General features: G+C 42.5%; 50 protein-coding genes, 1 tRNA gene and 1 other RNA gene (2 of these 52 cut by a window edge). 28 read left to right on the forward strand and 24 right to left on the reverse strand.

Going from position 1 to position 57671, the window contains the following annotated elements:
• From EPX21_RS14005 to EPX21_RS14020, 4 genes are all read left to right on the forward strand, one after another.
• Positions 1 to 193, forward strand: partial view of an RNA methyltransferase gene (locus tag EPX21_RS14005; protein WP_134090311.1) — the 3' portion only. It extends 551 nt beyond the left edge of the window; the window shows 193 of its 744 coding nt (coding positions 552-744); its start codon lies off the left edge, out of view; the stop codon is at positions 191 to 193.
• Positions 194 to 262: 69 nt separating this feature from the next.
• Positions 263 to 333, forward strand: a tRNA-Cys gene (locus tag EPX21_RS14010).
• A 28-nt stretch (positions 334 to 361) separates the two neighbouring features.
• On the forward strand, positions 362 to 541 hold the full coding sequence (locus EPX21_RS14015; protein WP_134090312.1) for a spore protein: 180 nt from the start codon (positions 362 to 364) through the stop codon (positions 539 to 541).
• A gap of 71 nt (positions 542 to 612) precedes the next feature.
• Complete coding sequence (locus EPX21_RS14020) at positions 613 to 1161, forward strand: RNA methyltransferase (protein WP_134090313.1); 549 nt, start codon at positions 613 to 615, stop codon at positions 1159 to 1161.
• Between the two features lie 34 nt (positions 1162 to 1195).
• Here the strand turns inward: EPX21_RS14020 and EPX21_RS14025 are convergent, their stop codons facing one another.
• Positions 1196 to 2665: a glutamate synthase subunit beta gene (locus EPX21_RS14025; RefSeq protein ID WP_134090314.1), complete on the reverse strand. Its 1470-nt coding sequence runs from the start codon at positions 2663 to 2665 to the stop codon at positions 1196 to 1198.
• Between the two features lie 18 nt (positions 2666 to 2683).
• A complete protein-coding gene (gltB, locus tag EPX21_RS14030) occupies positions 2684 to 7198 on the reverse strand; it encodes a glutamate synthase large subunit (RefSeq protein ID WP_134090315.1) in 4515 nt (1504 codons plus the stop codon).
• Between the two features lie 257 nt (positions 7199 to 7455).
• Between gltB and ffs the strand changes: the two genes are divergently transcribed.
• The 11 genes from ffs to EPX21_RS14085 all read left to right on the forward strand — a co-directional run bounded on the left by ffs (position 7456) and on the right by EPX21_RS14085 (position 17308).
• An RNA gene (gene ffs / locus EPX21_RS14035) (signal recognition particle sRNA small type) lies at positions 7456 to 7553 on the forward strand.
• A gap of 92 nt (positions 7554 to 7645) precedes the next feature.
• On the forward strand, positions 7646 to 8305 hold the full coding sequence (fsa, locus tag EPX21_RS14040; protein WP_134090316.1) for a fructose-6-phosphate aldolase: 660 nt from the start codon (positions 7646 to 7648) through the stop codon (positions 8303 to 8305).
• A gap of 133 nt (positions 8306 to 8438) precedes the next feature.
• Positions 8439 to 9413: a YpdA family putative bacillithiol disulfide reductase gene (locus EPX21_RS14045; RefSeq protein WP_134090317.1), complete on the forward strand. Its 975-nt coding sequence runs from the start codon at positions 8439 to 8441 to the stop codon at positions 9411 to 9413.
• 52 nt (positions 9414 to 9465) lie between these two features.
• The gene (locus EPX21_RS14050; protein ID WP_134090318.1) at positions 9466 to 10053 is read left to right on the forward strand and encodes an NADH-quinone oxidoreductase subunit A; all 588 of its coding nucleotides are present in this window, start codon (positions 9466 to 9468) and stop codon (positions 10051 to 10053) included.
• A complete protein-coding gene (locus EPX21_RS14055; RefSeq protein WP_134090319.1) occupies positions 10053 to 10544 on the forward strand; it encodes an NADH-quinone oxidoreductase subunit B in 492 nt (163 codons plus the stop codon). Before EPX21_RS14050 ends, EPX21_RS14055 begins: the two co-directional genes overlap by 1 nt.
• A 45-nt stretch (positions 10545 to 10589) precedes the next feature.
• Positions 10590 to 11732, forward strand: coding sequence for a 5-(carboxyamino)imidazole ribonucleotide synthase (locus EPX21_RS14060; RefSeq protein WP_134090320.1), 1143 nt, complete (start codon positions 10590 to 10592; stop codon positions 11730 to 11732).
• Between the two features lie 17 nt (positions 11733 to 11749).
• A complete protein-coding gene (gene purE, locus EPX21_RS14065) occupies positions 11750 to 12259 on the forward strand; it encodes a 5-(carboxyamino)imidazole ribonucleotide mutase (protein ID WP_134090321.1) in 510 nt (169 codons plus the stop codon).
• A gap of 66 nt (positions 12260 to 12325) precedes the next feature.
• Positions 12326 to 13102: an SDR family NAD(P)-dependent oxidoreductase gene (locus EPX21_RS14070; protein WP_134090322.1), complete on the forward strand. Its 777-nt coding sequence runs from the start codon at positions 12326 to 12328 to the stop codon at positions 13100 to 13102.
• A gap of 83 nt (positions 13103 to 13185) precedes the next feature.
• On the forward strand, positions 13186 to 14274 hold the full coding sequence (gene mnmA / locus EPX21_RS14075) for a tRNA 2-thiouridine(34) synthase MnmA (RefSeq protein WP_134090323.1): 1089 nt from the start codon (positions 13186 to 13188) through the stop codon (positions 14272 to 14274).
• A 258-nt stretch (positions 14275 to 14532) separates the two neighbouring features.
• Positions 14533 to 16896, forward strand: a complete 2364-nt coding sequence (gene topA, locus EPX21_RS14080) for a type I DNA topoisomerase (RefSeq protein WP_134090324.1) — start codon at positions 14533 to 14535, stop codon at positions 16894 to 16896.
• Between the two features lie 4 nt (positions 16897 to 16900).
• Complete coding sequence (locus EPX21_RS14085) at positions 16901 to 17308, forward strand: hypothetical protein (RefSeq protein ID WP_134090325.1); 408 nt, start codon at positions 16901 to 16903, stop codon at positions 17306 to 17308.
• Between the two features lie 61 nt (positions 17309 to 17369).
• On the opposite strand, the gene lysA is transcribed toward EPX21_RS14085, so the two are convergent.
• The 8 genes from lysA to EPX21_RS14125 all read right to left on the reverse strand — a co-directional run bounded on the left by lysA (position 17370) and on the right by EPX21_RS14125 (position 28767).
• Positions 17370 to 18548, reverse strand: coding sequence for a diaminopimelate decarboxylase (gene lysA / locus EPX21_RS14090; protein WP_134090326.1), 1179 nt, complete (start codon positions 18546 to 18548; stop codon positions 17370 to 17372).
• A 30-nt stretch (positions 18549 to 18578) separates the two neighbouring features.
• Positions 18579 to 19895 carry an aspartate kinase gene (locus tag EPX21_RS14095; protein ID WP_134090327.1) on the reverse strand — a complete coding sequence of 439 codons (1317 nt, stop codon included), beginning with the start codon at positions 19893 to 19895 and terminating at the stop codon, positions 18579 to 18581.
• A gap of 381 nt (positions 19896 to 20276) precedes the next feature.
• Complete coding sequence (locus EPX21_RS14100) at positions 20277 to 21173, reverse strand: ethanolamine ammonia-lyase reactivating factor EutA (protein ID WP_134090328.1); 897 nt, start codon at positions 21171 to 21173, stop codon at positions 20277 to 20279.
• A gap of 4 nt (positions 21174 to 21177) precedes the next feature.
• Positions 21178 to 23247 (reverse strand): polyphosphate kinase 1, encoded by a 2070-nt coding sequence (gene ppk1 / locus EPX21_RS14105; RefSeq protein ID WP_134090329.1) that lies wholly within the window; start codon positions 23245 to 23247, stop codon positions 21178 to 21180.
• Positions 23248 to 23337: 90 nt separating this feature from the next.
• Positions 23338 to 24153, reverse strand: a complete 816-nt coding sequence (locus tag EPX21_RS14110; RefSeq protein ID WP_134090330.1) for a hypothetical protein — start codon at positions 24151 to 24153, stop codon at positions 23338 to 23340.
• A gap of 55 nt (positions 24154 to 24208) precedes the next feature.
• Positions 24209 to 25240 carry a Gfo/Idh/MocA family oxidoreductase gene (locus EPX21_RS14115; RefSeq protein ID WP_134090331.1) on the reverse strand — a complete coding sequence of 344 codons (1032 nt, stop codon included), beginning with the start codon at positions 25238 to 25240 and terminating at the stop codon, positions 24209 to 24211.
• A gap of 302 nt (positions 25241 to 25542) precedes the next feature.
• Positions 25543 to 26082, reverse strand: coding sequence for a DUF4142 domain-containing protein (locus EPX21_RS14120; RefSeq protein ID WP_134090332.1), 540 nt, complete (start codon positions 26080 to 26082; stop codon positions 25543 to 25545).
• A 102-nt stretch (positions 26083 to 26184) separates the two neighbouring features.
• Positions 26185 to 28767, reverse strand: a complete 2583-nt coding sequence (locus EPX21_RS14125) for a phosphoenolpyruvate carboxylase (RefSeq protein WP_134090333.1) — start codon at positions 28765 to 28767, stop codon at positions 26185 to 26187.
• Positions 28768 to 29174: 407 nt separating this feature from the next.
• On the opposite strand from EPX21_RS14125, the gene EPX21_RS14130 reads away from it, so the two are divergent.
• Positions 29175 to 31340, forward strand: a complete 2166-nt coding sequence (locus tag EPX21_RS14130; RefSeq protein WP_134090334.1) for an FUSC family membrane protein — start codon at positions 29175 to 29177, stop codon at positions 31338 to 31340.
• A gap of 1 nt (position 31341) precedes the next feature.
• Here EPX21_RS14130 and EPX21_RS14135 read toward each other — a convergent pair whose 3' ends face one another.
• Both EPX21_RS14135 and EPX21_RS14140 read right to left on the reverse strand, forming a co-directional pair.
• Positions 31342 to 32070: a hypothetical protein gene (locus tag EPX21_RS14135; RefSeq protein WP_134090335.1), complete on the reverse strand. Its 729-nt coding sequence runs from the start codon at positions 32068 to 32070 to the stop codon at positions 31342 to 31344.
• Between the two features lie 139 nt (positions 32071 to 32209).
• Positions 32210 to 32827 carry a WbqC family protein gene (locus EPX21_RS14140; RefSeq protein ID WP_134090336.1) on the reverse strand — a complete coding sequence of 206 codons (618 nt, stop codon included), beginning with the start codon at positions 32825 to 32827 and terminating at the stop codon, positions 32210 to 32212.
• Positions 32828 to 33050: 223 nt separating this feature from the next.
• Between EPX21_RS14140 and EPX21_RS14145 the strand changes: the two genes are divergently transcribed.
• The 3 genes from EPX21_RS14145 to EPX21_RS22930 are packed head-to-tail and all read left to right on the forward strand — an operon-like array spanning position 33051 to position 35708.
• On the forward strand, positions 33051 to 33920 hold the full coding sequence (locus EPX21_RS14145) for a lysophospholipid acyltransferase family protein (RefSeq protein ID WP_134090337.1): 870 nt from the start codon (positions 33051 to 33053) through the stop codon (positions 33918 to 33920).
• The gene (locus EPX21_RS14150) at positions 33917 to 34975 is read left to right on the forward strand and encodes a glycosyltransferase family 2 protein (protein ID WP_134090338.1); all 1059 of its coding nucleotides are present in this window, start codon (positions 33917 to 33919) and stop codon (positions 34973 to 34975) included. Before EPX21_RS14145 ends, EPX21_RS14150 begins: the two co-directional genes overlap by 4 nt.
• Positions 34976 to 34997: 22 nt before the next feature.
• The gene (locus tag EPX21_RS22930) at positions 34998 to 35708 is read left to right on the forward strand and encodes a hypothetical protein (protein WP_206106077.1); all 711 of its coding nucleotides are present in this window, start codon (positions 34998 to 35000) and stop codon (positions 35706 to 35708) included.
• Between the two features lie 18 nt (positions 35709 to 35726).
• On the opposite strand, the gene aroQ is transcribed toward EPX21_RS22930, so the two are convergent.
• The gene (gene aroQ / locus EPX21_RS14160; protein ID WP_134090339.1) at positions 35727 to 36140 is read right to left on the reverse strand and encodes a type II 3-dehydroquinate dehydratase; all 414 of its coding nucleotides are present in this window, start codon (positions 36138 to 36140) and stop codon (positions 35727 to 35729) included.
• A 207-nt stretch (positions 36141 to 36347) separates the two neighbouring features.
• On the opposite strand from aroQ, the gene murI reads away from it, so the two are divergent.
• Positions 36348 to 37193, forward strand: coding sequence for a glutamate racemase (gene murI, locus EPX21_RS14165; RefSeq protein WP_134090340.1), 846 nt, complete (start codon positions 36348 to 36350; stop codon positions 37191 to 37193).
• Between the two features lie 29 nt (positions 37194 to 37222).
• Here the strand turns inward: murI and EPX21_RS14170 are convergent, their stop codons facing one another.
• Complete coding sequence (locus tag EPX21_RS14170; RefSeq protein ID WP_134090341.1) at positions 37223 to 38659, reverse strand: ATP-dependent RecD-like DNA helicase; 1437 nt, start codon at positions 38657 to 38659, stop codon at positions 37223 to 37225.
• A 49-nt stretch (positions 38660 to 38708) separates the two neighbouring features.
• Here EPX21_RS14170 and EPX21_RS14175 point away from each other — a divergent pair, with 49 nt between their 5' ends.
• From EPX21_RS14175 to coaD, 3 genes are read left to right on the forward strand one after another with little or no spacing between them, the layout of a single operon-like run.
• The gene (locus EPX21_RS14175) at positions 38709 to 39524 is read left to right on the forward strand and encodes a DUF3822 family protein (protein ID WP_134090342.1); all 816 of its coding nucleotides are present in this window, start codon (positions 38709 to 38711) and stop codon (positions 39522 to 39524) included.
• Positions 39515 to 40051, forward strand: a complete 537-nt coding sequence (locus tag EPX21_RS14180; RefSeq protein WP_134090343.1) for an RsmD family RNA methyltransferase — start codon at positions 39515 to 39517, stop codon at positions 40049 to 40051. Before EPX21_RS14175 ends, EPX21_RS14180 begins: the two co-directional genes overlap by 10 nt.
• Positions 40052 to 40073: 22 nt before the next feature.
• Positions 40074 to 40571: a pantetheine-phosphate adenylyltransferase gene (gene coaD, locus EPX21_RS14185; RefSeq protein ID WP_240768693.1), complete on the forward strand. Its 498-nt coding sequence runs from the start codon at positions 40074 to 40076 to the stop codon at positions 40569 to 40571.
• Here the strand turns inward: coaD and EPX21_RS14190 are convergent.
• Positions 40562 to 41152 (reverse strand): NUDIX hydrolase, encoded by a 591-nt coding sequence (locus EPX21_RS14190; protein ID WP_206106078.1) that lies wholly within the window; start codon positions 41150 to 41152, stop codon positions 40562 to 40564. The two genes, coaD and EPX21_RS14190, sit on opposite strands and share 10 nt — an antisense overlap.
• Before the next feature lie 22 nt (positions 41153 to 41174).
• Here EPX21_RS14190 and pyrE point away from each other — a divergent pair, with 22 nt between their 5' ends.
• The 4 genes from pyrE (at position 41175) to EPX21_RS14210 (ending at position 47796) form a co-directional block, all read left to right on the forward strand.
• Complete coding sequence (pyrE, locus tag EPX21_RS14195; protein WP_134090345.1) at positions 41175 to 41825, forward strand: orotate phosphoribosyltransferase; 651 nt, start codon at positions 41175 to 41177, stop codon at positions 41823 to 41825.
• Positions 41826 to 41848: 23 nt separating this feature from the next.
• On the forward strand, positions 41849 to 42250 hold the full coding sequence (locus EPX21_RS14200; RefSeq protein ID WP_134090346.1) for an SRPBCC family protein: 402 nt from the start codon (positions 41849 to 41851) through the stop codon (positions 42248 to 42250).
• A 285-nt stretch (positions 42251 to 42535) separates the two neighbouring features.
• Entirely contained in the window at positions 42536 to 45139 is a 2604-nt protein-coding gene (gene clpB / locus EPX21_RS14205; RefSeq protein WP_134090347.1) for an ATP-dependent chaperone ClpB, read from the forward strand.
• A 104-nt stretch (positions 45140 to 45243) separates the two neighbouring features.
• Positions 45244 to 47796 carry an ATP-binding protein gene (locus tag EPX21_RS14210; RefSeq protein ID WP_134090348.1) on the forward strand — a complete coding sequence of 851 codons (2553 nt, stop codon included), beginning with the start codon at positions 45244 to 45246 and terminating at the stop codon, positions 47794 to 47796.
• An 11-nt stretch (positions 47797 to 47807) separates the two neighbouring features.
• Here the strand turns inward: EPX21_RS14210 and EPX21_RS14215 are convergent, their stop codons facing one another.
• From EPX21_RS14215 to EPX21_RS14225, 3 genes are all read right to left on the reverse strand, one after another.
• Complete coding sequence (locus EPX21_RS14215) at positions 47808 to 49178, reverse strand: sigma-54 dependent transcriptional regulator (protein WP_134090349.1); 1371 nt, start codon at positions 49176 to 49178, stop codon at positions 47808 to 47810.
• Positions 49179 to 49287: 109 nt separating this feature from the next.
• On the reverse strand, positions 49288 to 50556 hold the full coding sequence (icd, locus tag EPX21_RS14220) for an NADP-dependent isocitrate dehydrogenase (protein WP_134090350.1): 1269 nt from the start codon (positions 50554 to 50556) through the stop codon (positions 49288 to 49290).
• Between the two features lie 6 nt (positions 50557 to 50562).
• Complete coding sequence (locus EPX21_RS14225; protein ID WP_134090351.1) at positions 50563 to 52734, reverse strand: cation:proton antiporter; 2172 nt, start codon at positions 52732 to 52734, stop codon at positions 50563 to 50565.
• Between the two features lie 239 nt (positions 52735 to 52973).
• Here EPX21_RS14225 and EPX21_RS14230 point away from each other — a divergent pair, with 239 nt between their 5' ends.
• On the forward strand, positions 52974 to 53309 hold the full coding sequence (locus EPX21_RS14230; RefSeq protein WP_134090352.1) for a MerR family transcriptional regulator: 336 nt from the start codon (positions 52974 to 52976) through the stop codon (positions 53307 to 53309).
• Here EPX21_RS14230 and fbp read toward each other — a convergent pair.
• The 6 genes from fbp to EPX21_RS14260 all read right to left on the reverse strand — a co-directional run.
• Entirely contained in the window at positions 53293 to 54336 is a 1044-nt protein-coding gene (gene fbp / locus EPX21_RS14235) for a class 1 fructose-bisphosphatase (protein ID WP_134090353.1), read from the reverse strand. The genes EPX21_RS14230 and fbp overlap by 17 nt on opposite strands.
• Before the next feature lie 202 nt (positions 54337 to 54538).
• A complete protein-coding gene (locus EPX21_RS14240) occupies positions 54539 to 55033 on the reverse strand; it encodes a metallophosphoesterase (protein WP_134090354.1) in 495 nt (164 codons plus the stop codon).
• Between the two features lie 14 nt (positions 55034 to 55047).
• Entirely contained in the window at positions 55048 to 55620 is a 573-nt protein-coding gene (locus tag EPX21_RS14245) for a Maf family nucleotide pyrophosphatase (protein WP_134090355.1), read from the reverse strand.
• A gap of 35 nt (positions 55621 to 55655) precedes the next feature.
• The gene (locus EPX21_RS14250) at positions 55656 to 56174 is read right to left on the reverse strand and encodes an HAD family hydrolase (protein ID WP_134090356.1); all 519 of its coding nucleotides are present in this window, start codon (positions 56172 to 56174) and stop codon (positions 55656 to 55658) included.
• A gap of 9 nt (positions 56175 to 56183) precedes the next feature.
• Positions 56184 to 56975 (reverse strand): Rossmann-like and DUF2520 domain-containing protein, encoded by a 792-nt coding sequence (locus EPX21_RS14255; RefSeq protein WP_134090357.1) that lies wholly within the window; start codon positions 56973 to 56975, stop codon positions 56184 to 56186.
• 81 nt (positions 56976 to 57056) lie between these two features.
• Positions 57057 to 57671 carry the final stretch of a heme lyase CcmF/NrfE family subunit gene (locus EPX21_RS14260; protein WP_134090358.1) on the reverse strand. The gene runs 1836 nt beyond the window's last position, so 615 of the gene's 2451 nt are visible here — the last part of the coding sequence; the start codon falls outside the window, past its right edge — the gene reads right to left on this strand; the stop codon is at positions 57057 to 57059.

Genomic DNA, 57671 nt, shown 5'->3' on the forward strand with positions numbered 1-57671 from the left:
GGAATCTATATATAAAACCGATTTTGGGACAGAGGGTTTAATCGTTTTAGGCAACGAAGGTAACGGCATTTCTGCCGATTTGACCGGCAAAGAAACAAAGCCGGTAACCATACCAAGCTTTGGAAACGCCGAATCATTGAACGTAGCGGTATCAGCGGCTATTTTTTGTTCCGAAATATCCAGAAAAAGATAATGCGATAAAAATTCAAAAAAATTAGTAAAGAAAGATAATTTTACTATTTTTGCAAGCCTAAACGGAAAGGGTCGGATGGCCGAGTGGCTAGGCTGAGCTCTGCAAAAGCTCCTACAGCGGTTCGAATCCGCTTCCGACCTCACTAAAGATTTATTAAAGATAAAAGCCATGGGAGTTACACGCTTAAAAAGAAAAGATAGAAGAAATAAAACAGTATCGCGCTTGGAGGTTCAATTTTTGAAACTTGGACGCAATATTGAAATTGGAAGCAAATCTAAAGAGCCAAAGAAAAGCCAAGTTGCCAAAAACAATGCTGTTTTAGATAAACTTACTGCGGAAAGTAAATAAGAATCCAATAAGACGTAAGAAAAGACCTGGATAACCTTCAGGTCTTTTTTCGTTTATAGAAAATTTAAAAGATGCGTAAATTATCAATGGACGAACTGGGGCGTCCCAGTATAGAAGAATTCAAACAATTGGACAAGCTGCCGGTAACGGTTGTACTGGACAGTGTGCGGAGCCTCCATAATGTAGGATCTATCTTCAGAACCTGCGACGGCTTTTCTGTGGAGCGGATTTTGCTTTGCGGCATCACCGGCACGCCACCTCATAGGGATATTGAAAAGACCGCATTGGGCGCCACGCAATCGGTCGCATGGCAGTACGCAAAAGACATTCGGGAGGCCATAGGGCTTCTAAAGCAAGAAGGCAAAAAAATAATCACGATTGAACAGGCTGAGGGCAGCACCATGCTTCACCGGTTTAAGCCGGAAGAGCAGGCAAGTTATGCCTTGATCTTCGGTAATGAGGTGAACGGTGTTTCAGATGAGGCGATGGATTTAGCCGATCAATGTATTGAAATTCCTCAATTCGGAACCAAACATTCCTTTAACATTGTAATCTCGGCGGGAATTGTTTTATGGGATTTTTATTATAAGCTGAAATTAAAAAGCGACGACCTCTTTTAGAAGTCGTCGCGACAAATTTTATAGGACGCTCATATTAGAAGGCATAATCTGCTATGGTGTCTTTACTTTCCAGCACAGACCGGCCCATCAAGAACTCATCCACCTTTCTGGCGCATTCCCGGCCTTCTGAAATTGCCCATACCACCAATGATTGCCCTCTGCGCATATCTCCCGCTACGAAGACCTTATCTACTGAGGTTTGATAGCTTCCCTCCGCTGCGCTTACATTGCCTCTAGCGTCTAAAGAAACACCTAACTGCTTTAACAGGCCCTCGTGTTGCGGATGCAAGAAACCCATTGCCAACAGCGCAAGTTCACAAGGTATTTCGCGTTCAGATCCGGGCACTTCCGTAAACTTAACCGGTCTGCCAGACGCGTCTGTTTCCCATTCTAAGTCGACAACCAAAGCACCTTTTAAGCGACCGTTCTCGTCACCCAAAAAAGCTTTTGTATTGATACTCCAGAAACGCTCACAGCCTTCCTCATGGGATGTCGTATTTTTGAGTACCATGGGGTACGTGGGCCACGGCATGGAAGGCGTACGCTGTGCAGGAGGCTTCGGCATCAGTTCAAACTGAGTTACCGTCTTGGCACCATGCCGGTTAGAGGTACCTACGCAATCAGAACCGGTATCCCCCCCTCCTATCACCAACACATTTTTATCCGTTGCTAAAATTTCTTCCTCCTGGTAGGCAGATTCTCCGACCCGTTTATTTTGCTGCTTTAAAAATTCCATTGCAAAATGAACGCCCTTTAACTCTCTACCAGGGATATTCAAATTTCTAGGGATTGTAGAACCACCGGCCAACACAATGGCATCAAAAGCTTTTAACTCATCGGCCGGTACATTTACACCTACCTCGGCATTGCATCGGAAAACAACACCTTCCTGCTTCAAAAGTTCCAGGCGCCTGTCGATCACCCATTTGTCCAACTTAAAATCAGGTATACCATACCGCAACAATCCGCCAGGTTTATCGTCTCGCTCAAACACGGTTACTTCATGGCCTGCCTTGATCAATTGCGCCGCCGCAGCCAGGCCGGCAGGGCCGGAACCAACCACCGCAACACTTTTGCCCGATTTGACTGTCGCCGGCTTTGCTTTGGCGAAGCCCTTTTGATAAGCGATTTCGGCGATGTGTTTTTCAATCTCTTCAATAGTCACCGGCGACCGGTTGATACCCAATACGCAGGCCGACTCGCAAGGGGCAGGACAGATACGTCCGGTAAATTCCGGAAAGTTGTTTGTAGACGATAATATTTCAAAGGCCTCTTCCCATTTGCCATCGTACACGGCATCGTTAAACTCGGGAATAACGTTTCCCAGCGGGCATCCCGAATGACAGAACGGAATACCGCAATTCATGCAACGAGCAGCCTGCGTATTTAATTCTTCTTCACTAAAGGCGTGAACAAATTCTTTATAGCTTTTAAGTCGCTCTTTAGGAGCTTCTTTTGCGGGGAGCTGTCTTTCAAACTCTTTAAACCCTGTAATTTTTCCCATTTCTCTTACCTAATAATGTTATGCCTCAACCAATTTTGCCTGTAAAACCCGTTTGTATTCTTTCGGGAATACTTTCACAAATAGCTTACGCTCATTTTTCCAGTTGCTTAGCATACTCGTTGCAAGCTTACTGTTGGTCAAATTGACATGCCTCTTTAACAAACTAATAATCTGTGTTTCGTCCTCTTCGTCCAACGGATCCAGATCCACCATCTCCAGGTTACAGCGATCTTTAAAGGTACCGTTGATGTCGTACACCCAGGCGATACCGCCGCTCATACCCGCTGCGAAATTACGACCGGTTTCACCCAATATTAGGGCCCGCCCGCCGGTCATGTATTCACAGCCGTGATCACCGACGCCTTCGACAACTGTTGTGGCGCCTGAATTCCGTACCGCAAAACGTTCTCCCGCCTGTCCACATACAAACAGATGTCCGGACGTCGCACCATAAAGTGCCACATTACCGATAATAATATTTTCGTGCGGAACCAGTTGACTGTCAGTCGCCGGATAAATCGCTAACTGCGCACCCGACAAGCCCTTGCCTACATAGTCGTTCGCCTCGCCTTCCAACTCAAACGAGAGCCCTTTTGCGGCGAAAGCTCCAAAGCTCTGTCCTGCAGATCCAACGAACTTGAAGTTGATCGTGTTATCAGGCAGACCCTCCGATCCATATATTTTGGAAACTTCATTGGATAATAGCGTCCCGATGGTACGATCTGTATTTTTTACATTGAAGGTACCAAATACCGGTGTTTTGCTTTCCAGTGCTTTAGCAGCTTGTTTTAGCATTCCCCAATCTAAAATCATGTCCATACCATGATCTTGCAACTCGGTTTGGTATAAGCTTTTGCCTGATGGGTTTTGCGGCGCATATAAAATACCCGACAGATCTAGCTTATTAACCTTCCAATGATCGATATCTTCACGAACCTTTAAGAATTGAGCTCTGCCAACCATGTCGTTGATCGTTTTAAAGCCCAAGCTTGCCATAATCTCGCGCAACTCTTCTGCCAAGAATTTAAACAGGTTCACAATATCTTCCGGTTTTCCCGTAAACAGCTTACGCAGTTCAGGATCTTGTGTAGCAACCCCAACCGGACAAGTATTCAGGTGACATTTACGCATCATGATACATCCGCCAGCCACCAAGGCAGCGGTTGCCACGCCCCATTCTTCGGCTCCCAGCAAAGCGGCGATGGCCAAATCTCTTCCAGTTTTAAGCTGACCGTCGGTCTGCAACACAACGCGGCTACGAAGTTGGTTCTTCACCAAGGTCTGTTGAGCCTCAGCTAAACCGAGCTCCCATGGTAGTCCGGCATGTTTGATAGAGCTGATCGGAGAAGCACCCGTTCCGCCGTCATAACCGGCAATCAGGATTACGTCGGCGTGCGCCTTTGCTACACCGGCAGCAATAGTACCTACACCCGCTTTTGACACCAACTTCACATTGATACGGGCGGCGCGGTTTGCATTCTTCAAATCGAAAATCAGTTGCTTTAAATCTTCAATTGAATAAATATCGTGATGTGGCGGAGGCGATATCAGTCCGACACCTGGCGTAGCGTGCCGTACCCTTGCAATCCACTCGTCCACCTTATGTCCGGGCAATTGTCCGCCTTCCCCCGGCTTGGCACCTTGTGCCATTTTTATCTGTAATTCATCGGCCTGCGTTAGGTAGTTCGACGTTACACCGAAACGCGCAGAAGCAATCTGTTTAATGGCCGAGCGCATGGAGTCGCCGTTAGGCAAAGGCTTAAACCTGATCTCATCTTCGCCCCCTTCTCCGGTATTGCTCTTTCCGCCTATTCTGTTCATAGCGATAGCTAATGTACTGTGGGCCTCATGAGAAATCGAGCCAAAAGACATTGCACCTGTGGCAAAGCGCTTCATGATACTTTCTGCGGGTTCCACTTCCTCTAAAGGAATCGGTGCGCGGTGCTTTGCAAAATCAAAAAGTCCACGCAACGTGTACATGCGCTCTTTTTGGTTATTAATATGCGCTGCATATTGTTTATAAATTTCGTAATTGCCCGTTCTACAAGCCTGTTGCAGCAAATGAACGGTAGTGGGGTTAAACAAATGCGCCTCGCCTCTTCTACGCCATGCATAAATTCCGCCTTCCGGTAAGAGATTGGTCTTCTTCTCAATATGGAAACCACGATTATGTTTACTTAGTACTTCGCGGGCTATATCATCCAATCCCAACCCACCGATACGGGATACCGCACCGCAGAAGTATCTGTCGACAACGTCTTTATGTATTCCCAGCACTTCAAAGATCTGAGCGCCATTGTAAGATTGCAAAGTAGATATTCCCATTTTAGAGAATATTTTTAACAATCCGTTGCAAACAGCCTTTACGTAATTCTTCGAAAGTTCGGGCCAGGTGAGTTGCGTTTCTATCACGCCTTCTTCCTTAAGCGTGCGTATGGACGCAAGTGCCATGTAAGGATTAATAGCGGTAGCTCCGAAAGCTAACAGACAGGCAAAGTGGTGAACTTCCCAAACGTCGCCTGCTTCAACAACTAAACCAACTGCGCCGCGATAACCCGTCTTTATTAAATGGTGATGTACAGCCGATACTGCCAACAGCGAAGGAATTGCCGCGTGCTGCGAATCGATCGCTCTATCAGACAATATCAACACCTCGAAACCGTCGCGAACAGCATCTTCCGCGTAGCGGCATAGGCGCGCTAAACCTTCCTCCAAAGATCCTTCCTTGCCGTCGGCTTTAAAATAAGTTTGTAAAGTCTTTGCTTGAAAAATCCCTGTATCGATACTTCTCAGTTTCTCTAAGTCTCTACTCGTCACAATAGGGTGTTCCAGGGCTACGCAATAACAATGCATCTTATCCTCATCCAGAATATTTCCCGAGTTACCAATGAAGGTAGACAAGCTCATCACCAACCGCTCACGAATCGGATCGATTGGCGGATTCGTAACTTGGGCAAAGTATTGTTTAAAGTAGCTGCTCAAATGTTGCGGATGTTCGGAAAGTACCGCTAATGGAACATCTGTTCCCATCGAGCCAACCGGCTCTTTGCCATCCAAGGCCATTGGAATCAGGATTCCTTCTACGTCTTCCCGCGAATAGCCGAATATTTGCTGGTACTTGAATACCGACTCTTTCGAAAGATAGGTAAAAGTAACGCGAGGATCCGCCAAGTCCTTAATATGGATTTTGTATTTATCAAGCCATTCCCCATACGGCTGTTTGGTCGCAAGTTCATGCTTGATATCAGCGTCGCTTAAGATCTCGCCTTTCTCCATGTCAACCAAAAAAATCTTTCCGGGTTGCTGGCGTCCTTTCGTAATGATTGTACTTTCATCTAAAGGGAGTGCTCCTGCTTCAGAGGCCACTACCACACGATCATCGTTTGTTACCGCATAACGGAGTGGTCGCAGTCCGTTACGGTCAAGCGTTGCACCAATGGTTTTTCCGTCTGTAAAACATAGGGCAGCCGGACCGTCCCAAGGCTCCATGATAGTGGCATGGTATTCATAAAAAGCTTTGCGCAGTGGATCCATCGAGGTGTTTCCGTCCCAAGCTTCCGGCACCAACATCAAAAGCACATGCGGAAGCGAGCGTCCGCTATGTAGAAGCAGCTCCACGACGTTATCCAAAGAAGCCGAATCGGACAAACCGGGATCCACCACAGGAAGTAGAATTTCTAATTCTTCGTCGGAAAAATAAGGCGAAGAAATAGATCTCAACCCGGCATAAAAACGATTTAAGTTTCCGGTGAGTGTATTTATCTCACCATTATGGGCAACAATTCGGAATGGCTGCGCCAATTTCCAAGAAGGGAAAGTATTGGTCGAAAAACGGGAATGGACTAACCCGAAAGCAGAAACAACCCGTTCATCTGACAAATCGTTATAATAAGAGCGCACCTGATAGGTGGTTAGCTGTCCCTTATAAATCAACGTTTTACTCGACAAGGAAGGCATATAAAACTGTTCCTTGGCTTCGCCTAGCTCCTCCTTTATTTTTTTTACCAGCAGCCTGCGCAGTACAAATAACTTACGGTCAAAATCCTCTGTATTGCGAATCTCTTTCGGGCGCTCTACAAAAAATTGAATGATGTTCGGTTCGGCACTTAAAGCGGTCACCCCAACGCCTTCCGAGTTCACCGGCACCTCTCGGATACCCAAAAAGTTAAGCTTGAGCTGTTCACAAGATTCTTTAATCAACTTTCTACATTGCTCGTTAAGCGACTCATCTTTAGGTAAAAAGGTCATTCCTACCCCGTAGTAACCCGGTTCTCCCAGTCTTATATCCAGCTTACTACATTCTTCCCAAAGAAATTCGTGCGGTATTTGAATCATGATACCGGCTCCATCGCCGCTCTCTTCATCGCAACCACAGGCCCCTCTGTGTTCCATGTTCTCCAACATTGTCAACGCGTCTTGAACTTGACGATGACTTTTTAACCCCTTTAAATGAGCCACGAACCCCACACCGCACGCATCATGCTCAAAATCAGGACGATACAATCCCTGTTCTACCATATCTTCAACTGTCATTGTTATTGCTTAGTTTAAATAGATTGCTAAAATAACATTAATATTCGACAATATTAAATTTTTATTACAGTTTATACCTAAAAGTTGACGAAATATCTAGAATAACAGCAGATACTTAAGAAAATCGCAAACGCTTTGGTTAAGCCACTAACACCTCGGTGATGAGTACGTAAAAAAAAACGACCTGATCTCCAGCAACCTAGCACTATTTATAAAAAAAGAGCAAGCGAATTAAGTTTTTTTCCTATTTTTGCGGTGGGTAAGTCTTTTACGACCAGCTCCCTTGAACTCCCCCAGGGTGGGAACACAGCAAGGGTAAAAGGTTGAGCGGTGCGATAAAAGGGGCTTGCCCTTTTTTTATTTCCTTTTTACACGCACCTGTCACTACAGTTGCAAATATTGGTTACTTTTGTTGCAATCAAAACCAAGTTTTAACAAAAATATCTTATGAAATTTTTTATAGATACCGCAAATCTTCAGCAAATAAAAGAAGCACAAGATTTAGGGGTTTTAGACGGCGTTACGACCAATCCCAGCTTAATGGCCAAAGAAGGCATTAGCGGAGAAAAAAATGTAATCAATCACTACAAGGCTATTTGCGCTATTGTGGACGGTGACGTGAGCGCAGAAGTTATCAGTACGGACTACGAAAACATTATTAAAGAAGGCTTGGAGCTGGCAAAGCTAGATGATAAGATCGTCGTTAAAGTTCCAATGATCAAAGAGGGCGTAAAGGCCATCAAATACTTCAGCAGCGAAGGTATCAAAACGAACTGTACGCTTGTTTTCTCTGCAGGCCAGGCCTTGTTGGCCGCAAAAGCGGGTGCTACCTACGTTTCTCCATTCATTGGTCGACTAGACGATATTTCTACCGACGGTTTAAGTCTGATCGAGGATATCCGTTTAATCTACGACAACTATGGCTACGAAACACAAATTTTAGCTGCCTCCGTACGGCATGCCATGCATATTATAGAGTGCGCTAAAATCGGAGCAGACGTCATGACAGGTCCGCTTTCGGCGATATTAACGTTACTGAAGCACCCTCTTACAGATAGCGGCCTGGCGCAGTTTTTAGCAGATCACGCTAAAGCGGCAGGTAAATAAGACATCCGTAAGTCGGTCTTCTACAACGCTGTTAATCTCATTATACTACGGTTATTGACACGTAGTTACAGTTCCTTACCGGAACGATCGGTCGACCGATCGTTCTGGTAAGGAACTTTTTAAGTTTTTTGATATGGATACATTCGACATTGTCATTGTAGGCGGTGGACCTATTGGTTTGGCTTGTGGAATTGAAGCTGAAAAAGCGGCTCTTAGTTACCTGATAATAGAGAAAGGATGCTTGGTCAATTCCTTATATAATTATCCCCAGCACATGACATTCTTTTCAACTTCTGAAAAGTTGGAGATTGGCGGGGTGCCATTCGTCTCTACCAATCCCAAACCGAAGAGATTGGAGGCCTTGGAATACTATAGAAGGGTTCAGCAAAAATTCTCACTGCCCATCCGCTTGTTTGAAGAAGTAACCAATGTAGTGAAAGAACAAGACCTGTTTACGGTGCAGACGACTAAGAACGTCTATTTGGCGAAAAATGTAATTCTGGCTACTGGTTTTTACGACCGGCCTAATTTAATGCAAATCCCGGGCGAAAATCTTCCAAAGGTGAAGCATTACTATAACGATCCGCACTATTATGCCAATCAACATGTCGTAGTGGTGGGCTGTAGTAATTCATCGGTAGACGCCGCATTGGAAACCTATAGAAAAGGCGCTAAGGTGACCATGGTCATCAGAAGAAACGAAATCAGCCATCGTGTAAAGTACTGGGTGCGCCCCGATATCGATAATCGAATAGCCGAGGGCTCGATCAAGGCCTATTTCAATAGCTGTTTGGCTGCTATTGAAGAAGACCGTGTGCATATTGTTACGCCAGAGGGACCTATCACCATTGAAAACGACTTTGTTTTGGCATTAACAGGCTATCACCCGAATTTCGATTTTCTAAAAAAGCTGGGCATCAATCTTTCGCCAGACGAATTAATGATTCCTGAGCACGACGAACGGACCATGGAAACCAATATTCCTCGTTTATACCTTGCCGGCGTGGTTTGTGGAGGGATGAACACCCATCTCTGGTTTATTGAAAACTCGAGAATCCACGCTGAACAGATAATAAACCATATCGTGAAAGGCATCAACTTGAAATAATGAAAAGAATTTCAACATCTTTTTGAGCGATTTTTTTACTATTTTTGATCCTATGGAAGACGGTTCTCAGATCACGGAATTTGGAAAAGTATTTGTTTATTTACTAGTTGGCACCCTTTTGGTTATCTTCACGTTACTACTGGGAAAGCTGTTATCGCCGCGTAAACCGACGGCGGCAAAATTGAGCACATACGAGTGTGGGGAAGTTGCGCAAGGAAGTTCCTGGATCCAGTTCAATGCACGTTTTTACGTAGTTGCGCTGGTATTTCTGCTGTTTGATGTGGAAATGGTATTTATTTTTCCGTGGACGACCGTTTTTGGCTCGACTGCTTTGATCAATGCCGACGAAAGATGGGGATGGTATACCTTGGCCGAGATGTTTATCTTCATAGGTATTTTGGTGGTTGGTCTGTTTTACGTTTGGAAAAAAGGCGATCTGGAATGGATAAAACCGAATCCCATCCGACCTGCTTTAACAAGCACTGTTCCTGTGGAAGTGTATGAAGATATAAACAACGCGCACTATACAGTTAAACCCTTCGAACGAAATAACACACAGGGCGAAAGCAAGCAGCGGGCTAAGCCAAACGTAGCTGGCAGACCAGCATTTAAACCCAAATTTGTAAAGAAAGATTTATAATGAGCACAAGTGCACAAGCAGATAGTGGTATTGTAGTAGCGAAGTTAGACGACCTTCTTAACTGGGCGCGTCTGTCTTCTATGTGGCCGGTAAGCTTTGGCATTGCCTGCTGTGCCATAGAAATGATGGGCGCCATGGCAGCGACTTATGATTTAGATAGACACGGGGTTTTCCCCAGGGCCTCTCCCAGACAGGCGGACGTGATTATTATTGCAGGTACAGTAACCTTTAAAATGGCCGATAGAATACGCCTTTTGTACGAACAGATGCCAGAACCAAAATACGTAATATCCATGGGATCCTGTTCAAATTGCGGCGGGCCCTACTGGCAATACGGTTATCATGTTGTTAAAGGAGTAGACAAGATAATTCCTGTTGATGTATACGTGCAAGGCTGCCCTCCCCGGCCTGAAGCTCTTATTGGCGCTTTTTTAGAGCTTCAAAAGAAAATTGGGTCGGAAGGTATTATTAACGAAAAAATAAACACTTAAAAAAATACAATCATTAGTTAAGCTACTCCTTAACTGAATTTATATATGGAAAAAGACTTTTATGGCGACTTACGCTTGGGTATCCTTGGTGGCGGACAACTTGGTCGCATGCTCATCCAAGAAGCAATTAATCTGAACATAAGCATTTCAGTGTTGGATCCAGACCAGGATGCCCCATGTAAAAAACTATGTGATCGCTTCGAAACGGGCTCACTTACCGACTTTGATACGGTGTACAAGTTCGGGAAGCAGGTTGATATGCTAACGATCGAAATTGAAAAAGTAAATGTAGATGCGCTGGAAAAGTTGGAAGAAGAAGGCGTGACGGTTTTCCCGCAAGCACGCGTCATTCGCTTGATTCAGGACAAAGGACTTCAAAAACAATTCTTTAAGCAAAATGATATTCCAACAGCCCCCTTTCAATTAATTTCTTCGAAAGAGGCGTTGAAAGACCTAACCATGTCCTTTCCCTACGTACAAAAGTTGAGAAAAGACGGATACGACGGAAAAGGGGTACATAAGATTGTCGACCAAGCTGATTTTGCGAAGGCATTCGAAGCACCCAGCTTGGTAGAGCAATGGATAGCCTTTGAAAAGGAAATCGCTGTGATCGTTGCCAGAAACGATAGAGGCGAAATTTCAACTTTCCCAATGGTTGAAATGGAATTCAATGAAGAAGTCAACTTAGTAGAGTTTTTGATTTCACCTTCCGTGCTGCCTTTTGAAGTACAAGAAAGAGCCGAACAGTTAGCTATAAAAATTGCCGAAGACCTTCAAATCGTCGGTTTGCTTGCTGTCGAAATGTTTTTGACCCAAGATGGAAACATTCTAGTAAATGAACTTGCGCCCCGACCGCATAATAGCGGACATCATACCATTGAAGGGAACTTCACTTCACAGTTTGCGCAACATTTGCGTGCCATCTTCAACTTGCCTTTAGGTAATACTTCTGCCAGAAGCAATGCTGTTATGATCAATTTACTTGGTGAAGCCGACTATGAAGGCTTGGCAATTTACGACGGGCTGGAAGAGGTATTAGCGGAAGAAGGCGTCTATGTACACCTTTACGGCAAGAAATTCACCAAGCCTTATCGTAAAATGGGACATGTCACCATCGTAAATGAAGATCGCGAAAAAGCGGTTAATTTAGCAAGGAAGGTACAAGCAACCATTAAAGTAAAGGCCTAACACATAAACATTCCAGTATGCAGACAAGTCAATTTCCCTTAGTAGGAATTATTATGGGGAGCAAATCAGACCTTCCCGTAATGGAGGACGCGATTAAAGTGTTAAAAGAGCTAGGCGTTCAAGTAGAAGTTTCCATAGTATCTGCCCACAGAACGCCGGAACGCATGTTTAACTACGCAGAATCCGCCGCATCACGCGGGCTAAAAGTAATTATTGCCGGCGCGGGCGGGGCAGCTCATTTACCCGGCATGGTGGCTTCTATCACCCATTTACCGGTAATCGGCGTACCGGTTAAATCATCGAATTCGATCGACGGATGGGACTCCATTCTGTCCATACTTCAAATGCCGAACGGCATTCCGGTGGCCACCGTTGCTTTAAATGCAGCAAAAAACGCCGGACTTTTGGCAGCGCAAATTTTAGCCACTGCCGACCAGCAGCTGGCGCAGAATCTGATCAACTTCAAACAAGATTTGAAGAAAAAGATAGAAGAAACGGCAAACGAAGTAGAAAATATGAGCTTCTGACCCGCCCAACAATTTTGCCTTTCTGTTGTTCCTTTAGAAAGTAAAACTCATTTCATTTATAGTTCTATGGAGAAACTGAAAGATAAAGTTGCCTTAGTAACCGGTTCCGATTCGGGCATTGGCAGGGCAATCGTAGAAGCGTTTGCCGCAGAAGGCGCTCACGTAATCATCACTTACCATTCGGACAAAGAAAGTGCAGAAGAGGTAGAGCGAAACCTAAAGCAGCAGCAGGTTCGGGTTTCGACCTACCAACTGGATGTAAGCGACGAGACGAGTGTCCAAACGGTTTTCGGCCAAGTGGCCAAGGAATTTGGCAAAATCGATATCCTAGTCAGCAACGCTGGGGTAAACGGCAGTAATATTCCGGTAATGGAAATGGATACAGACACGTTCGACAAATGTATCAAGACCAACCTATACGGCGCATTTTATTGCTGTAGGGAGTTTTTAAAACTACGAAATGGTGAATTAAAAGGCGCTAAAATCATCATTGTTAGCTCTATACACGAAGATGTGTGTACCGCTGGCAATGCAGATTATAATGCGTCAAAGGGCGGCGTCAAAAATTTCAGCCGAAGTTTGGCCTTAGAATTAGCTCCGGAAGGTGTATGTGTCAATAATATTGCACCCGGAATGATCTTGACTCCGATGAATCAAGAAGCAATGGATAGCCAAAAGATACGCGAAGAGAAAGAACAACATATTCCGTCGAAACGAGCCGGTAAACCTGAAGAAATAGGGCCTTTGGCCGTATACCTCGCCTCAAGCGATAGTGATTATGTCACCGGAACAACCTTTACAATAGATGGTGCGCTAAGTATTAATCTGGGACAAGGTGCGTAATAGGCTATATTACATTTAACTGACTACCAAACAGCTCGCTTTACAAAAATTTAGGCTTATCTTTGCGCTTTATTTTTTTAGATATGAGCAAGCACGGACGTATTTTAGTAGCTATGAGTGGAGGGGTGGACAGTTCAGTGGCCGCAGTGATGCTTCATGAGCAGGGTTATGAAGTAATTGGGCTGACCATGAAAACCTGGGACTATGCATCAGCGGGAGGCAGTTCTAAAGAAACAGGGTGCTGTAGTTTAGACAGCATTAACGATGCGCGTGCTTTAGCCGTTGGCTATGGCTTCCCTCATTATATTCTCGATATCCGGGATGAATTTGGCGACTTTGTCATTAACAACTTCGTAGATGAATACCTTGCCGGAAGGACGCCAAATCCTTGTGTCCTTTGTAATACACACATCAAATGGGAAGCTTTATTAAAGAGAGCAGACAAGTTGGACTGCGAATTTATTGCTACAGGCCATTATGCAAACATCCGCCTGCAAAATAACGGTCGATATGTTATTTCAAAGGGCAAAGATGAACATAAAGATCAGTCTTACGTCCTATGGGGCGTTTCACAGAAAAATCTCGCCCGAACAAAATTCCCTCTCGGCAGTTTTACAAAAGCGGAAATTCGACAGATGGCCCTTGAAATGGGCCAAGTTGAGTTAGCAAACAAATCGGAGAGCTATGAAATCTGTTTCGTTCCGGATAACGATTACCGCGCTTTTTTACGTCACCGGGTAGAAGATATTGACGAGCGCATAGGAGCCGGTAACTTTATTTTATCTGACGGTACGGTGGTTGGTAAACACGCCGGATATCCCTATTATACAATCGGTCAAAGAAAAGGATTAGGTATTGCACTTGGTCGGCCCGTTTTTGTGATTCAGATACTTCCGGAAAGCAATACGGTTATGTTGGGATCCGAAGAAGAACTGGAGAAAAACACAGCCTATGTGCGGAATATTAATCTGATTAAATATGAGCACATCGAAAAACCGATGGAAGCGGTGACGAAGATACGCTATAAAGATGCAGGTGCCCTTAGTCAGATTGTTGAAGAAAACGGAAACATGAAAGTAGATTTTCAGCATTACGTTAAAGGCATTGCACCCGGCCAATCAGCCGTTTTTTATGAGGGCAATGATCTACTCGGCGGCGGTTTTTTAATGTAATTTTAATTTTATTTAATTAAGAAATTTTCGCAAACTTTATTTCTGATGTTGGATTTGATCTACTAAATTACCTCAGCGAACACCAAAGGGACAGATAAAATCAGACAACTATTATACAAATAACGAACAATTTTATCTATGTTTGAGCGATAAAATCGAAAGTCGAAGCTTTTATACTTCGGCTTTTTTATCAAAAAGGCAAAGGCAGTTTGCTAAAACATGAATAAATCCCTTTATTTGCAAAAATCAAGATACTGAATGGCAAAGAACTTATTAATTGTAGAATCACCGGCAAAAGCGAAAACCATAGAAGGATATTTAGGAAAAGATTTTTTAGTTAAGTCAAGTTATGGACATATCCGGGATTTAGTTAAAACGGATGATGCTATTGATACTGCAAATAATTTCGAACAGAAATATGAAGTTCCGACCGATAAAAAGGCCGTTGTCAGCGAATTGAAGAAACTAGCTAAAACTGCAGAAACAGTTTGGTTAGCATCCGATGAAGACCGCGAGGGAGAGGCAATTTCGTGGCACTTATACGAAACCTTAAATCTAAAGGACGATAAAACAAAACGGATCGTTTTTCACGAAATCACAAAGCCCGCGATTTTAAAAGCCATTGAGCAGCCGCGGAAGATTGATTTTAATTTAGTAAATGCGCAGCAAGCAAGGCGGGTACTGGATCGGCTGGTCGGTTTTGAGCTATCGCCGGTGCTGTGGAAAAAAGTCAAACCCTCTCTTTCTGCTGGCCGGGTGCAGTCCGTAGCCGTACGCCTGTTGGTTGACCGCGAACGGGAAATAAATAAGTTTGAGCCAGAGGCTGCCTTCCGCGTAGTAGCCATATTCTATACGGAAGAGAATAAGAAAGAATTGTTCAAGGCAGAACTGTCAAAGCGATTCGCTTCTATAGAAGAAGCCGAAAAATTTCTTAATGATTGCGTCCAAGCAACCTACCGCATTAAAAGCTTGGAGACCAAGCCAAGCAAACGGAATCCGGCGGCGCCTTTCACTACCTCTACCTTGCAACAGGAAGCAAGCAGAAAGTTAGGCTTTTCGGTAGCCCGAACCATGACGGTAGCACAGCGTCTATACGAGTCGGGAAAAATCACCTATATGCGTACGGACTCCGTCAATTTAAGTGACACAGCGCAGCAGGCAGCCGAACAGGAAATCCGCACAGCGTATGGCGACAAATATCATAAAAGAAGACAATATAAAACCAAATCGGCCGGTGCTCAAGAAGCTCACGAGGCCATTCGCCCTACCTATTTTGATCAACACACGATCGATGGCGACCATTCCGAAAAACGTCTTTATGAACTGATATGGAAGCGAGCCATCGCCTCTCAAATGAGCGAAGCTGAATTCGAGAGGACGACTGCAAAAATTGATATCTCGACGCGCAGCGAAGAGTTTACAGCTAACGGCGAGGTAATGAAATTTGACGGCTTCTTAAAAGTTTACTTCGAGTCGACTGATGAAGACAATGAAGTTAATTTGGAAGAGTCAGGAGATAATGCGCTGTTGCCTCCCCTAAAGAAAGACCAGCTGCTTGGTCTAAAAGAAATGGTAGCAACCGAGCGTTTTAGCAGACCTCCTGCCCGCTATACGGAAGCTAGTCTGGTAAAGAAGCTGGAAGAATTAGGAATTGGTAGGCCATCAACTTATGCCCCTACCATATCAACGATTCAGAATAGAGGCTATGTCGTTAAAGAAGACCGGGAAGGAAAACCGCGTGACTATCATGTGCTTACCTTAGCAGGAAACGAAATAAGCAGTACGAAGAAGACAGAGATTACCGGCGCGGAAAAATCCAAGCTTTTCCCTACGGATATTGGCATTTTGGTTAATGACTTTCTGGTGGCACACTTCAAAGACATCGTCGACTTCAATTTTACAGCAACGGTTGAAAAAGAGTTTGACGAGATAGCCAATGGTTTAAAAGAATGGACCGACATGCTGCGCAGCTTCTACGGTCCGTTTCATAAAGAGGTCACGAATACCATTGAAAATGCCGACCGGGCCAGCAGTGAGCGCGTACTGGGCGTCGACCCGCAAACAGGCAAACCCGTAAGTGTTAGACTAGGCCGTTTTGGCCCTTTAGTGCAAATCGGCTCGGCAGATGATGACGAAAAACCAGTTTTCGCCAGCCTTCGAACGGGGCAGATGATTGAAACGATTACCTTGGACGAAGCGCTTGAACTCTTTAAGTTGCCGAAAAAGGTCGGAACTTACGAAGATAAAGAGATGACCGTGGCCATTGGTCGGTTCGGCCCTTATATCCGTCATAATAACGCGTTTTACTCGTTGCCAAAGGGCTTAGATCCGATGGACGTGAACGAACAACAGGCAATCGAAATTATTGAACTGAAGCGCAAGAAAGATATCGAGAAGATCATCAAAACTTTCGATGAGAATCCGGAAGCGCGGATTGAGCAAGGGCGGTGGGGACCTTTTATCCGTTTTGGAAAGCAGAACATTAAAATTCCAAAAGATAAAGAGGTGGACAAAATTACTTACGCGGATATTTTGGTATTAGCAGAAAACGATAAATCGGCTGTGAGTCCCAAAAAGAAAGCACCAGCAAAAGGAAAAGGCAAAACGGCAAAGAAAAAATAACCTCATGAAAAAGGATCTTCCTCCTAATATCGTAGAAGACGTTTATATAGCCGTTGTGTTGGAAAGCGAGTCGCCCACCAGCCGGCATTGGAATGTCTATTTAATCAATCAAAAGGAAGAACCGATAAAAAACGTGCTAATCAGTAGTAAGGGCTATGGCATCAAGGATGAGCGAGAGGTTAAGACCTCTGTTTTACGCCATTTTATCGGTGATGTTGACGCGAGCGAGTTTGCCCTGGTGGAAGCAATTGACGAACAGGTTTTCGGTTTGACAAATGAGTATTTGCTTAGCTATTATATAGGCCGAACAATCTACGATAAGAAGTTTATCTTCTTACCGGAAAGTATTGTCGACTCGAATCTTATCCGCATCCCGGTTATCAACAAGCCAGGTATTTTAATAGGCATATAAAAAGGTAAAGGCCGACGGAATCCATCGGCCTTTACCTTTTTATATTGCGGGTGAAGCTGCATTATGCAATCTCATCGTTATAAACGTATCGGATTTCATTTCGGAGATTGTATCTTGAGGCCATTACTTCTCCGTAAGCCCCTGCCGTACGAATGGCAATTAAATCTCCTCTTTTGGACTCGGGGAGTTCCACTTCCTTCCCGAAACAATCGGTGCTTTCGCAAATAGGGCCAACGACGTCATAATGAGTCAGCATCCCTACCCCGCCCTCATTGTGTTGTTCGCTAGACAGTCGCTCTATTTTATGATAAGCTTGGTATAAAGCTGGACGCATTAGCTCCGTCATGCCAGCATCAAGAATTATAAAGTTCTTTTTAATGCCGTTTTTGACATACAGCACCCGGCTAATTAAGGAGCCACACTGCGACACCAAGGCTCTTCCGAGTTCAAAATGAACCTCCTGATGCCCTTTTCTCTCCAAGAACTGATCGAAAATTTCAAAATAACGTTTAAAGTCTACTATCGGCTCGCCATCTGGATCGGTATAGTTCACCCCTAAACCTCCTCCTACGTTAAGTACCTTCAAACGGTATCCACGCTCGTCGAACCAGTTGTTAAATTCGTTGACCTTTACGCAAAGGCTTTTGAACACATTTAGATCGACCACTTGTGAACCGACGTGGAAATGCAAGCCTATCAATTCAAGAGAATCAAAGCTTTTAATAGTATCCAAGCAATCGCTTAATTCCCATGTTTTAATTCCAAACTTATTTTCGTCTAATCCCGTTGTAATGTACTTATGCGTCTGTGCATCGACGTTGGGGTTAATCCTAAGTGCTATTTTAGCTACTTTACCTGCCCTTTTTGCTAAATCGCCAATTACGTGTAGTTCCTGTACCGACTCGACGTTGAAAGCGAATATATTATGATCAAGGGCGGCAAGGATTTCCTTATCCGCCTTACCCACTCCGGCAAAGACGATTTTTTCTGGAGCAAAGCCAACTTCAACGGCTTTCAGTACCTCATTGCCGCTTACACAGTCAGCGCCGATGCCCGACTCTTGAATAACCCGTAACACGCGCTCATTAAAGTTTGCTTTCAGTGCATAATGTATATGAAAACCATACTTATTAGCTTCGGTAAGCGCACGATCCAGTGTTGCCTGAAGCAACGCCAAATCATAATAGAAAAAAGGAGTTTCCTTCTGCTCAAAAGCAGTTACAATATCTTTGTTAAACATGTATTTTTAAAGCGTAAATCGCCATTTTTGTTAAAATAAACGGTTATGTAACGAACGGAGCACCTCAACCTTATCCGCAGCATTAACTAATAACGATATATTGAAGTTGCTTCCACCGTAAGAAATCATCCGTACCGGAATGTGTTTAACCGCATCCAATACGCGGGAAGCATAACCGTGGGTGTTCAAACTGAAATCACCGACAACACAAACAATGGTTTGGTTAATGTCGATCTCGACCGAACCGAAATCTTTCAACTCGCGTTCAATATCACTTAGAAAACGTGTATCATCAATGGTGAGCGACACGGCCACTTCCGAGGTGGTGATCATGTCGATGGGTGTTTTATAACGCTCGAAAACCTCGAAGACCTTTCTTAAGAAACCAAAGGCCAAAAGCATGCGCGAGGAATGAATCCGTATAGCTGTGATACCGTCTTTGGCTGCAATAGACCGTACTTCACCGCTGGCAGCACCTTCCTTACTAATGAGTGTGCCTGCTGCGCCCGGCTCCATCGTGTTGAGCAATCGTACCGGAATGTTATATCGTTGCGCAGGGAATACACTCTGAGGGTGTAAGATCTTCGCACCAAAATAGGCCAATTCGGCTGCCTCGTCGAAGGTTAAATGAGCAATAGGTTTCGTTCCTTTTACAATACGCGGATCGTTGTTGTGCATTCCGTCAATATCTGTCCAGATCTGCACCTCTTCTGCCCGTATAGCAGCGCCTATCAATGATGCAGTATAGTCGCTACCACCTCTTCTGAGGTTATCAATCTCGCCAAATGCATTTCGGCAGATATAGCCCTGTGTAATAAACAATTGATGATCGGCAGCGGCTGCCAGTAAACTCGACAGATGCTCGCCAATGAAATCGATAATCGGTTCATTATCTTCGTCTATTTTCATAAAGTCTAAAGCAGGTAATAGCTTCGACCGCACCCCGATTTCGGTGAGGTAAAAATGGTAAAGTGTGGTTGATAGCAGTTCTCCCTGCGCCAAAATTATCTTTTCTTCAATGGGAGTAAAGAGATCTTGTGCAAAAGACTGTATGAAATTAAAGTGATAATCAATCAGTTCCCGTCCATTATCTTTCCCTTCTTGTGTCGCAAACAGCTCTTCAATAAATTGCTCATACGTTAAACGCAAGCCACTGATTAATGCTTCAGCCTTTCGCTTATCGCCTGCAACAAAAGCTTGTGATATTTCAACTAATGCATTGGTTGTACCAGCCACCGCCGATAAAACAACGATCTGTTTCTCTTCACCGGGTTGTATAATATCCAGCAATTTTTTCATGCGCTGTGGACTGCCAACCGATGTCCCACCGAATTTTAAGACTTTCATTCGAATCAACTTGTTTTTAATGGTGATGAAACCTTGCCTACGGGCAAGCATAAGCTATTATTATTCACTTCGAGCGTCCTAGCTGCATTCACAAAATCGCTTTGCTAAGTGCCGTATTCCTTTCCTAGTTGCACCTATGCAGGTTTCATTGTGTATTTGTAATTTACTCTGTGATGGTCTATACAACGACAGACCACGTTTTTATCCAAAAAGACTATTCGCCATAAGTGCAAAAATAGCAACAAAAAGCCCGTATAAAAAATCCATTTATACGGGCGCCAAAGTTACTAATTTTATTATCTTTCTAAGATATTTTTACATACACTTAAAAAAAATCATTACATCACGCAATCCATTTAATTTTTTTTACCAGGTGGCGCTTTAGTCGGCGCTCTTATCGGGCTTATTCGCGTGTTGGTCGATCAACGTTTGAATAATTCCATCGACGAGGCCCACTCTGGGTACGACAATATTCTTAACGCTTCCCCATTTCATCACGTTCAAAAAGATTTCGCAGGCAGGGATAATCACATCGGCCCGATCGTTGTTTAAGCCGAGTACACTGATACGCTCTTTCAGCGAAAACGAATTCAAATACTCATACAGCGATTTGAGTTTATTAAAAGAAAGCGGTTTCGTTCCCTTTTCATCGGCCAAGCGGTGTAACTTGTTAATGTTTCCGCCCGTTCCGATACCCACAATTCCCTTAAAGTCCTTGGTATATTCTTTTATCCATTCCTTCATATCAAGCCAGGTCTCTTCGCTGTCTTGATTATCCAAGATCCGGATCGTTCCGATGTTAAATGATCGGGAGGCTATATGGGAGCCGTTACTGAATACCGATAGTTCTGTACTGCCACCGCCCACATCGATATACAAATAGCTTTTCCTTCTTTCCAGCTGCTGTTCTATATGACTATTATAAATAATATTGGCTTCTTTTACGCCATCGATAATTTCTAAATCGATCCCTACTTTCTTGATCTCCTTAACAAGTTCTGCACCGTTGGAAGCTTCGCGCATCGCCGATGTTGCACAAGCCATATGCGTACTTACTTTATAAACATCCATCAATGATTTGAATGCCGACATCGTTTTTATTAGATCCACAGACTTCCTCTTAGAGATGTGCTTATCAATAAAGGCATCATCTCCTAAACGCAAGGGCACACGAATGAGTGTGTTTTTCTTGAAAGAAATCACGTCTCCGTTTTCGATTATATCAGCGATCAGCAGTCTGATAGCATTCGAACCAATATCAATAGCTCCATATCTCATATATCTATTTATTCTTTTGTTTCAAATAATTGTATGTATCTAACTGGGCTCGATAAGACGATTCGTTTTTCTTTTTCTTTACGTATCGATTATCGTTCGTTGCATTAATCACTCTAGCTTTTGTGTTATCACGTAGCTGAATGTCTATAATGTCCCTAAGCTCTTTAATTAACAAGGGATCTACGATTGGAAAGCTAACTTCCAATCGCCTGTCAATATTGCGGGTCATCCAATCGGCCGACGACAAATAAACTTTTTCGTTTCCATCGTTTCCGAATATCCAGAGTCGCGCATGCTCCAAAAACCTGTCGACGATACTGATAACGGTAATATTCTCGCTATATCCCGGCTGCTGCGGAACCAGACAACACATCCCACGCACGATCAGTTGTATCTTAACGCCAGCGTTGCTTGCCTCATATAGCTTTAAAATCATCCCCTCGTCGGAGAGGCTGTTCATCTTCAAAATCATATAGGCATCCTTACCCGCTTTCGCCAGCTCAATTTCTCTATCAATCAATTGATTGACTGTATTCCGCATTTCCAGCGGAGAGGTAATTATATGTGAATAGCCTTTATAAAATGATTTTCTCTCCAAGCCTTTGAAAAGCCGCTTCAGATCTGCTGTTATGCCTTTGTGCACCGTAAATATGCTATGGTCGCAATAGGCTTTTGCACTTTTCTCGTTGTAATTACCTGTAGCCAGATTCGCGTAGTAAGCAAGTCGACCTTTCTCTCTTCGGGTGATTAAACAGATTTTAGAGTGCACTTTATAGGCCAATAGTCCATAATGTACCTTCACCCCTCCTTCTTCCAGTTTATTGCTCCAAAAAATGTTGGCCTCTTCGTCAAATCTCGCCTTTAACTCGATCAGGCAGTTTACTCTTTTCCCATTTTTCGCCGCGTTAATCAACGCATTGATAATTTTTGAGTTCTCTGCCAACCGATACAAGGTTATATTGATTTCAACCACTTTGGGATCAATTGCGGCCTCGCGCAAAAAATGGATAATGTAGTCGAAAGACTGATAGGGTAAACTGATTAGATAATCCCTCTTGGCTATTTGGCTGAAGATGCTGTCAGTCAAATCTAACTCTTTCACTTCGAGCGGCAAAAGCGCCTCATATTCGAGCGAAGATCCTCCTACATTAGGGAAAGCTATGAAATCTTTAAAGTTGTGATAACGGTTACCGGGAATCAATAGGCCATTACTTAAATTCATCCGGGAAACCAGGAAATTCAGCATATCCAGCGGGATTTCGCTGTCGTAAAGCAAGCGCATAGGTTTGCCCTTCGATCTTCGCTGAAGGCTCTTACTTAACGCTTCTATAAACTTTTCACTCACATTCGGATCTATGTCCAGCTCGGCATCGCGTGTCAACTGAATGGTAAACGCTTCAATGGTGTCGTATTTAAAGATAAAAAACAGTTCATCCAAGCAATACCGTATAATATCGTCCAGCAGAATAATAAATTTCAGCTGATTACTGTGAGGCAATACCAGAAAACGATTCACACTTTTAGTAGGGACTTCTAATAGTGCGTATCTTACTTTTTTACGATACGTTAACTTGATAAGAAAATAAATTCGGCGGTCCTTTAACTCGGGAAAAGGCTTATTATCGTCTATGTCCAGCATAATAGGGACCAAGTTTGGAAGCACCTTCTCTTGAAAGTACTTTCTAACAAATGCTCCTCGGTTAACGTTTAACTGTTTATCATTAATAATGAAAATTTTTTCGTCGGCTAGTTCTTTAATTATTTCATGCTCGTATAAGTATTCAAACCGCTTTTCCTGCTTAACAACAATATTCTTAATTTCGTTTAGTACCTTCCGCGGATTAAAGCCCAGTAATTCTTTCGCTTTTGTATTAACATTGGCCAAGCGGTTCAACGTCGCTACCCTTACGCGATAAAATTCGTCGAGATTCGAGGAAAAAATAGAAAGAAAGCGAAGACGTTCTAATAAAGGCACTGATTTATCCGCCGCTTCCTGTAATACGCGCTCATTAAAATACAACCAGCTAATCTCTCTATTTATTAAAGGAGCTTTACTCTTAAAAGATGCAGACATTTAATAGAATACCGTTTATAGACAGCAAATTTTGCATAAAAATGTTAAGTTCACGTTAAATAAACATTACCTTTTATAAATTAAAGATGATCAACCTCCGGATTTGTCCGATTGTTTACTCGACTTGCTGTTGTTAACTTCAGGCGCCACTTCTCCATCCTCTTTCTTACCTGCCGTCGGTTCATTTGCTGCCGTCGCTAACTTTTTGTTCTCCTTAACAATCGGTTTCGACTCAACTTCGTGCTTGGCATGACTGGCAATTTCATCGGGCGTTACCACCTTATCGGGCTGCTTCGCTGCCTTCGTAGCAGCAGAGGCTACCGTTGCTTTCTTTATGTCCTCTCCAGCGCCCGCATTCGCTGCATTTACGTTTCGTTGCCGGCCCGCCTTCTTTACAGTAGCTGCCGTAGAAGGGGTTTTCCGGGCAGTTGACTTTTTAGCCGGACGGTTTGCCGTTGAGCCGGTTGGTTTAGTTTGTGTAAGCTCGGGTATGGGCACTGTTGCAGAAGCTACAGATTGCGCCTTCCCACTGATATTCGACACATCCGATTTGCTGCTTTTTTCTTTATCGGAAGATTCTTTTGTGGCTGAAATCGCTTTACTTGCTGTTTTCGCCGGTTCGTCTGATTGCTTTAATCCCTTCTTCTTCTTTTTTTCAGCCTTTTCATCAACCGCCTTAACCTTCTTTTTGGAGCCCTCTCCTTTTTTCTTGGCCTGGTCTTTCGAAGCATCGATTTTGTCAGAAAGCTTCTCTGCCACTTTTTTGCTTATCTTTTTTATATCCTTGGCTAAATCTTTTGTTTCATGTCCGAGTTCACTCAACAATGCCGTAAAACGTTTGGTTAGCGACTTGGTTACTTTTTCCTTTTCTTCTTTTTTTTGTTTCTTATTGGTTTTCTTTGCCATAGCGCTATAATTTAAGTTACATAAAGCTAAGCAATTTAAATACCAGAACCAATATTTACTTATTCCAAGACTCCTTTTCCAGCAGCTCCATTTGCCATATGATTTGCTCCTCTGTAATCGGATAAGGTTTGCCTTTCCGTATCTGCTCATAAACAGCATTGAACAATCCTTTATAATTGCCCTTTAGCGCCTCTTTATAAAAAATCTGCTTTTGATTATTGTCGTCTATGAGTGTTAACAAGCCCTCCTGTCCTACTGCCTCTAACCCGAACTTCTCGTCAGTAGGCCACATACCTTCATCCAATTGTTGTTCTTGTACATCGGCACGGTTTTTCTGGAATGATCCTTTTGTACCATGGATTACATAAGCAGGCAAAGGCTGTGCTACCAACAAGCTTGCATGCACAAAAACTGTAAGTCCTCGATCGTAGCTTAGTATAAAAGTGAAACAGTCGTCCACTTCTGACTGCTCACGGTGAATGCCGGTTAGCTTCATGCTGTCTTTCGGCTTACCAAACAGTGAGATAACCTGATCGAGCAAATGTGGACCTAAGTCATACGTCAACCCACTCGCCGGCTGGTTAATTTCTTTAAACACCTTGGGGCTTTTTTCTCTTCGGTAGCGATCAAATCGGATATGAAACTCTATAATTTCGCCCAATGTTCCACTTTCAACTACTCTTTTTACAAGTTTGAAGTCACTGTCCCAACGTCGGTTTTGAAAAACCATTACTTGCTTGCCTTGTTTTCTAGCCAGGTCAAAAAGTTCTCGGACTTCTTGGCTCGTGGCGGCACAGGGTTTTTCAATTAAAACGTGCTTCCCCTTTAACAAAGCCTTTTTAGCATAGTCGAAATGGGTTTGATTGGGCGTATTCACTATAACCAACTCAATCTCTTCGTCATCCAATAGCGAATCGACGGTATCATAACTGATGATATCAGGATATCTCTGTTGTGCGTTTTTCTTACTTCTCTCAACAACCGCTTTGAATTTGAAGCGGGAGTTCGTTTCAAGAAAAGGGGCATGAAATATTCTTCCGGACATACCATAAGAAAGTATGCCAGTTACAACTGGATGTTTTGACATAGTACTTATAAGTTTTATTGTCTATTGGTAAAACGCTGATGCGTAAAAATAGTTTTCTTTGACAAAAGACAAGTTCATAATATTAATAGCAGTCGTCCGTTTGTTAGGGCAAGAGATAACCGCTAACTCGACCATCTGCTAAAACGGAGAAATGTACCGATAAGCAGCCTATGTTTATACGCCGCAGCGGTATTGCGATGAAGCAAGAGATCTATTAGCAAATAGATCCTCCGCTTCATCACATTATGGCCGAACAACCGGATAACGCTAATTCGACAAGTTCTTATTTTTATCGATAAAGCCTAAAGCAAAGCTTTCGTCTCTTCCATCGTTTTCTCAAGAGTCGAGAGCGTTTCCTCTGCATACTTTCTGGCAGGCACCTTGGTGTTATACTTCGCCGTTTCAAATTGATGAATAATTGCCTCTTGATTATGCAAGGTATGTTGGAGGAACTCCTTTTCCAGCACGTTCGCTTGAGCAGAATCCAAACCAGCGGGTAACTCGAATGCGTGCATTGCAGGGAAAGGAATCAAAACGTCGGCGTTTGTTGCCAATTCCTCTATCTTAGTCATCACTTCTGTATACTGTGCACTTAAATTTGCCGCCAAGGATTTTACATTAGCATTCCCCCCCTTTTGCGAAATAACGTTGGCAAATCCGATTTGTTCATTTGCTAGCTGGTATACCGTCCGGTAGAACTGGTATTCTTCTGTATCCGCTTCGGTCGTGTTTGTGTAATATAATTCCGCTCTCGTTTTGTGTTCACCAACACTTGTGCAGGAACTCATGGATAAAACACATGCAAAAGCTGACAAGCCAAATAAAGCGATCTTCTTATTCATTTCAATTCAATTTATATATGTACAGTTTTATTCAACAAACCTAAGATAAAAAATTCCTTTTATCAATTTTATGTGCAAATCCGCCATAGGCAAGATCAATGCTTATACCAAATTCCGTCCCGCATTTACAATGCCATATACGGTCCGGGTAAGCAATTTACCATAAATCTCGTAGTTGGGGTCGTCCGTGCTCATACCATTCAGTTTTTTAATTGCGTAATGTTGAATAATAACCAAAGGTAATACGATTTTCTCTCTGGTAGCGATCGACTTTCTCTCAACCGGCGACCTTTCCATCAGGACGCGTGTTCCGGTTAACTTTAAAAAGTAATTTGAAGTCAGCTCAAACTCTTCGCGAAGCATATTCCAAAAAGCACCGAACTTCTCATCATCTTTCAAATAGGCCGTGATGTTGAAGTTGGATTTCGTCATCGACATAATACTGTTGTCGATAATTGTTTTGAACATGCCGGATGTGTTGTAAAGTTCTTGTACCTGATCCCACTGGCCCGAGTCTTCCGCATTCTTAAGCGCCGTCCCGACGCCATAACAGCCCGGTACACTTTGCTTTAACTGACTCCAGGCTGTAACAAAACTGATCGCCCGCAAATCCTCGAGGCGAAGCTCTGAATTTGAATTTCTCTTCACCGGCCTACTGCTGATATTCAATGATGAAAGAAATTTGAGTGGGCTGAGTTCCTCCAAATACTTTAAGAATAAGGGGTGATGTCTCAGCTCCATAAACTTGTTATAACTTGCCTCTGCCATTCGATCTATCACCTCTTTCTTTTCGCTACTAAGTGTATCACCGGGTTTCGTCTTTATTCCAGACGTTATACCAGCATTGAGAAGTTGTTCAATATTATAATGAGCGGTATCGAAAGAGCCGTACTGACTGCTGATGGTTTGCCCTTGTATGGTCAATTGAATATGGTCGTTGGCTATTTCATTCCCCATAGACGCATAAAACCGTTGGGTCTTTCCGCCGCCTCTTGCAGGTGGCCCTCCTCGACCATCGAAAAACGTTAAGTCAATATCATACTTACGGGCCATGGCAGTAAGTTCAATTTTTGCTTTGTAAATCGACCAGTTAGCCATTAAGTATCCGCCGTCTTTTGTGCTATCGGAAAAACCGAGCATAATAGTCTGTTTATTTCCGCGATATTTTAAATGAGCTTGGTATGCTTCATGGCTATAGAGGATTTCCATAACATGCGCCGCTCGCTTCAGGTCGTCAACGGTTTCAAATAAGGGCACAAAGTCGATAGCCAACGATTCTTTTTTCCAACCGTTCCACAGGAATAGCTCCATGAGGCAAAGGATATCGGAAGCTTGCTGACAATTACTAATAATGAATCGATTACAGGCTTTCGGACCGCCTGACTCTTGAATCTTTTTAACATAGCGAATAGTGTCTACCATATCCGATATCAATGGGTCCTCCACATCGGCAGTTAAGTCGGCTTCCTGAAAGCGAAAAGATTTAATCTTCTCTTCTTCACTCAAGTCCTCAAAGTCCACATTGATACCGGTCTCTACCGGATTATTTTTATAAAGGTACTGATAGGTTTTACGGAGAATGCTGCTATCTTGACGAATGTCCAAACTCGAAAAATAAGTTCCAAAGATTTTCACTTTGCGTAAGAGATCGTCCACGAGGTCAACAAAAAGCCCATCGTGGTAGTCGGTAAGCACCCTTTTTACTTCTCCTAAATTAAAAATAATTGAATCTTTTACGTTCGCGGGGTTTTCTTGCGGATTAAAACTGTTCTCATAGAAAAGGTCTTGCAAAGCCGACATATATTTTTCTACCCCCTTAAAAGTGATCCGCCGTTTCATCACCCTAAAGTCTCGGTAATAGCACCTGAACAATATGGTTCTCAGTAGAGTTGACACCTCCTTTGTACTCGCTGTCGTCACGTTCGGATTTCCGTCACGATCGCCTCCGGGCCAAAATCCCAGTTCGACAATTTGCTTTTCCTCTCCTTCATGAATGCCATTGGCGTCAAAGTCATTATCAATCATGCATTGGATATCGGAAACAACCGGATAAAACACATGCTCTAGAAACCAGGCCAAACTGCGCGCCTCATCTACCGGCGTTGGCTTACTTTTTTGCAGAAATGGCGTTTTACCTAATTGTTGTAACAACAAATGGATATCATTGATATCGTTGTTTTTAAGAGCCACCGTGAGATCGGTAATGATACCCAACACTTCGCCGGGGTAAAATTGAGTCGGGTGAGCCGTTAGCACTAGCCTGAGCGAAAAATCTTTCAGTCGGTTAACTATCTTCTCGCGCAATACGGGATTATTCTCAGCCCGTTTAAACAGCGATTCCAGGGAGCCAGCATCGTCGCCCCTGCCGGTTTTCGAAAAGGCAGCGTCTTCTATTGCGTCGAACAATACGACTTGCCTTTCGATATATTGGATAATTCTAAAAAGCAAATCGAAGCGATCTGCTTTATGAATATATTGTTCATACTGTCCAAAAAAGCTCTCAATTATTTCTTCCGGATCCATTTTATCAACCACTCCTTTTTCAATATGGGTAGAAAAAAAAGGCAGTAAAGTTCCGGTATGTTTGACTTGATAAAATGGCAATGTTAAAAAAAGACTGTTATAAAGCTCAAAGCGTGTTAACACTTCGTTTTCATAAACAGCTTCTTTCTGACTTAGTTTCATAAATACGCCCTCAAAGATTAATACATGGTTAAAACGAATACGTTATTGTTTTCTTAACAATACGGCACAAAATACAAATAAATACAAAAAAATCTATCTACCACTACAATTTAACAACCAATCGTCCATTTATTATAGCATTTTTAATTTAAATGACTATCGAAGATATCACCTAAAATTAGTAGATAAGGAGCAAAGGAGTTGAAAATGTATCGCCATCCGTCTATTGAGTAGCACGAAGAAGGCGTTTTCAGCACGGCAAATCCAGCGCCAGTTGGATCCAATCTGCGCTTTTTGTTAACGACATTTTGTTATACGAAAGAAGTCGGCTAGATTTTTGTATATTCGTCAATAAATCCAACATAACTTGGGGAAATCTTTCATATTTAATATTCTGATTTTTTCTAGTGAAACAAACACAAGCTATTAAGACGTTTTTGTATAGTCAGTATTTTGCTGACGGTTTACGCATTGCTTTTGGCGCAATCGTTCCGGCGGTAATCTTTTATTATCTAGGCGATATAAAAACGGGTATAGCGGTTTCCTTAGGAGCGGTGATCACCAGTATTGTGGATACCCCCGGCCCTACGCAAGATAGAAGAAATGCGATGCTGGTGTTGGTGGGAATGATCTTTTTGATTTCCTTTCTCACAAAATCGATCATCTCTTCCGATCTGGCAATCGCCATACTTTTGTCCCTGCTCAGTTTCTCTATGAGCATGATCGCTGTTTACGGTACAAGAGCAGCCTCGCTAGGCACCGCTTCCATTTTAGTGATGATCCTGAATATGGATGATTTAAGAACGACCTCAGACAGCTCTTTTCTTCATGCCCTATACGCGACAATCGGTGGGGCCTGGTATATGCTGTTAAGTCTTACGTTAACCCAGTTTCGACCATTCCGTCTGTCGCAGCAAGCTTTAGCGGAGTGTATGCAGGACACGGCTGCATACCTAAGATTAAAGGCCAATTTTTACGATATACAGGTAGACAGTGAAAAAAACTACCAAAAGCTAATCGATCAACAGGTAATTGTTCATCAACACCAAGATACCGTTAGGGAATTGCTTTTTAAGAGCAAAGCGATCGTGAAAGACACCACCACGCTGGGGAGGACTTTGGTTATTATATTTACAGACATGGTTGATATATTTGAACGGACCATGGCAACCCATTACGATTATACCGCTATCCGAAATAACTTCGGGGATACAGATGCACTTCGGGCCTTTAGGATAACCATCAACCGCTTAGCGAATGAAATGGACAATCTTGCCTATCATATAAACGCCAACCGCCGCCCTAAAAAGATATATGATTTTGAGTCCGACCTGGAGCATATAAAAGCAGCCATCGATAAAGCGGAAAACCTGGGTAAAAACACGGTGATCCTTAAAAAGATATTGGTCAATATCCGCGACTTGACCAGCAAAGTCAATAATATATATCAATACTTTGATGCTCGGACCGCCCCGTTTAATACGAATGAAACCGACTTAAATAAATTTCTTTCTCACCAATCCTTTAACCCGAAGATCTTCAGAGACAATTTGACCTTGAGCTCTTCCACTTTCCGCCATGCGGTGCGAATGGTTGTCGTCATGATCGTCGCCTTTCTTATTTCAAAGACGATTCCATTCGGAAATCACAGTTACTGGATCTTAATGACGGTTTTAGTCATTCTCAAACCGGGATGGAGTTTAACTAAGCAACGTAACTACCAGCGTATGTCGGGAACCATTATTGGTGGCTTAGCGGGTATAGGCATTCTATTAAGTGTGGATCAGGAACTGATTCGATTTGCCTTTTTAATGGTATTTATGGTTTTGGCTTACAGCTTTATCCGTATCAATTATATTTTAGGCGTTATGTTCCTCACGCCCTATCTTCTATTGCTGTATAGTTTTCTCGGCGCAAGCACTTTTGAAATTCTCCAAGAACGTGTGATTGACACCGTTGCGGGTAGCCTGTTGGCTTTCGCTTCAAGCTACGTGATCTTTCCGAGCTGGGAAAGCAACAATGTACAAACCAGTATGCGGAAGCTCTTAATTGCCAACTATAACTACTTGGCTAAAGCGCTGGAATATATCGCCGGCATAAGCGTAAGCGAAACAGACTATAAGTTAGTAAGGAAAGAAGTATATGTGAATATGGCGAACATGACTTCAATCTTTCAACGGATGATCACAGAACCTAAAAGCAAACAAAAGAATGCTAAGGATCTAAACAAATTCTTAATATACAACCATATACTCTCTTCTTACTCAGTAGCATTGGTAGCAGTTGTTGCTAATGCCCGTCAGCAATCACTGGCAGCCGAACATGTGAGGTTAACGCGGAAAGCCCTTAAACAGCTTGCGCAAACTATTCTACAATTCAAAGCAAACGAAGAAGACGAACCTTTTAATGAAGTAGATATTAAAACAGCAGTTGCCTTACCTGAAGTGCCGGGGGAAAATGAAGAAACGAAATTGATAACCGAACAAATTTCGTTTGTTAGTAAAATCACGCAGGACTTGAACAAAATATGTGAACGTATGGATTTGCTGAAAGAGACTGTTGATGCTGGCTGATTTATTGCTTTTTTTCTTCACCAGCTTTGCCCAAGACACCTGCAACCTTATCGGCCACTCTCGTAATATCTGTTTTCAGTCCGACATACAGCGATAGGACATTTAATGGCCTCGATTGTATTTTAGAGAAAGAATGCAATAGGCCCGCATCGACGTAAACAAAAAAGCTATTTAGCTTATAATCCGCACCGGCACTTATTCTGGCTCCAGCCATTATTTTGCTATCAAAATCGTTTTTAATAACTCCATTAGGCCTTAAGGTGGCCCTTGGTTCAAAAAACATCCCTACTGAAGGGCCTGCTGTCAAATAAGCATTTAATTTTCGAAACTGTCTACGCGTGCCGATTGCCAAGTTCACATTATAAAAGGAAGCACGTCCATTTTCAACTAGGTAAGACGATTTTTCATGTAACTCACGCTGATTGTAACCAAAAGACCAATAATCGATTGAAGGATAAAGTACATAATGCCTATTAGGTAATGAAATATCCATGCCCCAGCTACCCGCAAGTCGCGTTGTCAGAATTTCGCGTGCCTGTCCCAAAGGAACACCGATCCCTAGGCTCCCGCTCACAATGTAGACTTTACCACTATGGATGGTGTCTGTATAGTTATCTACTTGACTGTTTTGCCTATCTTTGGTAGTTAATCGAAATGTTTCTTGTTGTGCCGAAACATGCACTAGAAAAATTAAGCTGCTCAGTAGTGTAAGCATTATCGTTCTGCTCATATCCTCGTTGTTTTCTTATCCGATGTATCATTAGCACACCACCAGTCGCCCTACACAAGCCAATAAGCAACTGACAACCAACATGTTGTATCAACATTTAGCATAAGAAAAACACGCAAGCAGCGAAAATGTTTAAACGCTACAGATAATTTAAGCTATTAGGACCTTGGTTAAATAATAAATCCACAATACTCAAATTGGGAAGAAATCCATGCTTCGGATCAAACACCTGAAAATAAGGCCTGAAATGCCGATCAGTTGACAATTGTTTAGGATGAATGGTTGACCTAAAATCATGTACGCCGGTATACTCTTTTTGGTAAGACGCGGTAAACGCCAGCTCTTTTTTCATCTTTAATAAACGCAGCAGCAAAGTCAACAGCTCGGTGTTAAAGTCGAATAAAAACGTATACTTCTTTTTATAAAAGGGAGCAAAGTCGTCTTCATAATATTCAAAATAAGCGGATCGTCTATAAGAAGTTTGTAAGGTCATCCAATGAAGGCGTTGCCAGTCGCTCTCATAACTGATCCTAACGTCCTTTACCACTGTATGCACTTTCGCGCCCTTCATAACCGGGACGATTAAATCCAATTTACCATTAGGCGAATAGATGCTGGCTCTATTTCTGTATGTCTGCTTAGGAAAGTTTTCAAATTTCTCGATCAGTATAGTTTCGCCGTTTACGTGATACATTTCGGCGATCGCTTCAATAGGCGGCAAATAAAAGCAAGGGAACAGTTTATCCGTCTTGTCCATGGGCAAATAGAATTAAACTGCGAAAATACATATTCACGGATAAATAAAGCAGCGCGGGAGCTAAAAAGTGTCAGCCTGTGTCGACATGAGCGATTAACTTCATAAAAAATTACTTTTCAAGACAAAGAAATCAGATATTTGCAGACTTAGATTATTGAGATCGGCTGTGAAGGATAATCTATTAAGAAGCAACTTTAACGCGATTAAGCTTGGCCAAGATAAAATGAACATTGGAAATCGGATCATCTCTTTCTTTTTATTCATGATTTCATTGCTTCCATTTTGGGCATTATATTGCTTAAGTGATCTGCTGTTTTTTCTGTTATACTATGTGATCGGTTATCGGAAAAAAGTAGTATATGAAAACTTAAGGAATTCGTTTCCAAATAAAACGAATGAAGAAATCGAGAAAATTGCTAAGAAATTCTTTATTTTCCTTGCAGATATGATTGTTGAAACCATTAAAATGAGAACGATCACCGCGGACGAAGTAAAGAAAAGGATTGTTGTTCATGCAACGCAGGAAGTCTATCGGCATTTAGAACAAGGACGGCCCGTTATCGGCACAACTGGACATTATAGCAATTGGGAACTAGGTATCCATCGATTATCGTTGATGCTTAACGACCCATTACTAATTATCTATAAGCCACTTAGCAATAAAGGCTTTGAGAAAATATTTAACCGAATGCGATCGCGGTTTAATGCGCGGATGGTTCCAATGAAACAGACACTAAGAGAAATTATTGCTTGTAAAAACATGCCCCATATGAGTATGTTTCTTTCCGATCAGACGCCTGCACGATCAGAATCTAACTATTTCGCGCCTTTTTTAGGCCAAGAAACGCTCATGTTTCTAGGCATGGAAAAAATAGCGAGAGCCACTAACTTTCCCGTCGTCTATTGCCATATCAATCGATTAAAACGGGGGTATTACGAATGCACGTTCGAAACGCTGTTTGAGGCGCCCGCATCTACCGCGGATTATGAAATTACATTAGCTTACAATAAGCACCTGGAAAAAATCATACACGATAAGCCCGAGCATTGGCTATGGTCGCACCGTAGATGGAAACACACTCCTACCGCATGAACAAAAAAGTAGCCGTGGTCATCCTAAATTGGAATGGGAAAGACTATTTAGAGAAATTTCTGCCTTCAGTATGCGGAAGCAGTTATCCCCATTTGGAAATTGTAATTGGCGACAATGGTTCGACCGATGATTCTGTTTCATTCATAGAAAAGGAATACCCTTTCTTAAGGCTTATTAAAAACGCGAACAACTTCGGCTTTGCAGATGGATACAACCGCGTACTTGAACAGGTCGAAGCGGATTATTTCATACTATTGAATTCGGATGTACAGGTAGAGGGAAACTGGATAGAGCCCATTATCGAGCTTATGGAAACCGATGAAAGTATCGGCGCCGCACAGCCTAAAATACGATCCTATCAAGATAAGAGCAAATTTGAACATGCAGGTGCCGCTGGCGGATTTATTGACTGGCTAGGCTATCCTTTTTGTGCCGGCCGCATGCTGGAAAAAACCGAAATAGATGAAGGTCAATATAATGAAGCAAAAGAGATTTTTTGGGCCAGCGGAGCGGCCTTCTTCATTAGAAGCGAAGCATGGAAAAAAGTGAAGGGCTTTGATAAAGATTTCTTTGCTCATATGGAGGAAATAGATTTATGTTGGCGTTTAAAGCAAGTTGGGTACAGAATATATTATTGTCCGACATCAACAGTATACCACGTGGGCGGGGGTACATTAAACAAAGAAAACCCATTCAAAACCTACCTTAATTTCCGAAATAACCTAGTGATGCTCCAAAAGAACCTTCCTTTAGCTCAAGCGATACTTATCATATTTATCCGGTTTTGGCTGGACTTTATAGCCTTACTACGTTTTTTTTATGAAGGAAAAAGAAAAGACGCCTTAGCTGTTAGCAAGGCCCATGTAAGCTTTTGTAGAAACTTTAGAAAAAATGCCCAAAAAAGAAAGCCAAACCCTCCGAAGGCTGTTGACTCCGGTATTTATAAAGCAAGCATTATTTGGGCTTACTTTATATTACGGAAGCAGAAGTTCAGTCAGTTAAACAAAAAAAAGTTTAAAGAACATAAAACAAAAAAAATGAACAGCAGTTTATAATGTAACCTTTTATAATCGCCTTATGAAGAAATTATCTTGTATTTTATCGTTTTGCTTGTGTTTTTCCTTGGTTTATGGACAAACGACTTCACTTGCTGGCGCTTGGCAACTAAAAAAAGAAAACTTGCACCATACTTTAGTTCTCGTTGACAACTATTTATCCTATAGTGTATATAATATTGAAGATAAAAAATTTGTAAATACATGGGGCGGTCCATACAAGCCCGCCAAGCAGGCCGATCACTTTGAAGTGACCATTGAATACAATGCGTTAAAGCCGGAAGAGGTCCAGAAAAAACACGCGTATCAATTCAATGTGGCAGAGGAGGTGCTCGATATTAACGTCACAGGAGAAGTAGAGAAATGGCAGAGGTTAGATAATAACGACGCGCCCTTGGCCGGCGTTTGGCGGATTACCAACAGAAAAGTGGACGACAAATTACAGGAAATGCCTTTAAGAGATCGCAGAACATTAAAGATACTTAGTGGAACCCGGTTTCAATGGGTGGCAATCAATATAAAAACGGGCGAATTTTCTGGCACAGGCGGCGGTACATACACCTTCTCGAACGGTAAATATACCGAAAATATCGATTTTTTCTCCAGGGACGGAAGCCGCGTAGGGACGGCACTGGCTTTTGACGGTAAACTGGAAGAAGGAAAATGGCATCACAGCGGATTAAGCTCCAAAGGAGATCCTATTTACGAAATATGGAGCCGTATGTATCAGTAATCGGGAGCTGATTGATCCCTAGGTAAAGCTTTGTATGGCCAAGCGGTAACCGTTAAGTCCGAAACCGCATAGAACGCCTTTACAATTTTTAGCCAAATAAGAATGATGCCTAAAGGGCTCCCTTGCATAAACGTTTGAAATATGCACCTCGATAACGGGCGTCTGTATTGAAGCTATAGCATCTCCTATAGCTATCGACGTATGCGTGTACGCTCCTGCGTTCAAGACAATGCCGTCATACGAAAAGCCGACTTCATGGAGTTTATCGATAATGTCTCCCTCATGATTACTTTGAAAGTAAGAAAGATCAATGGAGGAAAAATGTTCCTTTAACTCTTCAAAGTAACTATCGAAACCTGTATTTCCGTATACAGCAGGTTCTCTTACCCCCAATAAGTTCAAATTAGGCCCGTTAATGATCAGAATTCTCATTCGAATAAATTGTTTTTATTTCTTTTTCAACTGCAGCTATGCAACTTTCATTTATTAACAATAGTTTTGCATCATGCTTGCCGGTGTGTACTTTGCGACAAAGATAGTGTTTTTCGCCCATAAAGTGTATCCGGCTTTATCGGTCGGACGTCCGCAATGGTAGTATGGACGCCGATGACAAACAACACCTTTTAATTCGCAAACACCATGGGGCCAATAGGCATTTTTGATTCCGGTTACGGAGGACTTACGGTTTTTAAGGAGATCAGCAACTTACTTCCTCAGTACGATTATATTTACCTAGGCGATAATGCACGGGTGCCCTATGGCACCCGCTCTTATGATACGGTTTATCAGTATACCCTTGAATGCGTAAACCACTTGTTTGATATGGGCTGCCATCTGGTCATTTTAGCATGCAATACAGCCTCTGCAAAAGCCTTGAGAAGCATCCAGCAGAAGGACCTGCCCCAGCGTCGCGATAGACGAAATGTGCTCGGTGTCATCCGGCCCACTACAGAGCTTATCGACCGTTTCACAACAAGCAAACATGTCGGCATTTTGGCCACCTCGGGAACTGTCAATTCACAATCTTATGTATTGGAAATTTTAAAATTTTTCCCGGCCATCAGCGTTTATCAGGAGGCATGCCCCATGTGGGTACCGCTTGTAGAAAATAATGAAATGGCTTCAGCCGGTGCCCGCTATTTCGTGAAGCAACATATAGATCGGCTCTTCCAACAATCAAACGCGATTGATGCCGTCATTTTGGCCTGCACACATTATCCGCTGTTACTTCCGTTAATTAAAGAATTTATTCCGAAGCACGTACAAGTCATATCCCAAGGGAATATTGTAGCACATAGCCTAGCGGATTACCTCACTCGCCATAGAGAGATGGAAAGCCTTTGTACAAAAGGGGGCAACAAACAATTCTTTACGACAGAGAGTATAGAAAATTTCAATGAAAAGGCAGGTCTCTTTTACGGATCAAAGGTAGAAGCACAGCATCTCGATTTAATGAACAAAGGCGTTAGCTGTCGCAAGATTTGACAAAGCGGATTCCAGCTTTGTTCAAAACATTAATCGGCAAAAAACTTATCATTAAAATTCACCAAAAACAGCTCTTTTGTTGCGCGGGTGCAGGCAGTGTAAAGCCAACGCAAAAAGTCTATATTAAGCATATCTTCGGTTAAAAAGCCCTGATCTACAAAAACAGCATCCCATTGTCCACCTTGTGCTTTATGACAGGTAACTGCCATAGAAAACTTGATTTGCAGCGCATTATAATAAGAATCGGTTTTAAGCGCGGCTAGTTGATCTTTCTTGTTTCCCAGCTCCTGATAGTCGGACATCACCGAATCGAACAATTGTTGCTGACTTTCTACCGGTAAATTGGGTGAGTCGGAATATAAGCTCTCCAATATCACCCTGCAAGACAAAGGTTCTTCATCAACTTGATCCACGAATCCTAAAACTACGTCTGCAAATTTGAAACCGTGTTGCTCATGCACATTGCGGACTCTTTTCACAACGGCCATATCTCCATTGGCAATGAACGGTTGGGATGAATCCTCCCCGCTCGTCCAATAATAATTGTTTCGCACCACCATGACATGATCTCCTCCCGTTAATTCCTCTTCCCGATAGAGTATCCTGTTACGGATCTGCTGGTTATACAGATTGGCACTTTTATTTGATCTGCAAACGACCAAGGTATTTTCAATACCATATTTGTCGTAAGCATAATGCAGTCCCTCAATTAAGCGTTCTCCGGTCATCCGGTAAACATCCGCATAGCTCTTCACCTTAAGCCTTGGAAAGTGAAGCTTTTTCACCGCTTCTTTCCGTCTTATCTGCTCGCGAATAGCAGTAGCATTAAATAAAATACCCGAATTCTGCGCTTGCCGCACAACTTCTGTTAACTCACAGCCCATCACACCATAGCCGAAATGATCTTCGAGATAACGCGAATTTAATGCGGGACTCTCCAATAAGCCGACGGGAGGCAATTGCGCAACGTCACCTAAAAACAGGAGCTTGCAGTCCTCTCCTCTTTCCACGTAGTTTATTAAGTCTTCCAACAGGCCCTTTTTACCAAAGCCGCTTGATTCATTCGAAATCATAGAAGCCTCGTCTATAATAAACAAGGTGTTTTTATGTAAATTATCAGCTAACACGAAAGACATATCGGGCGTGCCGGCAACTTTCTTTCGATAAATTTTCTTGTGAATCGTAAATGCAGCTTTTTCCGTATAGGTACTGATGACCTTAGCAGCCCGTCCCGTTGGCGCTAGCAGGATGGAGCGCATATTGAGTGCAGGAAGCACACGAACCAAGGTACTGATCAATGTAGTCTTACCGGTACCGGCATATCCTCTCAATATAAAAATGGTGGCGTTTTCACTAAGCGTTAGAAAGGCTGCCAGTTCCTTAAACGCCTCCTTTTGCTGTAACGTAGGTGTCGCGGGAAAAGATTGTTCGAATTTCTTTATTATTTCCACGTTCAAACCTAGCACAAAAAAATGCTTTTTGCAATATCGTTTCTAAAGGGTACTTTTGCTATCCATGAGTGAATTATTGCAAATAGAATTTATTGACGACCACTTCACCGTAGACAAAAGCGCGGAATACCAGTTATTAGTAAGGCGTGGTGTGCACCGATCTCAGATGGCCATTTTCAATCAACAAAACCAGTTGTTATTGTTGCTATCTTGGAAAAAAGGCAAACCGGAAGAGCGGGTTAATCAACTGTTAAGCTTAACATACCATTCAAAAATCATTTCCGTAGAGACAAAACAAAAAGCTCTTATTCCTAACAATTTATATAATTCATCTCAAGAAATATACTACCTAAATGCTTTCTCTTTAGATAAGGAAAATCATTTCCTACACACCGATGATGTAAAGGGCTTTGACGCGAAGTGCATATATGGTGTCTCTTTAAAAGAGCAACAACAGCTGCTTTCGGACTTTTCAGATTTTACCGTTAAGTCCATCAGCACGGTAATATTAAATACGTTGGCTAGGGTTACCCCCGAGTATAAAGACTATCTATCCATCAATTTTGATGATGGCTATACGGACTTTACTTATATTTCAGACGGAAAACTGATTTATCACCACTCGCATCCAAGCCAAAACGCAGATGAATTTAACTACTTCCTCCTGGCTATTGTTCAGGAATATGGTATTGACTTTTCGAATGTATCGATGATCGTTTCAGGCCAAATAGAGCCGGACGACACCAATTACCAACGGCTAAGAAAATATAGCGATCAGTTGTCGTTCTTAGATTTATCTGGCATCATCGATTGCCGTAATTTCAACATCCTGAAGAAAAGCTATCAAAAGTTGGCATTGTTTGGATTATTATGCGGATAATTGGCGGACATATTAAAGGAGTACGGCTTTCGCCTCCGACGAACCTACCTGTGCGTCCGACGACGGACTTGGCAAAGGAAGCCTTATTCAATATTCTGGAAAACAGCGTTACATGGGATGAAACAGACGCCCTAGACTTATTTAGTGGCACCGGCAATATTTCCCTCGAACTGGCATCGAGGGGGGTACGAAGTGTCTTATCTGTGGAAGTTCATGGCAAATGCTGCGCCTATATAAATACACAAAAAAGCAAGTACCACTTGGAGCAGATGAAGATCGTTAAAGCAGATGTGCTAAAATTTATAACGACCTGCCGACAATCGTTTGATTTTATTTTCGCCGATCCGCCCTATGATTTGCCACAACTCCCGCTTTTGCCCAAGCTGTTGTTCGACCATAATTTAGTGCGCCAAAATGGGCTCTTTGTATTAGAGCATCCTACCACCAGAAAAGTAAGCCAACACCCAAATTTTGTAGAACAGCGATCGTACGGCTACTCTTCGTTTAGCTTTTTTGAGTGTTCTTAACGGTTACTAAATTATTTTCTATATGTTTGAGGAAGAAAATAGGCAGCCGACGATGAAAAAGCGAATTGCATTATTTCCTGGATCCTTCGACCCCATCACCAATGCGCATATGGACATTGTTCGCCGGTCGGTATCCCTTTTCGATGAAATTTATATCGCTATTGGACTCAATAGTTCGAAAACGCCATTACTGACTACCGAACAGAGAATCGGGATTCTTGAAGACATTTTCCGCGACACTCCTTCCGTCCATGTGGCCAGCTACACCGGCTTAACAGTTGATTATTGTAAGGAAATCGGTGCGGGTTATATCCTCCGAGGGCTTCGAAATGCTGGAGATTTCGATTTTGAGCATGCGATAGCCCAGAATAACCTACAGCTCGAACCGAATATCCAAACGGTATTGCTGTTAGCCAGTCCGGGCTACGGGCATATCAGTTCAACAATAGTGAGAGACATCCTCAAAAATGGCGGTTCCATTGACCACCTTGTGCCTCAGGAAGTATTAAACTATATATAAGCTTTCTTTTCCAGTACATCTTTGATAATACCATAAGTATTCGTCAGCACCTCGCCGATCTGTTCTGGCTGAATCCATCGAGCCTCGGTGATATCTTCACTGGTTTGAGGAATCAGTTTTGGTTTTTTGTTCACGCCCATCTCATACCAATTCGTCTTTTTGAGTACGACATTCCCCTTCATTTCATAGGCATGATAAGAAGACATGATTTTCGGGCCCAGGTAATCTACGTGTATACCGCATTCCTCTTCGACCTCACGTAGCGCTGCTTTTTTACTTTTTTCGCCGGGATCGATTTTCCCTTTAGGCAAATCCCACTTGCCCAGCCGGTGTATAAATAGGATGTCCCCGTCACCGTTTTTCACCAATCCGCCGGCTGCTCCAATTAGCTTTATCGACTTTTTCAAGGTTCTAAGCGTCGCTCTTGGATCTTCTACCAAAAGTAAGAACGTAGTAGGAACTTGAAGCGTTGAACTTTTCTTAAAAAGTTTTACAAAATCAAAAGTCTGTGAATCAATTTGTTGAAAAGATCCAAACGCATCAGGTTTAAAATCGGTCAACAGAAGGACCGATTCGTTCATATAAATTTTATAAATTTGCATCATGAATCACAAGAGTGAGATTGAACAAAAAGTTGCTGAATTTTTATTGCAAATTAAAGCAATTAAATTACAACCTTCCAAACCTTTTACGTGGGCATCTGGTTGGAAGTCTCCAATTTATTGCGACAATCGTATATCCTTATCCCATCCAACCGTTAGAACTTATATACGCCAAAAGCTTTCAGAAGTCATTCAAGAAGAATTTGGCTCTATCGGCATGATCGCTGGCGTGGCCACAGCGGGTATTCCACAAGGCGTCTTAGTTGCTCAGGATTTGGGTCTGCCTTTTGCATACGTACGCTCAAGTGCAAAAGAACATGGAAGGCAGAACATGATCGAAGGAGAAATCATTGAGGGACAACGGGTGGTGGTTATCGAAGATCTAATTTCGACGGGACAAAGCAGTCTAAAAGCTGTAGAAGCACTAAGAGAGGCAGGATGCGACGTGGTTGGGCTGGTTGCTATTTTCAGTTATGGATTTGATGTGGCTGACGAAAACTTCAAGGCCGCAAAATGTAGATATACCACCTTGTCAAACTACAATGCATTGATAAAATATGCTTCCGAAAATGGCTTTATTCATCACGAGGAAGAGGATTTACTTCGTGAATGGCGAAGAGATCCTGCAAATTGGGAACCTAAAACCGTATAGATTTTCTGGAAAGAAGAAGAGCCATGACTGTTATAGAAAGTAAAAGTATTATAGATCAACCGGTAGAGAAAGTATATGAGTTTCTCGCTGACTTCAATAACCACGAAAGATTGATGCCGGACAACGTTGCCAACTGGTCGTCTACAAAAGACGAGGCAAGCTTTGCCATCCAAAATATGGCTAAATTGGCTTTAAAGGTTGCTGAACGTAAAGAAAATCAAGAGATATCCATCGTTCCTGCCGAAAAGGCTCCCTTTGATCTGACGCTGATATGGAAAACCAAACCGGTTGATGCAGCCAAAAGCGAAGTGACTTTAACCATACAGGCAGATTTAAACATGATGATGAAAATGGTCGCTAGCGGCCCTTTAAAGAAACTTACAGACTTTCAGACAGCCAAATTAAAAGAAGAATTGGTCTTTTAACAAAATATACCCGCTATCTTTTAATAAGACATCAACAAAGGAGCCTGTCTAAGCTATCAAAGACAGGCTTTTTTATTTTGTCCCTTCCCTCTTTTGCTGATCCCCCCAGCCTTCGTTGCTAACAGACAACAACACAAGCCCGACATTTTTTCACATAAAACACTATACATTAGACACTTAGTCACCTGTTTTCCATTTAACAAGACAAAATGTCTGTTTTCATCAAACTACTTTCGATGGTATCCGTTTTGCTATTACCAAGCAGATCTTATTAAATAAATCGAAATGAATTTGAACAACTTTACAATCAAAGCGCAAGAAGCCATTCAAAAAGCTTCAGAGATTGCTGGTGGCAACCAACATCAGGCCATCGAGAATGCGCATTTGCTAAAGGCTCTTCTCTTAGTTGATGAAAACGTTGTAAGTCATTTATTGAAAAAACTAAACGTTAATATAAATCGCTTAAATGAAGCGCTTGATCAGCAAATAAGCGGCTTTCCCAAGGTCAGCGGAAGCAGTATATATCTATCCTCGTCAACCAATAACGCCTTACAGAAAGCGCAAGGTTATTTAAAAGATTTCAAGGATGATTTTGTTTCCGTAGAGCATTTATTATTGGGCATTTTAAACGCGGGCGATAAAACAGCCTCTGTATTAAAAGATCAGGGCGTTACAGAAAAAGATTTAAAAAAGGCGATTATAGAACTACGCGGCAATACGCGCGTAACGGATCAAAACGCAGAAGCTACTTATAACGCCTTAAATAAATACGCACGGAACTTAAACGAATTTGCCGAATCCGGAAAACTTGATCCGGTTATCGGTAGAGATGAGGAAATCCGACGCGTAATCCAAATTCTATCACGTAGAACGAAGAACAATCCTATTTTAGTCGGGGAGCCGGGCGTTGGTAAAACAGCTATAGCAGAAGGTATTGCACATCGTATTATCAAAGGTGATGTACCAGAGAACCTCAAAAGCAAGACCGTATTCTCATTAGACATGGGTGCATTAATCGCTGGAGCCAAGTATAAAGGCGAATTCGAAGAGCGACTAAAAGCAGTGGTAAAAGAAGTAACGGACAGCAATGGAGAGATTATTCTCTTTATTGATGAGATTCACACACTGGTTGGTGCAGGCGGCGGCGAAGGTGCGATGGATGCGGCTAACATTTTAAAGCCGGCCTTGGCGAGAGGGGAACTGAGGGCAATCGGGGCAACCACGCTAAACGAGTTTCAGAAATACTTTGAGAAAGACAAAGCTTTAGAGCGGCGCTTTCAAAAAGTAATGGTTGACGAGCCGGATACGCAGGATGCCATATCGATCTTAAGAGGTATAAAAGAAAGATATGAGACCCACCATAAGGTAAGGATAAAGGACGAAGCTATTATAGCCGCCGTCGAATTGTCGCAACGTTATATTGCTGATCGTTTTTTACCTGACAAGGCGATCGACTTAATGGACGAAGCGGCATCTAAACTTCGTTTGGAAATGGATTCCGTGCCCGAAGCGGTGGACGAAATTGAGCGTAAAATCATGCAGCTTGAAATCGAACGGGAAGCGATTAAGCGCGAAAATGACACGCATAAAGTTGAAGAACTCAGTCGGGAGATCGCAAATCTAGCTTCCGAGAGAGATTCGCTCAGAGCTGCTTGGCAAGGTGAAAAGTCGCTGGTCGACAACCTGAACCACCATGTACAGCAAATTGAGGATTTTAAGTTGGAAGCGGAACAAGCGGAACGGGCCGGCGATTACGGCAAAGTTGCAGAAATACGGTATGGCCGAATAAAACAGGCGCAGGATGAACTCGAGAAGTTGAAAAAAGAACTTGAGGAAAAACAGGGCACCGGCCGCATGCTTAAAGAAGAGGTGACCGCTGAAGATATTGCCGACGTCGTGTCACGTTGGACGGGTATACCGGTAAGTAAAATGGTTCAAAGTGAACGAGAGAAACTACTCCATTTAGAAGAAGAGCTTCACAAGCGTGTGGCTGGACAAAGCGAAGCCATTGAAGCCATTTCAGATGCGATTAGAAGATCCCGTGCCGGCTTGAGCGACAAGAGAAGGCCTATTGGTTCCTTTATATTCCTGGGAACTACAGGAGTAGGAAAGACGGAATTAGCAAAGGCTTTGGCAGAGTTTCTGTTTAATGACGAACACTCGATGGTTCGAATTGACATGAGCGAATATCAGGAGCGGCATGCCGTCTCTCGACTGATCGGCGCGCCTCCGGGCTATGTTGGCTACGATGAAGGTGGTCAGTTAACTGAGGCCATCAGACGCCGTCCGTACTCCGTAGTTTTGCTGGATGAAATTGAAAAAGCCCATCCCGATGTATTCAATATCCTGTTACAGGTATTAGACGACGGGCATCTGACAGACAACAAAGGTCGGGTAGTGAATTTTAAGAACACGATCATTATTATGACCTCGAATATTGGCTCCCATCTAATTCAAGAGAACTTCAGTGAGTTAAATGAAGTGAACCGCGATGAAATTATTGCCAAAACCAAAAACGAGGTATTCGAGCTCCTGAAAAAGTCGATCAGGCCGGAATTTCTGAATCGTATTGATGAAGTGATTATGTTTACGCCTTTGAACCGCAACGAAATCAGTGAGATCGTCCGTTTACAGTTCCGTGCTGTTCAAAAGCAGCTGGCTGAAATGGGCATTCAATTAGATGCCTCCGAGGAGGCACTCGATTGGCTGGCCCAATTGGGATATGACCCACAATTTGGTGCGAGGCCGCTAAAAAGGGTGATTCAGAAGCGAATATTAAATGAATTATCTAAAGAAATCCTTGCCGGAAAAATAGATAAAGAAAGTAAAATCAAACTAGATATGTTCGACCACAAGTTTGTCTTCTTGCAAAACCAGGAAGCCCGTTAACCCGGCCGACAGATCTTAAACGAATGCCGAATAGTTGATATTCGGCATTTTTGCTTTCCGTGCCCTTCGGCTTAACTACCCAAAAAATTCGTAACTTTACATTAATGGTTGATCAAAAACTATCGAACAAAGGCGTCAGGCGAAAAGTAATTTTTGTGTTTATTCTCTGTTGTATTGCGCTTGCCTTGGCATGGACCATCAGTAAGGATGCTTTTAATCAAGTGCTATCTACAGTAGATAATATCTCGAAGCCGAATGAAAAAATGCGTTTGGTTAGTCAAGTTTCGCGCGACATCATGCAACTTGATCAGTTGCAACGCTCGCAAGTACTGGCAGATAGCAACAATTCCTATGAAGACCTGCAAAAAGAGTCGAGGTTAGTGTCTGCCGCGCTAGACTCTTTAAAAAACCTCTATGCCCAGGACAGCAACCAGACTAAGCGGATCGACTCCATTAAAACGCTGCTGAAGGAGCGCGATAAACTTTTTAAAGCCTATGTACAAGTACGCGAAAAGATGGTTGATAGTCACGAGTTTTCCAAGCAGTTGCAAAGTATTGGAGAAATTGTTGAAAATACGCCTAACGCAGATAGTACGGTTGTAACAAGACGGAAAATAACGGAAACAACCACGATAGAACCAGGTGAAGTTGTAAAAGCTGATTCCCTGCAGGACGACCGGTCTTTCTTCGGAAAGATATTTGGGTCCAAAAGGAAGAGTCCGCCCCGCCCCAGTACAATTACACAATCAAGACGGATCGTTAAAGAGGGAATAGAAGAATTAATAGACACGATTGCAACTTCTAAGCAAGACAGCGCCATTAAATTAATTGACAGTGTGCTGCGTACTATTGAAGAGACTCAGCGAGCACAAAGTGATTCATTCATAGATCGTGAGGTAGAGTTGACCTATGCCGGCAACCTACTGATCAGCAAAATGCTCAGTATTCTGAACGCCGTGGAAAAGGAAGGGATGCTGCAGATGGAAAGCGAAAACATGAGTGCTCGGATGGTGATGAACCATAGTCTTAGCAGAATCAATTTTGTGGTATTAAGCTTTCTTGGCGTAACGATTATTTTGGTATTACTGATCTTGTCTGACATTAGAAAAAGCAATCGATACCGAAGGGAACTGGAAATTGCCAAGGAAGAAGCCGAATATCACAGTGCGGCGAAACAGCGCTTTCTTTCTAACATGAGCCATGAACTTCGTACACCGCTGCAGTCAATTATCGGTTATGCTGAACAGCTGAGAGATGAACACCCTAATGACAGCCGTACAGTAAATATTATTTACCAATCGTCCGAGCACTTGTTGCAGATCGTTAACGAAGTATTAGATTACAATCGTATCAATTCAGGCAAATTCCACTTTAACAACCAGGACTTTTATTTATCACAACTGATCGATGAAGTAGTGGCCGCCATGCAGCTACAAGCAGAAGAAAAATCGCTATCGCTCAATCTCAGTAAAGAAATAGAGGGTTCCGGCTACCTATTCGGCGACCCCTTCCGCATCAAGCAAATCCTCTATAACCTATTAAGCAATGCGATCAAGTTTACAGATCAGGGCTCCGTTACACTTAAAGTTAATACAACAGTGAACACGGAATTGACTGAACTAAAAATCACCGTAGAAGACACCGGAAAAGGCATTCCAGAAAGCGATCTTAACCGGATTTTCAACGAGTTTGAACAAGCGGAAAACTCAAATTCGGGTACACACTTCGGCAGCGGCTTGGGACTGAGCATTGTGAAAACGCTATGCGAAGCAATGGGTGGAAACATTAAAATAAAAAGTCAACTTAACCAGGGATCGACATTTGATGTATACATCCCCTTAAAAACCTCCACCTTGATTGAGGCAAGCAAAGAAGAAAACAACCTAATTCCCATAAACGATTTTATTGGCACGATTTGGGTTATTGACGACGACAGTTTCATTCTAGAGCTATGCCATAATATTTTTAACAAGTATAAAATTAAACATCGCACATTTTCGGACCCGGACGATTTACTAAACACCCCTTGGGACGAAAGCGTCAGCATTGTGTTGATGGATATGCGTATGCCAGGAAAGACCGGTGTAGAATTGAATCACGAATTAAGGCCGAGAATCAGTGATGATGTCAAAATATATGCTTTTACCGCACAGGCATTGCCAGAAGAGCGGGAAAAAATTATTTCACAAGGTTTTGACGGCTTGTTACTAAAGCCGTTTAAGGAGACAGACCTGCTCCATCTTTTAGGTTTACGAAAGACAAACGAAGAACCTCTTAAAATTAAAAACAGGAACGACTTAAAGGATTTCGATTTCTCCAACTTAAAACGATTGACCTATAACGACAGCAGCCAGGTCACTAAAATATTAAACATTTTCATCAAAGACACGGGAAAGGACCTCATCAGCCTTCGCAATGCCCTGCAAGCCAACGAAAGGGAACAGCTAGCCTTAATCTGCCATAAACTGGCCGGCAGAACCTCGCAGATTGGCGGTCAGAAAATAGCCATCAAGCTCCGGAAACTAGAAATCGACATCCGCAATAACGAGTTTGATATCCTTGAAATCCAAGGAATTATAGACCAGCTATACCGCCTATTAGACTATTTAAAGGAGGAGTTACACACACGGGCATTTATTAACGGATCCGTTTTATAACAAAATATAGCTTAGGAAATCCCGTATTTATCCAATTTATTATACAAGGTTTTTCGGTCTATATTTAAGACTTGGGCGGCTTTACTTTTGTTATATTTAACCTGTTGTAACACATCGATGATAAGTTGACGCTCGTGCGCTTCGCTTTGAGATTTAAGATCCGCAGCCACATGATCTGGATTCGCCTGGTTCTCGACGGAATGTTTATGTTGATTAATAGACAACACCATTTCATCAGGCAAGGCAGTGGCTTCTGCTGTATCTCCGGTAGTTAACAGCACCATTCGTTTTATTACGTTTTTAAGCTCTCGGAGGTTTCCGGGCCAATCATAGGCCTTAAAGATATCCTTTACTTCTTTAGAGAGATGAACAACATGCCTATTCAGCTCCTTGTTAGCTTTGTCTACAAAAAATTCGATAAAGGTATCCATGTCACTTCCCCTATCTCTTAAAGCAGGTACAATAATCTCAAATTCGTTGATCCGATGATAGAGATCTTCCCGAAAATTTCCTGATGCCGAACTGCCAAACAAGTCGTCATTGGTAGCGGCAATAACGCGCACATCCACCTTTATCTGCTTGTTTGCTCCAATGGGCTGAATCACCCGCTCCTGTAAGGCCCTCAATAATTTGACCTGTACATCATACGACAAATTTCCTATTTCATCTAAGAACAGTGTACCACCATCGGCTTCTTCAAACTGCCCCTTTTTATCCGTCAACGCACCGGTAAAAGAGCCTTTGATATGTCCAAACAATTCACTCGCCGCCAATTCCTTAGAAAGCGTACCGCAGTCTATAGAGACAAAGGGCTTATCCGCTCGATTGCTTTTTAAATGAATAGATCTTGCAACATATTCCTTTCCGGTACCACTTTCGCCTCTCACCAAAACAGACATGTCCGTAGGTGCCACTAAATTGATATAATCCTGTAGTTTTCTGGAAGGCGTACTGACACCGGTTACAAACTCAGCAGATTCCTTTTCCGGCACCTTTTTAGAGACAGAAGGCGTTCGCTCTCCACTATTATGGTCCAATGCTTCTTTTAAAACCATCAATAGCTCGTCCGGATTTACCGGCTTCGTAATATAATCAAACACACCTAAACGCATGGCCTTTACCGCTGTACGCACATCGTTAAAGCTGGTCATGATGATAACTGGAATATTAAGGCCTCTGTTGCGTACTTCTTCCAAAACATCCAAACCGGTTCCGTCTCCTAAACGATAATCCAGCAACATCAAGTCAATAGAGTCGTCCAGCGATTTGACACTACTTTTGACATTATATCTCATCTCAACTTCGTGGCCATTCTTTTTTAAAAAGCCTTCGAGAATAGTCGAAAAGGTAGTATCATCTTCTACAAGCAGGATTTTGGCCATATTTATTTGTCTTTATCCCTCCAACGGAACAGTTCTTCTTTTTATTATATTTGATAATCTACAAAATTACTATTTTTTCGGCGATTCGCCTTTAACAATTGCGAATTAGTTAACTATTTATATTTCCAATAATTGCGTCAGCAAATTCACTCGTTTTGAGCAAAGTAGCTCCTTCCATTTGGTTATAAAAGTCGACGGTAACCTCTTTTTTATAGATCGTTTTTGCTAGCGCTGTTTTAATAAGGGCTGAAGCTTCGTGCCATCCGATGTAATCGAACATCATCGTCCCACTGAGGATCACCGAAGAAGGGTTCATACTGTCGGTATTAGCAAAACGAGGAGCGGTTCCGTGTGTGGCTTCGAATACGGCATGCCCACTATGGTAGTTGATATTTGCGCCCGGCGCGATGCCTATACCACCAACAATGGCTGCTAAAGCATCTGAAATGTAATCACCATTCAGATTTAAGGTTGCGATAACAGCATAGTCTTTTGGATTCAATAAGATTTGCTGCAGGAAATTATCAGCAATCACATCTTTGATAATCACCTTCCCTGCTTGCTGAGCCTGTTGGAGCACCTTATTGGCTACTTCCTCCCCTTCTGTGGCCTTTAGCCTCTCCCATTGGTTCCATGTAAAAACCTGATCACCATATTCGCTTTCCGCTAGCTCATAGCCCCAGTTTTTAAAGGCCCCTTCTGTAAACTTCATGATATTCCCCTTATGAACCAAACTTACCGAGGGCTGTTGCTGTTTAATCGCATAATCGATCGCTGCGCGTATCAGGCGGACAGATCCTTCTTTGGATACGGGTTTTATACCCAAAGCCGTTTCATCCTTGAAAGGATAATCGACACCGAACTGACTTGTTAAATACCCTTTTAGATTCAGTGCTTGCTCGCTAGTAGCTTCAAATTCAATGCCGGCATAAATATCTTCCGTATTTTCACGGAATATCACCATGTTCACATTTTCTGGATGCTTCACCGGAGAAGGAACCCCTTCAATCCAGAACAACGGTCTTTGACAGACGAACAAATCTAGCTTTTGTCGGATGGCAACATTTAAAGATCGAATACCACCGCCCACCGGTGTGGTTAAGGGACCTTTAATCGACACCACATAATCTCGCATCGCCGCTATAGTTTCCTCCGGAAGCCAGCTTCCGGTTTCATCGTAGGCCTTTTGGCCTGCCAGAATCTCTTTCCATATAATCTGACGTTCAGCTGCGTAAGCCTTCTTAACACCTTCATCGAACACCCTAACAGCAGCCTTCCAAATGTCAGGCCCAATTCCATCCCCAATAATAAAAGGGATAATCGGATTATTCGGCACCGTTAAGGCACCACTTGCATTTACGTTTATTTTCTCAGCCATATTCTATTATTTATTTGATCGTGGCGGATTTCTATGCTTTACGTTTAATATACTCCCTAAACCTTTTCCCATCCGTTGTAAACGTGTGTAGCCTCGGTTTGTTGACATGGCACTCACTTCGTCGTAATTATCGAACACACCTGTAGGCCGTCTACTTGGATAAACTAATATTCTATTATTGTTTGCGTATTTACGGGCTAATTTCTTTGGTATACCGTCGAACTCCCTACTGTAGGAAACTTCCCCTATCCTAGCTGAAACGAACACCAATAAATCAGAGTCGCTCACATAGCTTCTAAGGGATGATAGATCATCCCAATCGTTATGATTGATAAAGCGAATATTACAACTGATTTTGTTTTTCTTCAGAAAAGACGTGATTGCGTCTTCCGATCTCGCATTGGCAACGCAAACAACAGGAAAAGTGAGCTCAATAGCGAGTTGTCCTATCTTTGTTAGCCAATAAGAAAAACCCTTCTCATCCTCTGCCATTGGCGGGCATATCAACGTAATCTTACTGTTACTTACAAAAGGTTTGGCAAAATGGCACATAAAAATATTGATGTCGGTACGGTTAAGAATACTTTCCGTTTTTTCTCCGACCATTTTTTCTATGATTCCGACCTGACTGGGCCAGCCGAGCAAGATACTATCGGCCATGATTTCCCGAGATGCTCTGCTGATTCCCCCTGCGATGTTATAATCGATGGTAGCCATCATATTCACCGCAATCTCACTGCCTGAGGCATATTTAGCCGTAGAATCCAAATTTTTTCTTGCTTTCTTCAAGTTTGCTTCGGCCAATTCGTTATTTGGTACCACTGATAATATAGTAACCGGATGAGGCGACTTTTTGTTTTTGATCATGGTGGCAAAATCCAGCAAAATCTCCATGTTGTTAAGATTGGCAATCGGCAAGAGAATGTGTTCATCGCGAAGCACATCCTTGTCTTCTTCCACAATATCCTGTTCGCCTGCCAGAACGACCTTTTTAGAGGCCGACTCGGTGGCTATCGAGGCGACAATACAAGTGATTAGAATCAATACAATCGTGCCGTTCAACACATTTTCATCTATGATATGATTGGCGTATCCAACCATAATAATGGCAAGTGTAGCCGCCGCATGCGCGCTGCTAAGTCCGAAGATAACCTGACGTTGCGGCCCGCTGTATTTGAACGTAAGCTGGGTAAACCATGCAGCAATCCATTTTCCGCAAACAGCCACTAATGTGAGTGTTCCCGCTACGATAAGCGCTTCAGGCCCGTTATAAAGGACCTTTATATCGACAATCATACCGACGCTAATCAGGAAAAATGGTATAAAAATAGCGTTGCCAATGAACTCAATTCTGTTCATCAGCGCAGATGAGTGCGGAATAAATTTATTTAAAGCCAACCCGGCAACAAAGGCTCCGATGATGGGTTCGAGCCCAGAAACCTCGGCAAGGAAGGCGGCAAAAAAAACAACAAAAAGAACGAAGATATAATGCGACGTCTTTTCGCTCTCTACCTTTTGAAAAAACCACTTCGCGATTTTAGGCACTATCCCAAACATAATAGCTAAGAAAACAGCAAAGGAGCAGGTCAGTCTTATCCAAAATTGTTGATCTAGCTGTCCTTGCGAGGAGCCGACGATAACCGCAAGAATGATCAAAACGGCTGTATCTGTCAGAATCGTACCGCCGATAGTGATCGCAACGGCCTGATTTTTAGAGATACCATAGCTATTTACCACGGGATAAGCGACCAGCGTGTGCGTAGCAAACATACTCGAAACCAATATACTGGCTCCGACATCAAAGTTTAAAATGTAATAACAAACCGGATAGCCGATAAGGATCGGAACAAAAAAGGTATAAATGCCAAATATAACGCTCTTATGCCTGGTTTTGCGAAATTCGTTCATGTCCAACTCGAGGCCCGCAATAAACATAATGTAAAGCAACCCTATGGTCGAAAATAACCGAACTGCATCTGTTTGAGCCAGTATGTTTAAACCGTGCGGCCCGATGATAACGCCAGACAGAATCAACCCGATGATACCCGGTATTTTGATTTTCCTCAATAAGATCGGCGCCAATAGAATGATTAGCAGAATGAGGGAAAATATAAGTACAGAATTTTCTAAAGGCGTTTCAAAGGCGTGAGAAAGATGTTCGATAAAACTTTTGTTCATAAAATAACGCTAACAATCATTTGCACTATTTAACCAGTATGCGTTAAATATAGTTTTTTTCTTGATAAGGTAAAGCGTATACCTCGAATATTGACTTAAAGTACAGATTTTGCCTAGCGCACGACAAAAGAAAATCATATTTTGATTATTTAGGTATTTTCGTTTTTTTTGAAGAAAGAATCCAGCGTTTGAATAGCGAAGAAATTTTTCGTGAATTCACATGCTAATATCGAAAGAATATGCCTTATAAAGAACGGGAAATCAACAAACTTTATTACACCATGGGTGAGGTAACAGAAATGTTTGAGGTGAACGCTTCGCAAATAAGATTTTACGAGCGCGAGTTTGATATCATCCAACCTAAGAAAAACAAAAAAGGCAATAGGCTTTTTACGCCGGAAGACATCGAGCATCTTAAAATCATCTTTAACCTGGTAAAAAATAAAGGATACACCTTACAGGGCGCCCGTGACTATTTGAAAGCAAATAAAAACCAAGCAAAAGAGAACCAACGTGTAATTGATTCCCTTGAAAAGTTAAAGCAGTTTTTGATAGAGGTTAAGGAGCGCTTATAACTTTATCAATGCGGTAACTTGTTAAACCGCTTGCAGTCAAAAATTCGCTAAGCTTCGCAACCATATTTTGTGAACCGAGAAAAATCGCCGATCGTTGATGAAGATGATCAGGAACAATATCGAGAATACGGTTAACGCCGTCGGTAGCTACCCCGCCGGCCTGCTCTAAAATAAAAGCCATCGGATTGCACTCGTAAACAAGACGCAATTTGCCCTTTGGATAAGCCGATGACACAGGATAAAGGAAAATGCCGCCTTTAATCAAATTCCGGTGAATATCGGCCACCATTGATCCGGTATACCGGGAAGTGTAAGGGCGACCCGAATCAGCGTTTTCTTCCTGACAATATTTTATATAGTCCTTTACTCCTTGGGGAAAGTGTACATAATTCCCCTCGTTTATTGAATAAATTTTACCGTCTTTGGGTATCCGCATATTGGGGTGCGACAAGCAGAACTCGCCTATTGAAGGATCTAGTGTGAAGCCATTCACACCCTTGCCAGTTGTATAAACTAGCATGGTAGAAGAGCCATAAATGACATAACCAGCGGCTACTTGTTCCCGACCTTTTTGTAGCACATCGCTTATCCGCGGTTTACCCTCTGAACTTTGTCGGCGGTAAATGGAAAAGATCGTCCCAATAGCCACATTGACGTCAATGTTCGATGAACCGTCCAACGGATCTATGGCAACGATGTATTTTGCATTTTTTGAGATCTCCGATTCGATATAAACACATTCATCATTTTCCTCAGATGCCACTACGCAACATTCGCCACCGCTTCTCAAAGCTGAAATAAACTGCTCGTTTGCATATACATCCAGCTTTTTTTGACCTTCCCCTTGCACATTCATCGTTCCCGCATCTCCCAGGATATCGACGAGCCCAGCCTTATTAACTTCTCTGTTTACTATTTTTGCTGCTATACCAATATCTCTCAATAACCGACTGAGCTCTCCTTTGGCATATGGAAAATCGGCTTGCTTTTCAATGATGAATTGACCTAAAGTCTTTACGGCTGTCATAATTTAGTTGTTAAAATTTATAATAAAAATTCAAGTAGTTACGTGAGCAGATAACATTGGAACTGTTTTATAAAAATACAAAAAAAACAACACTTAGTGTAAAATACACTATCCAAAATATGTATACAAACTACACAAAATGTACACATACAGCGCTGATAAAAAAGGATTTACATATAAAAACAAAGAGCAAAAAGTGTAATCAATCACCCAAAAGCTCAATCACTTCCAAGTCTTTAATGCTGTTTTTATCGATGCTAAAACGCATAAGTGTTCTGACTTTATGCCAACCTTGTTTACCTGCCGCCCCGGGGTTGAGATGTAAACAGTTGATCTTTTTATCGTACATAACTTTCAGGATGTGAGAATGTCCTGAAATAAAAAGTTTAGGAGGGTTTGAATAGATGGCAGCACGGATACGTGGCGCATATTTGTCCGGATAACCTCCAATATGCGTCATCCAGACGTCAACGTCTTCGCACATAAACCGTAAGTCCTCGGGATACTGTATCCTGACGTCCTTGTTGTCGATATTACCATAAACGCCACGCAGGGGTTTAAAACTCGCCAATTTATCAACCACCGCTATATTACCAAAATCACCGGCATGCCAAATCTCATCGCAAGAAGCGAAGTGTTTAAATATTGCATCATCTAAATAGCTATGCGTGTCAGCGAGCAGCCCAATCTTGGTCATAAGTTTCTTTGGTTCTATAATTTAACCAGTTCTTTATAAAGTTTTGCAGTGGGTAAGCCCATGACGTTTGTATACGAGCCTTCAATATGGTCGACGGCGACTGCGCCGATCCATTCCTGAATTCCATACGAACCAGCTTTATCATAAGGATTGAAGGTTTCAATATAATATTTTATTTGTTCGTCTTTCAACTGATTGAAATAGACGGCCGTTACCTCGTAAAACGAGCGGACTTTTTCCACTGTTTTCAGCGCCACACCCGTAATTACCTCATGCCGCCTTCCCGACAACAACTTTAACATGTTGAATGCATCGTCATAATCGGCCGGCTTACCAAGGATGCGATCGTCTATGCTGACAATGGTGTCAGCTGTAATAACGATATCTTTGTCCGACTTCAAATCAAACGCTTCTGCCTTTTTTGTAGCGATATATAAAGCGACCGCGGCACCCCTCATGGTATCAGGGTAGGTTTCTTCGACGTCCCTTACTTCTACCTTAAAATTCAATCCTAAAGACGCCAATAACTCTTTCCTTCTTGGCGACTGCGAAGCCAAAATGATGTTTTTTTGATCTAAATTTTCCATAAGACATTACATATTATTGAACAGCTAATTTTGCTTCAAAAACTTTTCACAGACTGATCTACTTCCCATGCCTGCCGAAGTTTTAAAACCTTCTCAATAATTTCTCTGACAGCTCCCTCTCCGCCTTTTCTGCTGCTCACATAATCGGCGATGGCTTTAATTTCTTCCGCTGCATCATTCGGACAAGCAGCTAAACCGGCCATTTTCATTACGTCAAAATCCGGAATATCGTCCCCTATATATAATACCTCATTTGCACGCAAAGCATATTGTGTTAACCAGCCTTTAAAGATAGATACCTTATCACTCACGCCCATTTCAATATCCGTAATCCCCAGTCCCTGCAAACGCTTCCGGACCCCCTCTGACCTTCCTCCTGTAATTACAAGCATCGGAAAATTTTTCTTTACCGCCAATTGTATGGCATAGCCATCTCGAATATTAAAGCTCCGCAATTGATGCCCTTCTTCATTAACGAGTACTTGACCATTGGTCAGCACGCCATCAACATCCAGCGCAAACGCTTTAATCGCTCTCAATTTCTCAAATAACATGCTATCTTTTTAGTTGGTTTCCTCTTGTTTATTTTCGCCGGCGTATTTCCGTACGATATCCTCACTGATAAATTGATAAATACGCTGCCAGTTCCGATGACCTTCCAGCAGAGCTAGGTGCTTATGTATGATGTCACTATCGTTTCTTACCGCCGGCCCTGTTTGCACCTCATTCGGATTGTGTTCCAATATCTTATGAGCGGTCTCGCTGATCAACGGCTTCAATAAATCGAAATCGACTTCCTTCTCTCTCAAAAAATCATGTGCAACAGCATACAAATAGTTACTAAAGTTACAGGCCATCACTGCTCCTAAATGCAGACATCGCCGCTGTTGCGAATTATATTCGTGAATGAGAGGCGATAATTTAAATGCCATATTGAGCACTTCTTCCTTTACCCGTGAGTCGGAAAATTCTAAAATTAAAGGCACCTTCGAGAAGTCGAGTGCTACCTCCTTCGAAATGGTCTGCAGCGGATATAATACACCATATGATAAAGAAAAGGGTTTAAGTACCTCCATATCGGTACTTCCGGAAGTATGCAATAGGATATTGTTTCCTAGGGGCAACGCAGACGCTACCTCAATAATCGCTTCGTCCTTAACAGCTATTATATAAATATCGGCTTCGGTTGTGATGTGTGATAAATTACCGACAGGTTCGGCGCCAATACCATCTGCCAAGTGTTTTGCATGTTCAATTTTGCGACTATATACTTGCTTTATATGGTATTCTGCTTTCTTTAAGGCATACGCTAAGTGAGTTGCCACATTTCCACTACCTAGTATTACTATCTCCATAAAACACAAAGAATAACGGGGACTGTAGCCTACGTCTTCAGTCCCCGCAAGGTAAAATTAACAATAAAGGGAAACAAATGTTTACGCAATTTTCCCTTTAAGCTCTTTATTTCTCCTAAAAATGGAAAGAAGAAAGCCTATGGTCATGATAATTGTACCACACCAAAAAAAGTTGATATAAGGAAATTCGATAGCCTTCATAACGATCCACTTTTTCTCAGGCAGCGGCTTTTGATAGATCATCAATTCCATACCTTCATTTGGTACAATCTTGGTAAAACGTAAACGCAGTCCCTGTTCCTCTATATCTTTGGCAAAATCGAAGCTATTGCCATTTTTGATCAAGTATTTCGGATCGGCTTCAAAGGTTTCGCCGGTAACGGCATGTACTTCCAACTGCAGTGCGAAAAGCAGGTCTCCACTTGTTAACGGAATATTCTGCAACGTAGCGTTTCGATTTATACCTTTCACAACAATAAATCCATTTTTATAACGAAGCGTATCGCCAATGTTAACCATCTGCACCGCTGGCTCTTCGTATCCCTCGTTTGGATCGTGCCCCTCGTGGTCGTGGCCCTCCTCTTCCGGGCCGTCTAATTTTGGTGCAGAGGTTACAATTGTGTATATATCTTTTGTCAGATAATGTCGCGTACTAGGCGTTCCGATTAAGCCCATTTTAGGGTTTTGTTGCGCATT

The sequence above is a fragment of the Olivibacter sp. XZL3 genome (genome assembly GCF_004368405.1).
GTDB lineage: Bacteria > Bacteroidota > Bacteroidia > Sphingobacteriales > Sphingobacteriaceae > Olivibacter.

Bases quoted from the DNA above. Each gene is read 5' to 3' on its own strand.
- EPX21_RS14210 (WP_134090348.1), top strand. From the start codon at position 45,244: ATGGTTGATCAAAAACTATCGAACAAAGGCGTCAGGCGAAAAGTAATT.
- EPX21_RS14140 (WP_134090336.1), bottom strand. From the start codon at position 32,827: ATGGACAAGACGGATAAACTGTTCCCTTGCTTTTATTTGCCGCCTATT.
- EPX21_RS14045 (WP_134090317.1), top strand. From the start codon at position 8,439: ATGGATACATTCGACATTGTCATTGTAGGCGGTGGACCTATTGGTTTG.
- EPX21_RS22930 (WP_206106077.1), top strand. From the start codon at position 34,998: ATGAAGAAATTATCTTGTATTTTATCGTTTTGCTTGTGTTTTTCCTTG.
- EPX21_RS14050 (WP_134090318.1), top strand. From the start codon at position 9,466: ATGGAAGACGGTTCTCAGATCACGGAATTTGGAAAAGTATTTGTTTAT.
- EPX21_RS14150 (WP_134090338.1), top strand. From the start codon at position 33,917: ATGAACAAAAAAGTAGCCGTGGTCATCCTAAATTGGAATGGGAAAGAC.
- EPX21_RS14225 (WP_134090351.1), bottom strand. From the start codon at position 52,734: ATGAACAAAAGTTTTATCGAACATCTTTCTCACGCCTTTGAAACGCCT.
- lysA (WP_134090326.1), bottom strand. From the start codon at position 18,548: ATGTTTAACAAAGATATTGTAACTGCTTTTGAGCAGAAGGAAACTCCT.
- fbp (WP_134090353.1), bottom strand. From the start codon at position 54,336: ATGACAGCCGTAAAGACTTTAGGTCAATTCATCATTGAAAAGCAAGCC.
- EPX21_RS14230 (WP_134090352.1), top strand. From the start codon at position 52,974: ATGCCTTATAAAGAACGGGAAATCAACAAACTTTATTACACCATGGGT.
- aroQ (WP_134090339.1), bottom strand. From the start codon at position 36,140: ATGAGAATTCTGATCATTAACGGGCCTAATTTGAACTTATTGGGGGTA.
- EPX21_RS14110 (WP_134090330.1), bottom strand. From the start codon at position 24,153: ATGGCAAAGAAAACCAATAAGAAACAAAAAAAAGAAGAAAAGGAAAAA.
- gltB (WP_134090315.1), bottom strand. From the start codon at position 7,198: ATGACAGTTGAAGATATGGTAGAACAGGGATTGTATCGTCCTGATTTT.
- EPX21_RS14250 (WP_134090356.1), bottom strand. From the start codon at position 56,174: ATGTTATTTGAGAAATTGAGAGCGATTAAAGCGTTTGCGCTGGATGTT.
- EPX21_RS14120 (WP_134090332.1), bottom strand. From the start codon at position 26,082: ATGAATAAGAAGATCGCTTTATTTGGCTTGTCAGCTTTTGCATGTGTT.
- clpB (WP_134090347.1), top strand. From the start codon at position 42,536: ATGAATTTGAACAACTTTACAATCAAAGCGCAAGAAGCCATTCAAAAA.
- icd (WP_134090350.1), bottom strand. From the start codon at position 50,556: ATGGCTGAGAAAATAAACGTAAATGCAAGTGGTGCCTTAACGGTGCCG.
- EPX21_RS14190 (WP_206106078.1), bottom strand. From the start codon at position 41,152: ATGAACGAATCGGTCCTTCTGTTGACCGATTTTAAACCTGATGCGTTT.
- ppk1 (WP_134090329.1), bottom strand. From the start codon at position 23,247: ATGTCTGCATCTTTTAAGAGTAAAGCTCCTTTAATAAATAGAGAGATT.
- EPX21_RS14015 (WP_134090312.1), top strand. From the start codon at position 362: ATGGGAGTTACACGCTTAAAAAGAAAAGATAGAAGAAATAAAACAGTA.
- EPX21_RS14240 (WP_134090354.1), bottom strand. From the start codon at position 55,033: ATGACCAAGATTGGGCTGCTCGCTGACACGCATAGCTATTTAGATGAT.
- EPX21_RS14060 (WP_134090320.1), top strand. From the start codon at position 10,590: ATGGAAAAAGACTTTTATGGCGACTTACGCTTGGGTATCCTTGGTGGC.
- EPX21_RS14180 (WP_134090343.1), top strand. From the start codon at position 39,515: ATGCGGATAATTGGCGGACATATTAAAGGAGTACGGCTTTCGCCTCCG.
- EPX21_RS14215 (WP_134090349.1), bottom strand. From the start codon at position 49,178: ATGGCCAAAATCCTGCTTGTAGAAGATGATACTACCTTTTCGACTATT.
- EPX21_RS14135 (WP_134090335.1), bottom strand. From the start codon at position 32,070: ATGAGCAGAACGATAATGCTTACACTACTGAGCAGCTTAATTTTTCTA.
- pyrE (WP_134090345.1), top strand. From the start codon at position 41,175: ATGAATCACAAGAGTGAGATTGAACAAAAAGTTGCTGAATTTTTATTG.
- fsa (WP_134090316.1), top strand. From the start codon at position 7,646: ATGAAATTTTTTATAGATACCGCAAATCTTCAGCAAATAAAAGAAGCA.
- EPX21_RS14100 (WP_134090328.1), bottom strand. From the start codon at position 21,173: ATGAGATATGGAGCTATTGATATTGGTTCGAATGCTATCAGACTGCTG.
- purE (WP_134090321.1), top strand. From the start codon at position 11,750: ATGCAGACAAGTCAATTTCCCTTAGTAGGAATTATTATGGGGAGCAAA.
- mnmA (WP_134090323.1), top strand. From the start codon at position 13,186: ATGAGCAAGCACGGACGTATTTTAGTAGCTATGAGTGGAGGGGTGGAC.
- EPX21_RS14125 (WP_134090333.1), bottom strand. From the start codon at position 28,767: ATGAAACTAAGTCAGAAAGAAGCTGTTTATGAAAACGAAGTGTTAACA.
- EPX21_RS14025 (WP_134090314.1), bottom strand. From the start codon at position 2,665: ATGGGAAAAATTACAGGGTTTAAAGAGTTTGAAAGACAGCTCCCCGCA.
- EPX21_RS14245 (WP_134090355.1), bottom strand. From the start codon at position 55,620: ATGGAAAATTTAGATCAAAAAAACATCATTTTGGCTTCGCAGTCGCCA.
- topA (WP_134090324.1), top strand. From the start codon at position 14,533: ATGGCAAAGAACTTATTAATTGTAGAATCACCGGCAAAAGCGAAAACC.
- EPX21_RS14095 (WP_134090327.1), bottom strand. From the start codon at position 19,895: ATGAAAGTCTTAAAATTCGGTGGGACATCGGTTGGCAGTCCACAGCGC.
- EPX21_RS14145 (WP_134090337.1), top strand. From the start codon at position 33,051: ATGAACATTGGAAATCGGATCATCTCTTTCTTTTTATTCATGATTTCA.
- EPX21_RS14255 (WP_134090357.1), bottom strand. From the start codon at position 56,975: ATGGAGATAGTAATACTAGGTAGTGGAAATGTGGCAACTCACTTAGCG.
- EPX21_RS14055 (WP_134090319.1), top strand. From the start codon at position 10,053: ATGAGCACAAGTGCACAAGCAGATAGTGGTATTGTAGTAGCGAAGTTA.
- EPX21_RS14200 (WP_134090346.1), top strand. From the start codon at position 41,849: ATGACTGTTATAGAAAGTAAAAGTATTATAGATCAACCGGTAGAGAAA.
- EPX21_RS14115 (WP_134090331.1), bottom strand. From the start codon at position 25,240: ATGTCAAAACATCCAGTTGTAACTGGCATACTTTCTTATGGTATGTCC.
- EPX21_RS14070 (WP_134090322.1), top strand. From the start codon at position 12,326: ATGGAGAAACTGAAAGATAAAGTTGCCTTAGTAACCGGTTCCGATTCG.
- EPX21_RS14175 (WP_134090342.1), top strand. From the start codon at position 38,709: ATGAGTGAATTATTGCAAATAGAATTTATTGACGACCACTTCACCGTA.
- murI (WP_134090340.1), top strand. From the start codon at position 36,348: ATGGGGCCAATAGGCATTTTTGATTCCGGTTACGGAGGACTTACGGTT.
- coaD (WP_240768693.1), top strand. From the start codon at position 40,074: ATGTTTGAGGAAGAAAATAGGCAGCCGACGATGAAAAAGCGAATTGCA.
- EPX21_RS14085 (WP_134090325.1), top strand. From the start codon at position 16,901: ATGAAAAAGGATCTTCCTCCTAATATCGTAGAAGACGTTTATATAGCC.
- EPX21_RS14020 (WP_134090313.1), top strand. From the start codon at position 613: ATGCGTAAATTATCAATGGACGAACTGGGGCGTCCCAGTATAGAAGAA.